Genomic DNA, 45,692 nt, shown 5'->3' on the forward strand with positions numbered 1-45,692 from the left:
TCAGACGCCCGCACTCAGACGGTGAGCGTCACGCCCCACTGCACGGTCCAGGCCTCGCCCGGTGCCAGACGGCGCAGCCCGCGGCCCGAGTTGAACGCCTCGGCGGGCGCCGACATCGGCTCGAGGGCGACCACGAGCTCCTGCCCCGGGTAGTTCGTGTTCGTGTAGGCCTGCAGGTAGTCCAACCCCGGCCCCTGCCACAGCGTGACGGTGCGGCCGTCCGGGGCGGAGAGGGTGCTGTGCACGCGCCCGTCGTCCTCGCGGTGGAGCGTCGCGAAGCCGGTGTCGAGCTGCACCTCGGCGAGGCGTCGGGGGGTGCGCAGGTCCGTGCCTCCGGACACCGGCGATTCGCCGATCGGCAGCAGGCGGTCGTCGGTCTCGAAGAAGGTCTCGGCGGGGATGCGCAGGAGCAGCTGCCTCGGGTCGGCCCCGGAGATCGTGAGGAAGGGGTGGGTGCCGAGGGCGACCGGCGCCGCTTCCTGAGAGCGGTTCACGATCGTGTGCTCGGCGGTGACGCCGTCGGCGCCGAGCGTGTAGCGCACGCTCGTCTCCAGCAGATAGGGGTAGCCGATCTGCGGCACCACATTCGCGCGGAGCAGCACGGTCGCATCGTCCTGCTCGGCGATCTCGTAAGCGGTGTAGCGCAGCAGCCCGTGGGTCGCGTTGTTCAGCTTCGGCTCGGTGATCGCCAGCGCCCTGGTCTCCTCGCCGTCGGCCCAGATGCCGTCCCGGATCCGGTTCGGCCACGGCACGAGCACGACGCCGGAGCAGGCGGGCGCAGGGCGATCGTCGGGGTAGGGCGGGACGACCGTGGTGCCGCCGACGACGAGGTGCCGGAGGGCTGCGCCGACCTGCGAGATCTGCGCGCGGACGCCGTCCGCTTCGAGGTGGACCTGGACGCCGGTCGGAGTGGTCATGCCGCCATCGTAGAGCGGCAGGGTGACGCGGTGGGCTCCCAGGTGGCTCGGGTAGACTTGCGCGGTCGGCTTCGGGCGACCGTGACCTCCGGGATCCCCGGCGGGAGCGGTGCTGCGATTGTGTGTGAGCCCAGGGGCCGATGGTGAGTTCGGCGGACGTCGCCGAACGCTTCATCCATCACATGAATGGCCCCCGGCCGACGACTGCCCGGGTTTCCCCGCGCCCTACGAGGGCGGCGGGGCGCTGTTCTCGTGCGAGAACCAGACAAAGGACATACCCGTGCCCAAGAACCACAAGCCCAAGGGCGGACGCCCCTCGGCCAACTTCGAGCCGCGCTACGCGAAGAAGACCTCCTTCCACGACCGTCACAACCAGGGGCGCCCCGCACGCGACGGCGACTCCGGTCGAGGAGTCGCGGATCGTGCAGACCGGTACGGCCGCGCGGATGCGCGTCCGGCCCGCGACGACCGCGGCGGCCGCTTCGACCGCGATGCCCGTCCCGCTCGCGATGACCGTGGCGCTCGCTTCGACCGTGACGCCCGTCCGGCCCGCGACGACCGCCGTGCGGATGCCCGCCCCGGCAGCCGCTCGCCCGGCCACCGCGGCTTCCGTGCTGAGTCCGCCGCCGGCGATCGCGAGCCGAAGCGCCGCTGGTCGGCGCAGGAGAGGGCGGGCCGCGACGAGTCCCGCTCGATCCGCAACCGTGCCGAGTCGGGCCGCGTCGACGCCCCGCACCGTCGCGACGAGCGTCCGCGCTTCGATCGTGACGACCGCCCCCGTCGGGACGACCGGACCGAGCGTCCGCGCTTCGAGCGCAACGACCGTCCCCGTGTCGAGCGCAGCGACCGTCCGCGTTTCGACCGTGACGAGCGCCTCCGCCGCGATGACCGGACGGACCGTCCGCGGTTCGACCGTGATGACCGCCCCCGTCGGGACGACCGGACCGAGCGTCCGCGTTTCGACCGCGGCGACCGTCCCCGTGTCGAGCGCAGCGACCGTCCGCGTTTCGATCGTGACGAGCGTCCCCGTCGGGACGACCGGACCGAGCGTCCGCGTTTCGAGCGCAACGATCGTCCGCGGTTCGACCGCGACGACCGTCCCCGCCGTGATGACCGGACCGAGCGTCCGCGCCGTGATGACCGGACCGAGCGTCCCCGTTTCGACCGCGATGACCGTCCCCGCCGGGACGACCGCCCTCGCCGCACCGACGGTCCGACCCGTAGCGACTGGAACCGCACCGCCGACCGTGCGCCGAAGCACGAGCAGCTCGAGGACGTCGTGCACGAGCGCCTTGCGGCGCAGACCGTGCAGGCCGAAGAGGTCGCTGATGTGACCTTCGGCGACCTCGGACTCGGCTCCAACATCGTCGAGATCCTGACCGGTATGGGCGCGACGGCGCCGTTCCCGATCCAGGCGGCCTCGATCCCGGCTGTCCTCGAGGGCCGCGACGTCCTCGCCCGCGGTCGCACCGGATCCGGCAAGACCATCGCGTTCGGCGCCCCTCTCGTGGAGAGCATTCTGGCCTCGCAGAAGGGTCAGAAGCGCGAGTTCGGTCGCAAGCCGCGCGCGATCGTGCTCGCGCCGACCCGTGAGCTCGCCCTGCAGATCGACCGTACGATCCAGCCGATCGCCCGCAGCGTGGGCCTGTTCACCACGCAGATCTACGGCGGCGTGCCGCAGGCGCGCCAGGTCGGCGCGCTGAAGAAGGGCGTCGACATCGTGATCGGCACGCCAGGCCGCATCGAGGACCTGATCAACCAGGGCAAGCTCGACCTCTCCGACGTGCGCATCGCCGTGCTGGATGAGGCGGACCACATGTGCGAGCTCGGCTTCGTCGAGCCGGTGCAGCGGATCCTCCGGCACACCGGCGAGGGCAGCCAGAAGCTGCTGTTCTCCGCCACGCTGGACCGCGAGGTCGCCGCACTGGTGGACGAGTTCCTCGTGGACCCGGCCGTCTTCGAGGTCGCCGGCGAGACGCAGGACTCGGGCACGATCGAGCACCGCGTCCTCGTGATCGAGCACCGCGACAAGGCGGAGATCCTCACCTCGCTCGTCGATCGCGACGGACGCACGCTGGTCTTCTCCCGCACCCGCGCCTACGCCGAGCAGCTCGCCGAGGCCTTCGAGGACGCCGGGATCCCCGCGGTCTCGCTGCACGGCGACCTGAACCAGGCCAAGCGCACCCGCAACCTGCAGAAGCTCACCTCGGGTCGTGTGAACGTGCTCGTCGCGACCGACGTCGCCGCTCGCGGCATCCACGTCGACGACATCGACCTGGTCGTCCAGGCCGACGCCCCCGACGAGTACAAGACGTACCTGCACCGGGCCGGCCGCACCGGCCGCGCCGGCAACTCCGGCCGGGTCGTGACCCTGATCACGCGCCCGCGCGGTCGCCGCATGACGGAGCTGCTGAACCGCGCCGAGATCGACGCGCCGTTCGAGGAGGCGCGCCTCGGCGACGACCTCATCGAGGAGATCGCAGGCCGCATGCCGTCGACGTCCGACCTCACCGCCTGATCGAGACGCGGCTTCGTCGCGAAGCATCGGCCGAAAGAGCCGGGCGGGATCCTGATGACTCCGGATCCCACCCGGCTCTTTCGCATTTCGGCGAAGCCCGCGTGGTCAGAGAACGAGCGCCCAGTCGTTGCTGAGGATCTCCTCGCCGCGGAACGGGAACGCGCGGGTCGAACGCAGCGCGAAGCCCGCGCGCCGGCACAGCGCGTTCGAGGGTGCGTTGTCCACGGCGGGGTAGGCGTGGATCTCGGAGTGGCGTCCGTCCGCCCGCACGATGTCGAGGAGATGGAGGAGCGCCTGCCCGGCGTAGCCGCGTCCCTGCTGCTCGGGGAGCACGCTCCACCCGGTCTCCCATATGACGGCATCGGGATCCTCGTCGTTCTCCCAGTAGCCGATCGAGCCGACGGCGACGTCGCCGTCGCAGATCACGAGCATCCCGCCGGGTCCCTCCATGGACAGATAGCGCCGATGCCGCTTCTCCAGCTCCTCCGGGGTCTCGGGGCCGACGAGATGCGCCGTCATCTCCGGGGTGTTGAAACGGTCGAGCAACGGCCGGTCTTCGGGCTGCCAGGGGCGGAGTGCGACCATGCGGCGACGCTATCCGGAACCTCGGACACGACGGTGCGGGCGCGATGAGAAGGGCAGAGGGAGGGGCCGGAAACGGCCGAATTCGAAACCTGAGAGTTCGAGCAAAATATCCTGCTACATCCCGGGATCCTCGGTGGGCTCCCAGGAACAGTGATGCAGGATCGTTACCTTGTACGCCCGACCCGAGGGCGTGAGGCCGCTTCCCGAGCGGCACCGAGGACTTCAAGGATCGTTACTTCGTCATGTCGAGAAACCCGTTCTTCCGCTCTGCCCGCCGCAAGACCATCACCATCATCGGCGCGACCGCCGTGCTCGGCGCGCTCGCCGTCGGGGGCGCTGTGCTCGTCGCTCCCGCAGTCGCCGCGGCCGCTCCGGCCGTGGCCGCGGTCGACGATGTGACCGCCTACAACCAGCGGGTGCAGGTGCGTGCCGCACTCGACACCGCGAAGACCGCGATGGCGGACGCGGCCACCGTGAACGCCGATGTGAAGGCGGCCGGCCTCGATCTCGGCCAGGGGCGCAAGCTCGTGGACGTGACCGGTCTGACCTCGGCGCACGAGGTGCTGTCGAAGTCGGCCTCAGACAAGGGCGCCGTGCACACCGCGCTCGCCGTCGCGATCACGGACTACTCCGAGAAGGTGGAGTCGCAGGTCGCGGAGGTGCGCACCAACCTGAACAACGCCGTCGCGCAGAAGCAGGCGGCCGATGCCGCGGCCGCTGCTGCTGCCGCCCAGGCCGCTGCCGCCGCGCAGGCCGCTGCAGAGGCGCAGGCCGCCGCGAACACTCCGGACGGCGCGCGCGCCGCGGCTCAGCAGATCATGGCGAGCCAGTACGGCTGGGGCGATGACCAGTTCCAGTGCCTGAACTCGCTGTGGAACAAGGAGTCCGGCTGGAACTACCAGGCCTACAACTCCTCCGGCGCGACCGGCATCCCGCAGGCGCTGCCCGGCGACAAGATGGCGACCGTCGCCGACGACTGGCAGACCAACGCGACCACGCAGATCACGTGGGGCCTCGGCTACATCTCCAGCGTCTACGGCACTCCCTGCGCGGCCTGGGGCCACTCGCAGGCCACGAACTGGTACTGAATCCTCTACGGGACATCCTTCACGGAACCTCGAACGGGGCGGTGCGCATCGAGTGCCCGCCCCGTGCGGCGTCCCGCCGCACAACGCCTCAGAAGAGGGTCGGCACCGGCTCCGGCGCCCGCGGTGCACCGAACCGCGACGGCGCCGCGGGTTCGGCTGCGGGCTGCTCGAACAGCCACAGCGGCGTCGCGCTCGTGACCGGCTCGGCCGGCGCGCCCATGCTGCGCCGCAGCGGGCGATCGTCGGAGTGCCGCGCCTCCAGCCCGTGCATCCGGATCAGGGGCTTGACCCGTCGCGCGAGCCATCTCCGGTAGTCCTTCGGCGCCTCCGCCGCGGATCCGGGATACAGCACCCGGTAGGACGACAGCAGATCCGGCCTGTGCTGCGACAGCCACTGCAGGAACCAGGGCTTCACGCCCGCACGCAGATGCAGGGCGCCGTAGATGACATGGTCGGCACCGGCTTCCTTGATCCGCCGCAGGGCGCCGTCGATCGCGTCCACCGAGTCGGTGAGGTGCGGCAGGATCGGCATCAGGAACACCCCGACCCGGAATCCGGCGTCGCTGAGCGCGCGCACGGTGTCGAGCCGCGCCTGCGTGGACGGAGCGCCGTGCTCGATCGCCTCGCGAAGCGTCTCGTCGAACATCGCGATCGACAGCTGCACGTCGACGGGCACCCTGGCCGCGGCATCGACGAGGACAGGGATGTCGCGGCGGATCAGCGTGCCCTTGGTGAGCACCGAGAACGGCGTCCCGGAATCGGCCAGCGCGCCGATGATCCCCGGCATCAGCCGGTATCGGCCCTCCGCGCGCTGATACGGATCGGTGTTCGTGCCGAGCGCGACGGTCTCGTGCTTCCAGGATCCGCGGCGCAGCTCCTTCTCCACGGTCTCGACCACGTTCACCTTGACCACGATCTGCGAGTCGAAGTCCCGCCCCGCGTCCAGGTCCAGATACGTGTGCGTTCCCCGGGCGAAGCAGTACACGCAGGCATGGCTGCATCCGCGGTACGGGTTGACCGTCCAGTTGAACGGCATCTTCGACGGGCCAGGCACATGGTTCAGGGCCGACTTCGCGAGCACCTCGTGGAAGGTCATCCCCGCGAACTCCGGCGTCGTCACGGTCCGCAGGAACCCGGTGCGGTTCTCCATGCCAGGCAGCGCCTGCGCGTCGGTCTCGTCGATCCTCTGCCCTTGCCACCTCATGGAGATATTCGAACATAGCGACGATGATGAGTCAAGCGAAGCTCGTGGAAAGATTCGAATGTCGCGGACGTTCAGGTCTGGCGGTGAGAATGGATCCGTGGCAGACCCGCGACACCCGACTCGCGCGCGCCGCATGGACCCGCGCGTGACGTTCCGGCTGTACGTCACGATCGGCCTGGCGGTCGCGCTGATCGGCGCGCTCTGGGCGCTTGCGGACGGCTCGGCGAGCGCCGGTCCCGGCGGCCATGCCACGGCGGATGCGAAGGTCGCAGGGATCGCAGAGGTCGCGATGCCGCAGACCGCGACGAGCCTTCCCTCGGTCCAGCTGCACGCGACCGCGGCCAGCAACCCGTGCGCGCAGACGCCCGTGCAGCAGGCGCTCGCGTCCGGTGGCGATGATGCGGTGGTCGCGGCGTTCGGCGGGGGAGCGGCGTTCCGCGCCGCGGTCGCTGCGGGCAACGCGCCCTGCATCGATCTGTCCGACCCCCACCGCGACTGGGTCGTGGTGAACAAGGCTCGGCCGCTCAGCCCCGTGACCTTCGCGCCGACGTCCTTCGGGGACCCGGCTCTCTCGGTCGACGGCGCGGGTTCGCTGCGCTCCGATACGGCGAACGCTCTGAACCAGCTCTCCGCGGCCGCGGACGCCGCCGGGGTGGGCTCGGTCGCGCTGGCCAGTGGCTACCGCTCCTACGACACTCAGGTGCAGACCTACTCGGGCCAGGTCGCGACCTACGGGCAGGCCCAGGGCGACGCCCTCTCTGCGCGGCCCGGGCACAGCGAGCACCAGACCGGCCTCGCCGCCGACGTGGTCTCCTGTGCGGGCGGCTGCGGCGACATCGACTCCTTTGGCGGCACCGCGGCCGGCGCCTGGGTCGCCGAGAACGGCTGGCAGTACGGCTTCATCGTCCGCTACGTCGCCGGCCAGACCCCGATCACCGGCTACGACCCGGAACCCTGGCATCTGCGCTACGTCGGCGTGCCGCTCGCGACGGCCTACCACGATGGCGGATTCGCCACGCTCGAGCAGTTCTTCGGGCTCGCCGCGGCCCCCGCGTACCTGGGCTGACCGCCATCGCAGACGCGCGTCACCGCACGCGGCCAGAGGCGTGCGCAGTCGCGTCGCCACGGATTCCGGCGCTGCTGGAGCGTTCACACAAAGCGTGACACCGAGTCTCACATCCGGTGGGATGCATTCCCACAATCCGAGCCGATATCCCCGACTTTCCGCGTAGGATCGCGAGTGCGAAGACGCACACACGATCTGGAGGAGCGCGATGGAACGCGACATCTACGACGAGGATCACGAGGCCTTCCGCGGCCTCGTCAAGGACTTCATCGGCCGCCACGTCACGAACGAGGCCATCGAGCGCTGGGAGGCGGCCGGCGAGATCGATCGCGCCACCATGCTCGCGGCGGGTGGGGCCGGCCTGATCGGTCTCTCTGTGCCCGAGGAGTTCGGCGGCGCGGGGATGCTGCAGGACTACCGCTTCCGCACCATCGTGATGGAAGAGGTCATCGCGGCGGGCGCCGGGTCCCTTGCCGGCGCCTTCGGGATCCAGGACGACCTGGCCGTGCCGTATCTCGTGCACATGGGCACGCCGGAACAGAAGGCGAAGTGGCTGCCCCGCATGGCGACCGGGGAAGTGCTCGGCGCGCTCGCGATGACCGATCCCGGTGCGGGCTCGGACCTCCGCGGCATCAAGACCAACGCGAAGAAGGTCGACGGCGGGTACATCCTCAACGGCGCCAAGACCTTCATCTCCTCGGGGACCACGGCCGACATCGTCGTGACCTTCGTGAAGACCGGCGAGGGCAACCGGCCCGACGCCTTCAGTCTTCTGATCGTCGAGAAGGGCATGGAGGGCTTCGATCAGGGCAAGAAGCTCAGCAAGATGGGCTTCCACGGCTGGGACACGGCCGAGCTCAGCTTCACGGACGTGTTCATCCCCGAAGAGAATCTGATCAGCGGCAAGGAAGGTCAGGGCTTCATCCAGCTGATGATGAACCTGCCGCTCGAGCGCCTGTCGATCGGCGTCGCGGCCGCGGCCGCTGCGCAGGCCGCCACGGCCTGGACCATCGCCTACACCAAGGACCGCGAGGCCTTCGGTGAGCGCATCGCAGACTTCCAGAACACCCGCTTCCGTCTGGCCGACATGGTCACCACGACCGAGGTGATGTGGGCGTACGTCGACCGCGCGCTGCTGGCGTACAAGGACAGCAAGCTCACCGCGGAGGACGCCGCGAAGGTGAAGTTCTGGACGACGGACCGCGAGTGGGAGGTGCTCGACACCGGCGTGCAGCTGCACGGAGGCTACGGCTACATCATGGAGTACCCGATCGCGAAGGCCTTCACCGACGCCAGGGTGCATCGCATCTACGGCGGCACGAACGAGATCATGCGCGACCTCGTCGGCCGCCAGATCGTCGGCAAGCGCTGACCTTTCGGTCCCTGAGCTCGTCGAAGGGCGCCCCCGGATCCTGGATCCGGGGGCGTTCGTGCGTGAGTGGGGACTGGTCTCCGCGCGGGCGGATCCTCCTCCACGATCCGGGCGTTCGCGGAGTTCCGCACCGATTGCGTGAGCGGGCCGTGCGGCGCTCCGGCACGCCGTCAGGCTGGCGTCATGAACCCAGAATCACTGCGCGAGCACGTGCTCGAAAGCGACGACGACCTCCGCGACGCCCTGGAGCTGCTGCTCCCGCAGGCGAGCCAGCGACAGCTCTGGCTGCTCTTCATCGACGGGCGAGGCCGGATCGGCGAGCCGCTGATGCCGATGGCCGACTACCCGGAGGATCCGATCGAGGCGGTGGCGACGGAGGACCTCGGCGAGGTGACGCACGCGCACCTGCTGTCCCAGCGGATCGGCATGCTCCGCGAGCTCACCGGTAATGCGGCGGTGGTGCTGGTGTGGGAGCGCGTCGGCGGCGAGGCCGTCGAGGACGACGTCCGCGTCTGGGCGCGTGCGATGAAGCGGCAGGCCGCGCTGCTCGGGATCCCGCTGCGTGCCCAGTTCCTGCTGCACGCCCACGGTGTGCGCCAGCTGCACGCCGACGACGTGCTGTGACGCCCGCCGGAACGGTGGCAAGACCTTTGCTACCGGAGTAGCATCATGCTCGTGGTGCACGCCAAGGTCAGTCTGAGCCTCAGCGAGGAGGACATCGCCTTCCTCGACGCCGAGACGCAGAGCGGTCGCTACCCCTCGCGTTCGGCGGCGACGCAGGATGCCGTACGCCTGCTGCGCGAGAGCCGCCTCGCCGACGCCTATGCCGAGGCGTTCGCCGCGGATGACGGCGAGGACTGGGATGCCGTGGCGGGCGATGGGCTCGCGTCCGCGTGAGCGTGTCGACCGTCCCTCTTCTGCGTCGCGGCCAGATCGTGCTCGTCTCCTTCGATCCCGCCGTCGGATCCGAGGCGAAGAAGACCCGTCCTGCGGTGATCGTGAGCAACAACACGGCCAACGCGGTCGCGGTGCGGAGTGATCGGGCGACCGCGACGGTCGTCCCTCTGACGTCGAACACGGTGCGGATCCTGCCGTTCCAGGTGCTGCTGCCGTCGGCGGCGACCGGACTCGATCGCGACGTCAAAGCCCAGGCGGAGCAGGTGCGCACGATTGCCGTCGCTCGCATCGCCCGCCCGGTCGGCTGGGTGCCCGCAGAGCTCATGGGAGCTCTCGACGAGGCGCTCCGCCTCCATCTCGCACTCTGACGGCACCGCACGCCCCCTGCTGCCGTCCTTCGCGAACGCCCCGAGATCCCCCGGATCCCGGGGCATCCTGCTGTGCGCCGGTCGTGGCAGCGACCCTCGGAGGGAGGCGATCTCGGGCGTCAGAAAAAGTTTGGTATTCAGTGTTGCTATGTACCGGTACTCAGTGTTACTGTCTACCGGTAGTCAACATCACTGAGTAGAAGAAGGAGGCGATCGCGATGGCGAGTCAGATGACCGAGATGCTCAAGGGCACCCTCGAGGGGATCGTCCTGGCGATCCTGGCCGAGCGATCGGCCTATGGATACGAGATCACCACGCGGCTGCGCGATGGAGGGTTCTCCGATATCGCGGAGGGCACCGTTTACGCGCTGCTGGTGCGGATCGAGCAGAGGGGCCTCGTGGATGTGGAGAAGGTCCCCTCCGAGAAGGGGCCACCGCGCAAGGTGTACTCGCTCAACACGCAGGGGCGGGATCAGCTCGCCGACTTCTGGAGGACCTGGAGCTTCCTCGCAGCGCACATCGAACAGCTCCGCCACACCGACAGCATCAGCACGACCGACACGAATGAAGGAGCCTGACATGGCCGCCAAGTGGATCGAAGCCCTCACCGGGTCCCTCGAGCAGAAGAAGCAGTACAAGCAGGACAAGGCCCGCATGGAGAGCCTTCCCGCCCCCTACGCGGACGCCGCCATGGCGATGCACCGCTACCTGATGTACGCCGGCGGCATCACCGACGGCGACACCATGATCCGGATGTACACCGACATGGCCGACCTCTGGGAGCGCGCCGCCGTCGACCGCACCCCGGTGCGCGACATCGTCGGAGACGACCCGGTCGACTTCGCCGAGACGTTCGCCAAGGCGTACGCCGGCCGCGAGTGGATCGACAAGGAGCGCAAGCGCTTCACGACGGCGATCGACGGCGCCGCACGAAAGGAGAACTGATCATGGCCACCCTCACCGCCCCCGCGATCCGCGTGCAGGGCGTCACGAAGGCGTTCAAGGATCTGCAGGTCCTGCGCGGCGTCGACTTCGAGGTCGAGCGGGGCAGCATCTTCGCCCTGCTCGGCTCGAACGGCGCCGGCAAGACCACGCTCGTGCGCATCCTGTCGACGCTGCTGAAGGCCGACGGCGGCGCCGCGACCGTCCAGGGCTTCGACGTCGCCTCGGCGCCGAACGACGTCCGCGACGCGATCAGCCTCACGGGGCAGTTCGCCGCGGTCGACGAGATCCTCACCGGACGGGAGAACCTCGTGCTCGTCGCGAAGCTCCGCCACCTCAAGGATCCGGGGGCCGTCGCCGACGACCTGCTCGCCCGGTTCTCGCTCACCGACGCCGGAGGGCGTCGCGCGGGCACCTACTCCGGCGGCATGCGGCGCCGGCTCGACATCGCGATGAGCCTGATCGGCAATCCCCCGGTGATCTTCCTCGACGAACCGACCACCGGTCTCGACCCGCAGGCGCGGATCGAGGTCTGGGACACCGTCAAGGAGCTCGCGAACGGCGGCACCACCGTGCTGCTCACCACGCAGTACCTCGACGAGGCGGAGCAGCTGGCCGACCGGATCGCGATCCTGCACGAGGGCACCATCATCCAGAACGGCACACTCGCCGAGCTCAAGCGGCTCCTGCCGCAGGCGAAGGTCGAGTACGTCGAGAAGCAGCCCAGCCTCGAGGAGGTCTTCCTCGCCCTGGTCGGACCGTCCGCGGCATCGGCCCCTGAGCCCGTCGAAGGGCCCGACACCACGAAGGAGGCAGTGAAATGACCAGCCACGTCCTCAGCGACACCGGCACGCTCACCGGCCGTTCGCTCAAGCACATCCTGCGCAGTCCCGACACGATCATCACCACCGCGGTGACCCCGATCGCGCTCATGCTGCTGTTCGTCTACGTCCTCGGCGGGGCGATCCACACCGGATCCGACCAGTCGTACATCGACTACATGCTGCCGGGCATCCTGCTCATCACGATCGCGTCCGGCATCGCGTACACCTCGTACCGGCTGTTCCTCGATCTCCAGGGCGGGATCTTCGAGCGGTTCCAGTCCATGCCGATCGCCCGGTCGAGCGTGCTCTGGGCGCATGTGCTCACCTCGCTCGTCGCGAACATCGTCTCGGTGGCGATCGTCGTCGGCGTCGCATTCGCGATGGGGTTCCGCACCGGAGCCTCGGTCGGCGCGTGGCTGGCCGTGGCCGGGATCCTGATCCTGTTCACCCTGTCGCTCACCTGGCTCGCCGTGATCGCGGGCCTGAGCGCCAAGACCGTGGACGGCGCGAGCGCGTTCAGCTACCCGCTCATCTTCCTGCCGTTCATCAGCTCGGCGTTCGTGCCCACCTCGTCGATGCCGGGCCCGGTGGCCTGGTTCGCGGAGTACCAGCCCGTGACGTCGATCGTGAACACGATCCGCGCGTTGTTCAACGGCCAGCCGGTGGGATCCAGCATCTGGATCGCCCTCGCCTGGATGGTCGGGATCCTCGTGGTCGCCTACGGCTTCGCGATCGCCATCTACAAGAAGAAGATCAGCTGAGCAGTCTCGATGTCTGTGCTTCGACAGACTCGGCAACAAGCTGATCCGAACCGGATCGAACCGCCTTCGGCGCCCCGTGCGCCCGGAGGCGGTTCGAGGCGGTTCGGGAGGGTTGAGCCAGGGAGGGTTCAGCCCAGGGGCTCCGCCGCCGTCTCGCGCGCCGCGCGGGACGCGGGGGATGAGGAACCGATCCGCCAGTAGCCGCAGAAACTGACCCGGCCCTTGTCGACACCGCGTTCGCCGACGAGCAGCTTGCGCGCGCCGGAGGCCAGCGACTGCTCGCCCGCGGCATAGGCGTGGAACGGCGCTTCGGGCAGTGCGAGCTCGCGCAGCGCTGCCAGGGCGAGTGCGCCTGGCCGGTCGGAAGGCGCGCGCACGAACCACTGCACGTCGACGCCGTCGGGGTGAGGGAAGTCCAGTGCGTCATCCGCGGAGGGGGCCTCGAGCAGGACGGATCCTGTCGCGTGCGCGGGGAGGGAGGCGCAGATCGCCGCGATCGCCGGCAGGGCCGTCTCGTCGCCGACGAGCACGACCCGCTCCGTGCCGCGCTCGGGGTTGAACGTGAGCCCCTCGTCGATCACGAGCACGCGATCGCCCGGCCGGCACGTCTCGGCCCACCGCGACGCCGGGCCCGCGGTGCCCTCGGCGGCGGAGCCGTGCAGCACGAAGTCCACGTCGAGCTCGGCCCCGGCCTCGGCCGTGGCGGGGCGGAAGGCGCGGACGCTGTAGTTGCGCATCACCGGGCGCTCGCCGTCCGGGATCCGCAGGAACTTGAGATACCCGAGTGTGTGGTTGGCCTTGGCCGGAACCCGGCTCAGCGCCTCCTCACCGCCCACCGGCAGGAACAGCCGGAACCACTGGTCCCAGCCCATGGGCGAGAACCGCTCGATCTCGCCGCCGCCGAACGTGATGCGCACCCAGTGCGGGGCGAGTCGCTGGGTCCGCAGCACGGTGAGGGGAACGAGTCCGGCCGCGGCCGGCTTGACCATCTTGCTGTACGCCATGGGAACCTTTCGAGGTCTGATTTCGAGCGGTGTCAGGACCGCCAGGGGAAGAACAGGGTCAGGAGAGCCGCCGAGGCGGCGAGCATCAGGAGCAGGAAGACGACGTCGCGCGGGCGGAAGGGCACCTCGTGCCGCTCGGTGCGGGTGGGGTGCGCGCCGAACGCGCGCGAGTCCATGGCCAGCGCCACGCGCTCGGCATGGCGGATCGCGCTCGCCAGCAGGGGCACGATGTAGCCCCAGCCGCGTGCGATCCGGGCGAACGGCCCGCGTCCGCCGTGCGTGCCGCGCACCCGGTGCGCCGCGCGGATCACGCTCAGCTCGTAGCCGAAGCGCGGCACGAACCGGTAGGCCGCGAGCGCCGTGTAGCCGAAGCGGTACGGGATCCGCAGCTGCTGCACGCCCGCGCGCACGACATCCGGTCCGGTCGTGGTGAGGCCCGAGATGAGCGAGAGCGCGAGGATCGCCGCCAGCCGCAGTCCCGTCGCGAATCCGCTCTCGAGGGCGCCGGCGTGCAGCTCCCACGAGCCGATCCGGAGCGCGATCGGGGTCGAGGCGACCTGTGCCGGATCCGTCCACAGCGTCATCGACAGCCCCAGCACGACGACCCCCGCGGGGATCGCGAGCAGCAGCACGGCCCAGATCCTCGCGGTCAGCCGGGTGCCCGTCAACAGCACGGCGTAGGCGAGCGCGAGGAACGCGATCGGCGTCGCGAGGTCCCGCACGAACAGCAGCAGCACCATGGCGGGCAGCACCGCGCCGAGCTTGGCGAGCGGGTTCAGGTGGTGCAGCCACACGCGCGCGGGCGCTGCGGTCTGCTCGGCGTACGGGTCGATCATGATCCCGGCCCCGTCGGTGCGGATCGGGCGATAGCCTCGGGACCGGCCCCCGCGATCGCACCGGATCCGACGATCGGTGCGGATCCGGCGACGGCGTCGTCGCCGAGGAGTGCCCTCAGCTCCGGCGGGACCGCGAGATACGCCGCGGGGAGCGGGATCAGGGCATCGCGCACGAGCGCCGACGTGGCGCCGGCGGCGACGATCCGTCCGTCCTCGACGAGCACGGTGCGGGTCGCGTGCTGGATCACGAGGTCCATGTCGTGCGTCACGAGCACGATCGTGGTGCCCTCGGCCCTGAGCTCGCGGAACAGCGCGAGCAGCTCCTGGGTGCGCGCCCTGTCCTGTCCGAACGTCGGCTCGTCGAGAACGAGGATCCGCGGGCGGGTGATCAGCGCGGTGCCGACCGACAGCCGCCGCTTCTCGCCGCCGGACAGCAGGAACGGGTGCACGTCGGCCTTGCCGGTGAGCCCGAAGCGCTCGAGCATCGCGCCGACGCGCTCGTCGATCTCGGTCGGCGGGGTGCGTCGCAGCCGCAGGCCGTGCGCGAGCTCCTCGAACACGGTGTGCGCGATGAACTGATGTTCGGGGTTCTGGAAGACGAAGCCGATGTGCGCCGCGAGCATCCGCGGCGAAGCAGTGGCGGGATCGATCCCGTCGACCGAGATCCGCCCGCGCGGCGGTATCACGACGCCGGCCAGCGCCTGCACGAGCGTCGTCTTGCCGGCGCCGTTCGGGCCGATGATCGCGGTGACAGAGGCCGCCTCGACATCGAGGTCGACGTCGCGCAGCACAACCTTCCGCCCGCGCCGCACCTCGAGTCCCCTGGCCCTGATGACCGGCTCCGCCTCGGCTTTCGAAGCGCGCACATGGCTGGATCCGGGGCTCGGATCGAGCATTTTGCGCGCTTCGAAACGGGGGAACGCCGACCGGAGCTCGTCGGCCGTGAGGGGAAGCGGAGCATCGGGGGCGCCGATCGGGATGCCTGCGGCCCGCAGCCGGCGCGCCGCGAGCGCGGCGGAGGGGAGCCACGCGCCGAGAGCGAGGATCTCCTCGGCGTGCTCGCGCAGTATCCGCCGGGCGGGGCCGTCGAAGGCGATGCGCCCCGAGCCGTCCAGGACGATCGCCCTGGTCGCGATCTCGAGTGCCGCGTCGAGGTCGTGCTCGACCACGATCAGGGCGCGCTCCTCGGATCCGGCGATGTCCGCGAGCGCGGCGTGGACGTCCGCGGTGCCCTGCGGATCGAGGTTCGCGGTCGGCTCGTCCAGGATCAGGACGGGGGATCCGGTCGCGAGCGCCGAGGCGATCGCGAGCCGCTGCTTGCCGCCGCCGGACAGCCGGTCCGGATTCTCGGCGCGGCGCTCCCAGAGGCCCATCCGCCGTAGGGCGGCTTCGGCGCGGGCGAGCACCTCGGCGACCGGGAACCGCAGGTTCTCCAGGGCGAACGCCGCGTCGTCGAGCACGGATCCGGTGACGATCTGCGCGTCCGGATCCTGGAACACCGTCGACGCGGAGCTGCTCAGCGTGGCGATCGGAGTCGTTGCGACGTCGTGCCCGCGCACCGTGACGCTGCCGGAGACGGCCGCATCGAGCGAGTGCGGGATGAGGCCGCTCAGCGCGAGCGCGAGTGTGGACTTGCCGGATCCGCTCGGGCCGAGCAGCAGCACGACCTCGCCCGCGTGCACGTCGAACGAGACGTCCCGTACGGCGGGATCGCTCGCGCCGCAGTGCGTGATCGTGAGATCGCGCACGCGGAGGAGCGGGGCGGCGGGCATCGGGGTCCGTTCGGCAAGGGTTGCTTAGGCAAGCCTAACCTAGGGCTTCGCCAGGTCCGGATCCGCGTCGCGGGTTCAGCGCTGTGCGACGCCGGCGCGGCGCAGCGAGATGCCGATCCGCAGGCCGATCGCCGTCCACGCGATCGGCCCGAGCACCGCCAGCGGAAGGTAGATGATCCGCGCCCACAGGGGCAGCTTCTCCAGGTCGACGGCGAAGAACACCACCACCGCGATGATCACGCCGATGATCGCCGCCGAGACGAAGAACCGCCAGGCGCCCCAGGAGCGGTACCGGGTGAGGGCGGCGACACCTTCCTGGATGAGGCCGAACAGCAGTGCGGTGCCGAGGAACCGGGGGAACCAGATCGGGTTGAAGGCGCTGGCGACCAGGGCGGCGAGCACATGCGTGAGCAGGGCGACCAGCGGTCGGCGCAGCACCTCCTGCGCGATGATGCCCGGCAGCACGTGCGAGCCGAGTACCAGACCGTAGGCGAACGGCGCGCCGGCGATCACGGGGATCGTCACCCAGCCCGCGGCGGCGCCGAGCAGCCCTGTGGCGACTCCGATGGCGGCGCAGACGAGCAGGACGCGCGTGGGCAGCGGGGAGCGGACGGCGGGCACCCGTCCAGCGTACCGGCGGGATCGGACGGCCCGGCCGGGAGTAATCCCCGCGGGTCAGATCCTCCGGCGCCGCGGCATCAGGTGCACGGGCGGGATCGGCGGGGCGGGGATCCGCTCGTCGCCGTGACCGACGACATGGCCGAAGCGGCCGGATCCCGCCTCCCAGTCCTCGCGCGCCTGCGCGATCTCCTCGTGGCTGCGCGCGGCGAAGTTCCACCACATCACGAGATCCTGTTCGAAGGGCTCGCCGCCGAGGAGGAAGAGCAGTGCTCCGCCCTCGCTCGCCACCGTGACGGCGTCGCGGGAGTCGCCGAGGAACAGCACGTCGTCGACATCGAGCGAGGTCTCGGCGAGGCCGGATCCCGTGATGCGGGCATCGCCCGTGACGAGCAGCAGTCCGTGCTCCCAGGCGGGGTCGAACGGAAGCACCACGGTCGTGCCCGGTTCGAGGCGGATCTCCGCGCCCACGATCGGCGTGTGGGCGGTCGCGGGGGAGGCGACGCCCGCATAGGAGCCCATCACGACCGTGACGTCGGCGTCGGATCCGGTCTGGGCGGGAAGCGCCAGCCCGGGCAGGGCCAGGTGCTGCTCGAAGCCGGGAGCTCCGGTCGCGGCGCCGTCGGGCAGCACCACCCAGAGCTGCAGGGCATCGAGCGGGCCGGCCTCCTCGCCCACCGAGTACTCGGAGTGCGCGATGCCGTTCCCGGCCGTCATGAGGTTCAGCTGCCCGCGGCGCAGGACCACGTCGCTGTCGATCGTGTCGCGGTGGCGGATCTCGCCGACGAGCGGCCAGGTCACCGTCTGCAGGCCGATGTGCGGGTGCGGCTCCACGCGCATGCGCACCTCGGCGGGCCCGAACCGGTCGAGGAAGCACCAGGCGCCGATCGTCGGCACGTCCTTGCTGGGCAGCACGCGCAGCACGTTCATCGCGCGCACGCCGCCGAGCGGCACCTCGCGCGCCGCCAGCACCACCGCGCGCGGTCCGTGCAGGCTCATGCCCGCTCCTCGGGGGCCGCGGGGAAGCGCACTTTCGCGCCCGGCACCTCGTGCGTGCGCAGGTACTTGTTGATGTACGGGCAGTACGGCACGATCGTGTCGCCGGTCGCGACGGCGTCGGCGAGCGCGTCCGCGGCGAGCCTCGACGCGAGACCCTGCCCCTGGAACGCCGGATCCACCTCGGTGTGGATGAACAGGATCGTCCCGGGACGGCGCTGGAACTCGGCGAACCCGGCAAGCGCCCCGTCGCTCGTGATCTCGTAGCGGGACTCCGCCTCGTTCAGGGTCACGGCGATCTCGGGCATGGCGCTCCTTCGTGCGGTGTCGTACCGACTCGGATCCAACCTATGCCCGGGAGAGGACGCGGGGGCCGCGCGAACCCGCCGGCGTGGGGAAGCCCGGCCTGTGGACAGCGGCCTCCGGTGTCGGCTCCGCTCGTTACGCTGGAGGCATGCCCCAGAACGATCCGCGCGACCCCTATGCGGATCTGCCGTGGTCCGACGCGCCCCTCGACGACCCCTACGCCGACGTGCCGTTCGACGAGGAGCCCTGGGACGCCGCGCCCCCGCCCGAGGAGGGCGAGTGGGCCGGATCCCCCGGCGCGGTTCCGCAGGGCAGCTTCCCGGTGCCGGCCGCCGCGGCGACTCCGGCGCCGAGCAGGTATCAGACGCCGCTCGACGCGCTCACCGCGGTCTACGGCTACGACGCGTTCCGCGGGGATCAGGCCGCGATCATCGACCAGATCGTCGACGGCGGAGACGCGGTCGTGCTCATGCCCACCGGCGGCGGCAAGAGCCTCTGCTACCAGATCCCCGCGCTCGTGCGCGAGGGCACCGGCCTGGTGGTCAGCCCGCTCATCGCGCTCATGCACGACCAGGTCGACGCCCTGCGCGCCAACGGCGTGCGCGCCGCCTACCTGAACTCGACCCAGACCGCGGCGGACCGCGCCGAGGTCGAGCGCGCGTACCTCTCGGGCGACCTCGACCTCGTCTACGTAGCCCCGGAGCGGCTCTCGAACGCGCAGACCCTGGCGCTCCTGCAGCGCGGATCCCTCAGCGTGATCGCGATCGACGAGGCGCACTGCGTGTCGCAGTGGGGGCACGACTTCCGCCCCGACTACCTCGCGCTCGGCGGTCTCGCCGAGCGCTTCCCCGGGGTTCCGCGGGTCGCGCTCACCGCCACCGCCACCCGCGAAACGCACCGCGAGATCACGGAGCGGCTGCACCTGCCGCAGGCGAAGCACTTCGTCGCGAGCTTCGACCGGCCGAACATCCAGTACCGGATCGACCCCAAGGTCGAGGTGCGCAAGCAGCTCGTCTCGTTCATCCGGAGTCAGCCCGAGGGGTCCGCGGGCATCGTCTACGCTCTCAGCCGCGCGTCGGTCGAGCAGACGGCCGAGTACCTCAGCGCGCAGGGTCTCGATGCGATCCCGTATCACGCGGGTCTCGACGCGGGAACGCGGGCCGCGCACCAGTCCCGGTTCCTCCGCGAGGACGGCGTGATCGTGGTCGCCACGATCGCGTTCGGGATGGGCATCGACAAGCCGGATGTGCGCTTCGTCGCCCACGTCGACCTGCCGAAGTCGGTCGAGGGGTACTACCAGGAGACCGGTCGCGCGGGCCGCGACGGCGAACCCTCGGTCGTGTGGATGGCCTACGGCCTGGGCGACGTCGTGCAGCAGCGCCGCTTCATCCAGCAGGGTGACGGCGACCGCATGATCAAGCAGCGGCAGAACCAGCACCTCGACGCGATGCTCGCGCTGTGCGAGACCGTCGACTGCCGCAGGCAGAACCTGCTCGGCTACTTCGGGCAGTCCTTGTCCGGCCCCCGGTCCGTGAGCGAAGGAGGCGAAGCCGATCGAGTCGAACGGTGTGGGAATTGCGACACCTGCCTCACCCCGCCGGACAGCTGGGACGGGCTGATCCCCGCGCAGAAGCTGCTCTCCACGATCGTGCGGCTGCAGCGCGAGCGTCGCCAGTCGTTCGGCGCAGGGCATCTGATCGACATCCTCCGCGGGGCATCGACGGAGAAGATCCGCAAGTTCCGGCACGACGAGCTCGCCACCTACGGGATCGGATCCGACCTCACGGATGCGCAGTGGCGCTCGGTCGTGCGGCAGCTGCTCGCGCAGGGGCTGATGCAGCCGCAGGGCGAGTACGGCACCCTCGCGGTGAGCGACGCGGCCGCGGGCGTGCTCGCCGGCACGACCGCGGTGAAGCTGCGCCATGACGTCGTCACGCGGGCCGGCGCCTCCGGAGGCGGGCGCTCCGCCAAGAGGAATGCCGCAGCCGCGCTCGCCGAGGGCGACCGCGGCCTGTTCGAGGCACTGCGGGCATGGCGCGCGCAGACCGCGCGCGAGCAGGGCGTGCCCGCGTACGTCGTGTTCGGCGACGCGACGCTGCGCGCCCTCGCCGAGCACCGCCCCGTGCAGGCCTCCGACCTGGTCGGCATCAGCGGCATCGGCGAGAAGAAGCGCGAGGCCTACGGCGCGGCCGTGCTCGAGGTCATCGCGGCCGAGGGCTGAGGCGCAGGACAGGATCACGCGAGGGCCCTTCCTGTGGGGAGCCGACAAGCGCTCGGATCCTCGTCGGCCCGATCTGTTGGGGGATCCCCACAGCCGACTTCGCTCCGCGTTGTGTCAGATCTACCATGAAGGCATCCCCGAAACCTCACGAGAGGATCCTCATGGTCGACGCCGCCCTTCGGACGAACACCGCGAACAGCACCCCGGACGACACCGCGACGCGCATCGACGTCGACGCGGTCGGCGACCTGCTGCTCGGCACTTGGGCGGACACCCGCCGCGAGGCGCGCGAGATGATCAAGGATCCGGCGTTCTGGCGCGACGACTCGCTCGGCAAGGACGAGCACCGCGAGCGCGTGCTCAGCCAGCTGCACCTGCTCGTGCAGAACCGTGCCGTGCACCGCGCGTTCCCGAAGCGCCTCGGCGGCGAGGAGAACAACGGCGGCAACATCGCCGGGTTCGAGGAGCTCGTCGTCGCCGACCCCAGCCTGCAGATCAAGTCGGGCGTGCAGTGGGGACTGTTCGGATCCGCCGTCCTGCAGCTCGGCACCGCCGAGCACCATGACCGCTGGCTCCCCGGCATCATGAGCCTGGAGATCCCCGGCGCCTTCGCGATGACGGAGATCGGGCACGGCTCCGACGTCGCCTCGATCGGCACCACGGCGACCTACGATCCGAGCACCTCGGAGTTCGTGATCAACACGCCGTTCCGCGCGGCGACCAAGGAGTTCCTCGGCAACGCCGCGCTGCACGGCATCGCGGCGACTGTGTTCGCGCAGCTCATCACCAACGGCGTGAACCACGGCGTGCACTGCTTCTACGTGCCGCTGCGCGGTGAGGACGGCGTGGACCTTCCCGGCATCGGCCGCGAGGACGACGGTCTCAAGGGCGGGCTGAACGGCATCGACAACGGCCGGCTCAGCTTCGACCACGTGCGGATCCCGCGCACCAACCTGCTGAACCGCTACGGCGACGTCGCCGCAGACGGCACCTACTCGAGTGCGATCGACAGCCCTGGTCGCCGCTTCTTCACGATGCTCGGCACGCTCGTGCAGGGTCGCGTCTCGCTCGACGGCGCCGCGTCCTGGGCCTCTGCGCTCGGCCTCCACATCGCGATCACCTACGCCACGCAGCGCCGGCAGTTCAACGGCGCCGACGGCTCGGAGACCACGCTGCTCGACTACGGCAAGCACCAGCGCCGCCTCCTGCCGCGCCTCGCGACCACGTACGCGCAGCTGTTCGCGCACGACGAGTTCCTGCAGAAGTTCGACGGCGTCTTCTCCGGCCGCACCGACACCCCGCAGGACCGCGAGGACCTGGAGACCCTGGCCGCCGCGCTCAAGCCGCTGTCGACCTGGCACGCCCTCGACACCCTGCAGGAGTGCCGCGAGGCGTGCGGCGGCGCGGGCTTCATGTTCGAGAACCGCTTCGTGGGGCTGCGCGCCGACCTCGACATCTACGTGACGTTCGAGGGCGACAACAACATCCTGCTGCAGCTCGTCGGCAAGCGCCTGCTCACCGACTACGCGAAGCAGTTCAAGGGCAAGGACGCCGCCGCGCTCGCGAAGTACGCCGTCGGACAGACCGCGGGCCGGGTGTTCCACGGTGCGGGGCTGCGCCAGTTCGGGCAGGCCGTCGCGGATCTCGGATCCACGGCGCGCTCGGTCGAGAACGGCCTGCGGGCCGAGCAGCAGCACGAGCTGCTCACCGACCGCGTGCAGCAGATGGTGGCAGACATCGCCGGCCGGCTGCGTGCGGCCGGCAAGGACAAGGTGCTCGGCGAGAAGCTGTTCAACGAGAACCAGGCCGAGCTCATCGAAGCGGCTCGCGCGCACGGAGAGCTGCTGCAGTGGGAGGCGTTCACCGATGCCCTCGGCCGCATCGAGGACGAGGACAGCAAGGCGGTGCTGACCTGGCTGCGCGACCTCTTCGGCCTGCAGCTCGTCGAGAAGCATCTCGCGTGGTACCTCATCAACGGCCGTCTCTCGGCGCAGCGTGCGGCCTCGGTCTCGCGCTACATCGACCGGCTCTGCACGCGCCTGCGCCCGCACGCCCTCGACCTCGTGAACGCGTTCGGCTACGAGCCCGAGCACGTGCGCGCGCCGCTCGCCTCGGGTGCGGAGCAGATCCGCCAGGACGAGGCCCGCGCGTACTACGCCGACCTCAAGGCCTCGGGCGACGCCCCTGTCGACGAGAAGGCCCTGAAAAAGGCCCGCCAGCTGTAGGCGGGTTTCCGCTGCGGGCCTGCTCCTCGCCGAGCGCACGGCTTGCTGCCGAGTGCACGGGTACGGCGCGTCATTTGCCGGTGCATTCGGCAGGATCCGGTGCACTCAGCAGGATCCGGATCCTCTCGCTCGGGGTCGTTGAGCGAGCACCGAGCGCAGCGAGGAGCGAGACGAAACGCGGTGCCCTTGTGAGAGCACCGCGTTTCGTCTCGGTCACCTTCGGCGTCCTCGCTCAACGACCCCGACGGGCGGTTCACATTCCGGCGACGCGCTCCGCGAGGTGGTCCGCGAGAGGGGCGTCGGTGCTGAGCACGACGCGCACGGTCGCGCCATCGTGGTCGCGGGCGCCCTGGCGCTGGCCGCGCAGGTCGAACACGGTCTGCCCGCGGCCCGGACCGTCGGTCGTGTCGACCACGGCCGGCACCGCGGGGGCGACCGTCGGGCGCACCCGGCCGACCGCGATCGCCGCGGCGAGCGGATCGTGCAGGGCGCTGCACCGGCGGCCGTAGGTCGCGCGGTAGAAATCCATGTAGAAGTCGAGCATCGCCGCGACGGCGCGGGCCACAGGGGATCCGGACGTGGCCAGCAGGTCGCGGTGGGCTTCCTCGAACACGTTCTCCATGGTCACGTCGAGCGGCACGACGACGACCGGCCAGCCTGCGGCGAACACCGCGTCGGCCGCCTCGGGGTCGTTGCCGATGTTCGCCTCGGCGAGCGCCGTGATGTTGCCCGGCACGAGCGCCGCCCCGCCCATGAGCGTCACCCGCGCGATGCGGGTGGGGAGCGTCGGATCCTGCTCGAGCGCAGCGGCGAGGTTCGTCAACGGGCCGACCGCGAGCACCTCGAGGGATCCGGCGTGCTCGTGCGAGAGCCGGATGAGCAGGTCGGCCGCGGTGCCGTCCTCGACGGCGCGGGCGGGCTCGGGAAGCGCCACCCCGCCCACGCCGTCGTCGCCGTGCACGTGCGGCGCGCCGCCGTCGTACCCGTGGGTGAGGAAGTCGTGCCGTCCCACGGCCACAGGGACGTCGTCGCGCTCGGCGAGGGACAGCAGGCCCAGGGTGTTGCGCGCGGCCTGAGCCGCCGAGGTGTTGCCGCTGACCGTGCCGATCCCGCGGAGCGCGATCTCGGGAGACGCCAGCAGATACGCCAGGGCGAGCGAGTCGTCGATGCCGGTGTCGCAGTCGAAGTACAGCGGGGCGGGGGTGTCGGTCATCGGATCCTCCTCGGGATGCGGACGGGGTCGTGGGGCGGGAGCCGGCGGACCGTGAGGTCGCCGGGCAGCCATCAGTCGGTCTTGGGCATCAGGAACAGGCTCGCGATGAGGGCGAGCACGCTGATCCCCACAGAGATCCAGAGTGCCAGGACGAAGTCGCCCGACATGACGAACGGTGCGACGATCGCGATGCCGAGGCTCGCGCCGAAGCCGAACGCGGCGCCGTTCATGCTCGGCAGGATCGCCGGAGCCTCGCTCGGGGACTGCAGCACCCCGAGGCCGTTCGTGGTGGTGAGCACGACGCCGTTGTAGGCGACGCCGAGCACCGCGAACATCGCGAACACGGTCCACGGGCTGAACGGGAACAGCGCGACCACGACGAGCGCCGCGATCGAGAGCACGAGGCCGAGGCGCAGCATCCGGATCCATCCGAAGCGGCCGGCGAGCCAGCCGGACAGCGGGGCCGCGGCGAGGCCGATCAGCGCCGGCGGCGTGAGGTAGAGCAGGGCGGAGGTCGACGCGTTCACGCCATAGCCGACGGCCTGGTTCTGGCTGAGGATGACGATCGTGAAGTTGATCACGGCGAACACGCTCGACAGGGTCAGCACGGTGACGGCGATGACGGGCCACACCTGGCGCGACCGCAGGTGCTGCACCGCGACCAGCGGCGTGCGGCGGCGCTTCTCGATCGCCACGAAGGCGAGCAGCGCCACGACCGTCCCGGCGAGGAACAGCAGCGTGAGCGGGGCGAACCAGCCCTGGCCGGATCCCGTCGAGACGAAGTAGGTGAGGCAGATCAGGCCGAGCGAGAGCGCGGCGGCGCCCCACCAGTCCATTCGTCCCGTCGAGGAGGGCTCGCCGTCGCGCGGCACGGCGAGCGCCACGCTCACGATCGCGATCACTGCGACCGCGAGGATCACGACGAACAGCGAACGGAATCCGAAGGCGTCGGCGAGGAGTCCCCCGATCCAGCCGTCCACGCCGCCCACTCCGCCGTTGATCGCGGTGAGGATCCCGAGCACGGTCGGGAAGACGGCGGCGGGCAGAGTCTCGGCGAGGATCACGTAGGAGATCTGGAACGCGGCGCTCGACGCGCCCTGCAGCACGCGGCCGAGCAGCAGCACGGGGAGGTTGGGCGAGACGAGGCACAGCACCGTGCCGAGCACGATGAGCGCGAGCACGACCAGCAGGGCGCGTTTGCGGCCGATGAAGTCGCTCCAGCGCGCGAGGACGATGCCGCCGACCGCGCCGGCGAGGAAGAACAGCGAGGAGACCTGCGAGACGGCGTCCATCGGCGCGCCGAGCTGCTTCGCGATGTCGGGAAGGGCGGGGCTGATCATGCTCGAGTTCAGCTGGAAGGCGACGACCGTGAGGATCAGGGTCGCCACGAGCAGGACCGAGCGGCCGCCGCGGATCGGCGCGGGGCCGTCGAGCGCCGCGGGTGCGGGGGAGAGCTGCACAGTGACTCCTTCGTCAAGAAGGGAGCATCGCTCCCTCGGGTTATATGATGTTATACCTCTGAGGTAGAACATCTGCAAGTGGGTGCTTCCGTGCTTGAATGAACGGCGAGCGCGGCCCGAATCCGGAGGCCTGGCAGGCGGTGGAGGAGATCCGATGACGGACGTCGAGCAGTTCCTGGCCCGGCCGCTGACCGCTCCGGTGGGTCAGCCCCTGCGTGTGGCCGTCTACTCCCGCCTGGCGGAGGGGATCCGGTCCGGCGTCTTCTCCCTCGGATCCGCCCTGCCGCGCGAGACGGAGCTCGGCGTCTCGCTGGGAGTGTCCCGCACGGTCGTCCGAGAAGCTCTCATGCTGCTCGAGGAGGACGGCCTCATCCTCACCCGGCGCGGGATCGGCCGCTTCGTGGCGGAGGACCTCCCCACCGTCGGCCTCGAAGAGCTGCGACCGCTCGAGACCGCCCTCGCCGAGGGGGGCGAGGACGTCGGCGTCCGGCAGCTCGAGTTCGTCGTGCAGCCCACCACGGACTACGTGTCGGGCCACCTGGGTCTCGACGACGCGGCGAACACCTGGTTCCGGGAGAGCGTGATCGAGCGGGCCGGCGAACCGATCGCCATCCTGCAGGAGCACCTGCCCGCGGGGCGCTACCTGAGCGACGCGAATCCGCAGATCGCCGCCGTGCTCGAGGAGGCCACGGGTGACCCGACGAGCCTCATGACCGCCCTCGCGGCCCGCGGCGCCGTCTTCGGAGCGGGGGTGTGCGAGATCACGGTCAACGTGGTCGGCCGCACCCGCGGCGTTCTGCTCGGCCTCAAGCCGGGCGACCCCGTGCTCATCCTCACCCAGACCGTCTCCTCGGGCGGCGTCCCCGTCTATCTCGCCAAGTGCATCGTCTCCGGGAAAGCCGGGGTCCTCTCGGTCGTTCAGACCGCGCAGTGACCGCACCGCCTCGTCCCCGCCCTTCAGGAACTGGAGTCCTCATGACCGCACCGCTCGCGCTCGCCGTCGTCGGCAGCATCAACGTCGACCTCACCGCCCGCACCGCGCGGCTTCCGGAGCCGGGGGAGACCATCGGCGGCGGGCGCCTGTCCCGCGAGGCCGGCGGCAAGGGGGCCAACCAGGCCGCCGCGGCCGCGCGTCTGGGCGCCGCGGTGCGGATGGTCGGCGCCGTCGGCTCCGACACCGACGGATCCTGGATGATCGAGGAGCTCGCGGCGGCGGGCGTCGACACGCACGCCGTGCGCCGCGGCGCGGAGGCCACCGGCGTCGCGCTCATCGTCGTGGACGCCGAGGGCGAGAACCAGATCGCGGTGTGCGAGGGCGCGAACGGCGAGGTGACGCTGGACGGGGTCGCTTTCGGATCCGACGAGGCCGTGCTCGCGCAGCTGGAGATCTCCATGGATGTGATCGCCGCGCTCGCCGCAGCCGCGCGCGGGTACCTGGCCGTCAACGCCGCCCCCGCGATCGAGTTGCCCACGGCGGTCGTCGAGCGCGCGGACCTCATCATCGTGAACGAGACGGAATACGCGCTCCTGCCCGCACTGCGCACGGCCCGCCGGGTCGCCGTGACCTACGGCGGCGAGGGCGCGAAGCTCTTCGAGCGGGGGGAGCTCGTCGCATCCGCTCCCGCGGTGAAGACGACCGTCGTGAACAGCGTCGGCGCCGGGGACGCATTCTGCGCGGCCCTCACGATCGGGCTCGCCTCCGGCATCGCCCCGCAGCGCGCGCTGTCGGCCGCCTGCGCGGTGGGCGCAGCGGCGGTCGCCGACCCACGGTCGCAGCCGCTGCTCGGCGGGCTCTCGGAGTACCTGCCCGCGGAGTGAGCCCAGGTGTCGGCGCCCGCGCCTAGCCTGTATTCATGACGACGCCCCTCGCCGAAGACCTTCCGCGCTGCGCCTGGGCAGGTGATGACCCCGAGTACCGCCGCTATCACGACGAGGAGTGGGGGCAGCCGCTGCACGGCGATCGCCCGCTGTTCGAGAAGATGTCGCTCGAGGGGTTCCAGGCGGGGCTCAGCTGGATCACGATCCTGCGCAAGCGCCCGCGGTTCCGCGAGGCGTTCGCGGGGTTCGATCCCGCGGTCGTCGCGGCATTCGGCGACGATGACATCGCCCGGCTCATGGCTGATGCCGGGATCGTCCGCAATCGCGCGAAGATCGAGGCGACGATCGGCAACGCCGCCCTCGTGCGGGAGATGGCGGAGGGCGAGCTCGACGCGCTGATGTGGTCGTTCGCCCCCGCCGCCGGGAGTGGTGTGCGCCCCCGGTCCATGTCCGACGTCCCGGCCGTGACCGCGGAGTCCGAGGCGATGAGCAAGGCGCTGCGCAAGCGCGGATTCCGCTTCGTCGGTCCCACCACGATGTACGCGCTCATGCAGTCGGCCGGCATGGTCGACGACCACCTCGAGGGGTGCTGGCGCGCGGCGTCACGCGTCGAGAAGAGCGCATGACGGTCTTCGTGTGGGTCCTCTCGGCGCTGATGGCGGTCGCCGTCCTCGCCTGGATCGTGCGCCTTTTCGTACGCGACAACCGGATCAGGGAGCGAGGGCGGGATGTCATCGCGCACGTGGACGAGGTGCGCGTGCTCGCCGTCAACGAGAGCGACTCGAAGACCCTGGGATACCGGCTCTCCTGGGAGGAGGGCGGCCGGCGGAAGCAGGTGAGCGGACGCGAGACGATTCCTATGGCCCGGGTGGCGGACATCCGGGAAGGCGACGACGTCCTCATCCGCTATCTGGATGACGACAACATCCGGTTCGTCTTCGACCGGTAGCGGTCAGAGCTCCGGCCGGGGATCCGCCTCTGCGTCCGGCTTGCGGTACACGCGACGCATGTGGTCGCTCGTGAGGAAGTCGGCGATGCCGATCATGATCAGGCTGAAGACGATCTGCTCGGTCACCATCCACGCCGGATACAGGCCGGGGATCGCGGCCATCACGAGCGTGATGACGGGGAAGATCTGCGCGAATAGGCGAAGGCGCTGATAAGCCCAGCGCCAGCCGAGCGCCGCGCGCCAGGCGAAGTAGAAGAGCGTGACGGTCATCGCGAGCACGATGAGTGCGCGCATCCACACGGCGAAGGGCACGGCGCCGATCGAGCCGGCCTGCACCGCGATCACGACGGCGATCACGACCGCGGCGAGGCCGATCAGCAGCTCGACCGCGAGCAGCCAGAACACCCAGCGGAAGGCGCGGACGGTGCGGTGATGATCGCGGTCGGTCTCGACGATCTTCTCGTGGGAACTGCGGCCGCCGGCGATGCGATCCACGCGAAGCAGCAGCGGCTCCACGCGGCGCAGCACAGGGTCGAGGAACATGCTTCGAGCGTACGGCTCCGGCCTATGCGGACAGCCGGATCCAGGCCCTTCGGCGCCGAAATCGATCGAAGGATGGATGGGTAGTCCTCCCCATCGCGGCTCCCAGACGGGCGGTTTACACTCTTACGGTCCCCTGATAGTTCCTCATGGGATAGCTGTGACAACGTTCGGGGGGAATCCGTGGTGAAGTCGTTCGCGTGGTTGCGGATGCGACCGAAGACCCTCGCGTCCGCCGCCGGCGTCACCGCCGCGGCCATCGCCGTCGCCGGCATGGCCTTCGCCTACGAGGGCAACCCCACCGCCGAGGTGGACCTGCATGACGGCGGCGTCTGGCTCACCAAGACCTCGAGCCTGCTCGTCGGCCACTTCAACAACGAGTCCCGCGTGCTCGACGGCGGGCTGCGCACCGGAGGCGAGAACTACGACGTGCTGCAGTCCGGCGGCACCGTGCTCGTGGACGATCGCTCCGCCTCGACCCTCACCAGCGTCGACCCCGCGCGCGTCGTGCTGAGCGACGCCGTGCTCATCCCCGGCGGCGCGAAGTCGGCCCTCGGCGGCACCACCGTCGCGATCCTCGACCCCAAGGAGGGCAAGCTCTGGGTGCGCTCCGCCTCGTCGCTGAGCGGCTTCAAGGCCGCGGGCACGAAGCCCTCCGCCACCCTGGGTGCCGGGGCAGACGTCGCCGTGGGCAAGGACGGCACGGTCTACGCGGTCTCCGCCAAGGACCGCAGCATCGTCACGGTGCACATGGACCCCCAGGGCGATCCGCAGCCGCCGTCCACCGAGAAGATCGACCTCGCGGAGAACGCGAAGCCCACGATCACCGTCGTCGGAACCACCCCCGTCGTGCTCGACGCCGACGCCAAGACGGTCTTCGCCGCCGGGCACCGCACCGAGCTCACCGGATCCGAGGTCAAGAACCTCGACGCGGCCGTGCTGCAGCAGCCCTCCGCGGAGAACGGCTCCGCCGTGCTGGCGACCGCCGACGCGCTCGTGTCCGTGCCGCTGGACGGATCCTCGCCGTCGGTGCAGGACGCCGGCGGCACCGGGGCACCCGCGGCCCCCGTCTACCTGAACGGCTGCACCTATGCGGCCTGGGGCGGATCCGCGAAGTTCCTGCGCGACTGCATCGGATCCGACAACGACCTGAAGACGTCGATCGAGGGCGCCGAGAGCAGCACGACCCTGGTGTTCCGGGTGAACCGCGACGTGGTCGTGCTCAACGACACGGCGAGCGGTGCGGCGTGGATGGCCACGGACAACCTGCAGCGCGTGGACAACTGGCAGGACATCGTGCCGCCGGAGGGCGAGTCCGAGCAGCAGGACGAGACCAGCGACGACCAGGTCGAGACGACGCTGCCGAAGCGCACCCCGGAGAACACGGCGCCGATCGCGCACGATGACGAATTCGGCGTCCGGCCCGGCCGCACCACGATGCTGCCCGTGCTCGACAACGACACCGACGCCGACGGCGACGTGCTGGTGGCCTCGCTCGCTCAGGAGCAGCCGTCGCTCGGAGACGTCAAGCCGATCAACAACGGCGGCGCCCTGCAGATCGCGGTCGCCGAGGATGCCACCGGATCCGGCTCGTTCCAGTACCAGGCGGACGACGGCCGCGGCGGCAAGGCCACGGCCAACGTCGCGATCAGCGTGCACGACTGGAGCACGAACGCCGCCCCCAAGCAGAAGCGCACACCGGGCCTCCTCGTCGAAGCGGGCGGCGCGGTGACCTACAACGCGCTGCCCGACTGGATCGATCCGGATGGCGACGACGTGTATCTGAAGGACGTCGAGGCGGCCCCGGGCGACGAGGTCGACTTCACGCCGGACGGCCAGCTCACCTACCGCGCGGTCGCCAGCCTGCCCGGGCGCAAGGAGATCCGGATCCAGGTCGCCGACGCGATGGGCGAGCTCACGAGCGGCACCGTTCGTCTCGACATCCGCCCGGCCGGCACGACCGCGCCGAAGACCAACGCGGACCACTACGTGACGCGCGCGGGCGAGCAGGTCACCGCGTCGCCGCTGCTGAACGATTCCAGCTCCGGCAAGGAGCAGCTGCGCCTCACCCGGGTCGACGAGACCCCTGGTGCGGTGATCACGCCGAACTTCGGCGAGGGCACGTTCACGTTCCAGGCGGAGATGCCCGGCACGTATTACATGCAGTACCTCGTGAGCGCGGGACCGAACGCCGTGCCAGGGCTCGTCCGGATCGACGTGCTGGACAAGACCGCCGAGTCGGCGCCGCCGATCGCGGTGCGCGACGTGGCGCTGCTGCCGAGCGGCGGCGACGTGCTCGTGGGCGTGCTGAACAACGACGTCGACCCGGCCGGCGGAATCCTCGTCGTGCAGTCGGTGACGGTGCCGCCGCACAGCGGCGTGGCGGTGTCGGTGCTGAACCACGAGACGCTGCGGATCACCGATCAGGGCAACCTCGACAAGGAGGTGCGGATCAGCTACCGCATCTCGAACGGATCCAAGTCCGCAGACGGCGACGTGATCGTGATCCCGATCGCCGCGCCGAGCAAGCTCGATCCGCCGACCGCGAACGACGACACGGCCGTGGTGCGCGCGGGCGACGTGGTGACGATCCCCGTGCTGGCGAACGACAAGCACGCCCCCGGTACGACGCTGCACGTGGCGCCGAACCTCATCGAGCCGCTGGTCGACCCGAAGTTCGGCGAGGCGTTCGTCTCGCAGGACACCGTGCGATTCCGCGCCGGCGACACCCCTCGCACGGTCTACGCGACCTACGAGGCGGTGGACTCGAACGGGCAGAAGGCCGCCGGCTACATCACGATCCAGATCCTGCCGATCGATGAGAAGACCAACACCGCGCCCCGTCCGCACGACCTCACCGTGCGCGCGCTGAGCGGCACGAGCGTGCGGATCGCCGTACCGCTGGACGGGCTGGATTCCGAGGGCGATTCGGTCGAGCTCGTCGGGCTGGACTCCGCGCCGAAGCAGGGCCAGGTCACCGAGGTCGGCGCGAACTTCCTCACGTACCAGGCCTTCGACAAGGCCAGCGGCATCGACACCTTCACCTACAAGGTGCGCGACCGGCTCGGCAAGGAGGCGACGGCGTCGGTGCGCGTCGGCATCGCTCCCGGGGCCAACATCAACCAGGCACCGTATGCGGTCAAGGACTCGATCGTCATGCGCCCAGGACGCACGGTCGCCGTCGCGGTGCTGACCAACGATTCGGATCCCGACGGCGACACGATCGGCCTGGTGAAGAACGGCATCGAGACCGCGGCGGGCGTCGACGGCCTGAAGGCGGAGGTCTCCGGCGACCGCGTGCTCATCACGGCCCCCAACCGTCCCGTGCAGACCTCGGTGCAGTACACCGTGGCCGACTCCCGCGGCGCCACGGCGACCGCGCCCGTGCAGGTCACGGTCGCCGAGGACGTGCCGCTCGTCGCGCCGATCGCGCGCGACGACCGGATCAAGGCCTCGGATGTGAAGGGCGAGAGCCTGCAGGTCGAGGTGCCGGTGCTGGACAACGACGAGGATCCGGACGGCACGGTCGACGCGCTCAAGCTCGGCGTCTCCGATCCCGCGGCCAAGGTGCTGCCCAACCGCAAGATCCAGGTCACGGTGACCGAGCAGCGCCAGCTCGTGCAGTACTCGATCACCGATCAGGACGACCAGGTCGCCTCGGCGTTCATCTTCGTCCCCGCGCTCTCGGAGCTCGCGCCGACGCTCATCTCGACCAAGCCGGTCGAGGTCAAGAGCGGCGAGACCATCGACCTCCCGCTGTCGAAGTACGTGGCCGTCGCCGGCGGCGGCGAGGTGCGGATCACCGAGGCGGGCAAGGTCAGCGCGGTCAACAGCAACGGCGCGCCGCTGCTGAAGGACGAGCGCACGCTCGTGTACACGTCCAAGCAGGGCTTCTTCGGCGACGATGCGATCACCTTCGAGGTGACGGACGGCACCGGGCCTGACGACCCCAAGGGGCGCAAGGCCACGCTGAGCCTGCCGATCACGGTGCTGCCGCCGGACAACCAGCCGCCGTCGTTCACCAACGCGCAGGTGTCGGTCGCGCCCGGCGAGGAGGCGCAGAAGGTCGACCTGGCGGCGCTGACGAAGGATCCGGATCCGGGCGACGCGAAGAAGATCAGCTACAAGATCACCGGACAGCCCGACGGCGGCATCAAGGCCAGCCTGGACGGTTCGACGCTCAAGGTCGAGGCCGACTCTTCGACGCCGAAGGGCAGCGGGTCGACGGTGCAGCTCAGCATCACCGACGGCAAGACGGAGCCGGTCACGGGCACGGTCGCCGTGACGGTCGCCGCCTCCACCCGCCCGATGCCGGTCGCGAATGAGGACACGGTTCCGCAGGCCGATCAGGGCAAGGCCGTGACGATCCCGGTGCTGGAGAACGACGTCAACCCGTTCCCGGACAAGCCGCTGAAGATCCGGTCCGTGAGCGTGCAGACCGGTGACGCGAACGCCTCCGTGCAGGGGGACAAGATCGTGGTCACGCCGGACACCAAGTTCGTCGGGCAGGTCGTGGCGACCTACCGCGTCCAGGACGCGACGAAGGATCCGGACCGCGAGGTCGACGGCCGCATCGTCGTCACGGTGCAGGGCGTGCCTGATGCACCGGGCGCCCCGCAGGTGACCAGCGTGCAGGACCGCACCGTGGTGCTGAACTGGAGCCCGCCGTCGAACAACGGCGCCGAGATCACCGGATACACCGTGCGCGCGACGAGCGGCGGCAGCTACACCAAGCAGTGCACGTCGACGACGTGCACCCTGGAGGGGCTGACCAACAACGTCGAGTACACATTCGCGGTCACCGCCACGAACCGGGTGGGAGAGGGCAAGCCGTCGCCGACCTCGGCCGTGGCGCGCCCCGACGCGCGCCCGGACACCCCGAACCCGCCGACCCTGAAGTTCGGCGACAAGTCTCTGGACGTGTCGTGGACCACGCCGACGACCCCGGGGTCCCCGGTGTCCTCGTACAACCTGGAGATCTCGCCCGCACCGCCCAGCGGTGCGGCGACGAAGACCGGCGTCACCGGCAACTCGCTGAAGTGGGACGGTCTGGAGAACGGCGCGAACTACCAGGTGCGCGTGCAGGCCGTGAACCGCGCTCCGGAGCCCTCCAGCTGGTCCGGCTGGTCCGCCTCGGAGATCCCCGCCGGTCCGCCGACCGCGCCCGGAACTCCGCAGGCGCAGAGCGCGCCGTCGGTGGGCAGCCAGTCGCAGATGACCGTGACGTGGGGCAAGTCCGATCCCAACGGCGACGCCGTGTCGAGCTACGAGCTCCAGGTCATCCGTGGTGGATCCGTCATGAACACCGTGACCGTCGCCGGCACACTGAATACCCAGACCGTGGTGGTCGACAACTCGACCGCGAACTACACGTTCCAGGTGCGCGGCAAGAACAAGGCCGGTCCCGGCGCGTGGTCGGCGATGTCGAACGCGCAGCGCGCCTTCGGGCAGCCGGGGGGCGTGACGATCACCTCCGCGAAGGAGGGCAACAACAACATCGAGGTCACGTACGATCCCGCCGACGGGAACGGAGCGGCCGGCCCCGAAGTCCACTACGAGTACTCGACCGGTGGAGGCTGGAACCGCAACTGGGACGGGCGCAACATCCCGGCAGCGAACAACAACACCTACACGGTGTCGGTGCGGGCGTACTCCGTGGTCGGCGGGCAGGAGTCTCCGCCGGGTGCGGCCGGATCGAAGGGCGGACTGCAGCCGTACGGACCGGTGGGCACGCCCGGTGCACGAGCCGTCAACAACGGTCAGAGCGTGACGCTGAGCTGGTCCGCCCCTGCGCGGAACGGACGCGACGTCTCGATCAAGATCAGCGTCGACGGCGGCGGCTGGCAGTCGGTCGGCGACAGTGGATCGACCTCGGCCGGCAACGGCTACAACCAGACGCACTCGATCAGGGTGCAGGCTTTCGACACGGCAGGGCAGTCCTCGGGCATCGCTCAGGATTCGGCCACGACCGACAGCCCGCCCCCGCCACGCGTGTGGGTCACCCAGGGTGCTGCTGCCGGCAGCGGCTGCGTGAACGGCTGCCGTCTGATGGTCGTGAACTGGCAGAACCTCAACATCGGCAGCTACAGCGTGACGTGCCACTCGTCCTCGAACGGCCAGATCGGCAGCAGCTACACCGTCAACTTCGACGGCAGCGGGTCGAAGCAGTTGAGCTGCTGGCAGGGCCGCGACGGCGTGGACGTCTGGATCGACATCCAAGGCTGGGGCGGCGGCGTGGACACCGAGAAGAACTTCTGGCCGAGACCATAGCCGGGCGTTGTCCCGGCCACGCGGCACCGCAGACGAACACAGATCAGAGGAACGACAAGACATGACGATGACCCCTGAACAGGCGGCCTGGTTCCAGGGCACCTTCACCCGCCTCACCGACAACATCGACCGCGCGCTGCAGGGCAAGCGCGACGTGATCAGCCTGGTGCTGGCCTCGATGCTCGCCGAGGGCCACGTGCTCCTCGAGGACGCTCCTGGCACGGGCAAGACGAGCCTCGCGAAGGCGCTCGCGGCGACCGTGCAGGGCACCAGCTCGCGGATCCAGTTCACGCCGGACCTGCTCCCGTCCGACGTGACGGGCGTGACGATCTACGACCAGAACGCGCACACGTTCGAGTTCCACCGCGGCCCGGTGTTCGCCTCGATCGTGCTCGCCGACGAGATCAACCGCGCCTCGCCGAAGACGCAGTCGGCGCTGCTCGAGGTCATGGAGGAATCGCGCGTCACGGTCGACGGCGTCGCGCACGAGGCGGGCCGTCCGTTCCTCGTGATCGCCACCCAGAACCCGATCGAGCAGGCGGGCACGTACAAGCTGCCCGAAGCGCAGCTCGACCGCTTCCTGATCAAGACCTCGATCGGCTACCCCGACCTCGACGTCACCGCGTCGATCCTCGCGGGCGCTGCCGACCGCAACCCCTCCGCCAAGCTCACGCCGGTCATCACCACGAGCGCCGTCGCCGACATGGCCGACCTCGCCGCGGCCGTGCACGTGGAGCCGGCCGTGCTGCGCTACATCGCCGAGCTCGTCGAGGCGACCCGTGCCGACACCGCGATCCGCCTCGGCGTCTCAGTGCGCGGCGCCCTCGCGATGGTCCGCATCGCGAAGGTCTGGGCGGCCGCGCACGGGCGCCACTATGTGCTGCCCGACGACGTGAAGACGCTCGCCCGCCCCGTGTGGCTGCACCGTCTGCTGCTCGATCCCGAGGCCGAGTTCGCCGGCACCACTCCCGAGACCGTCATCGCCCGCGTGGTCGAGAAGGTCGCGGCCCCGCAGGCGCGCACCGCGGCCTGACCGCCTCAGGGAACGCAGGAAGACGGAGAGCACGAGAATGACCACGACCGCCCAGGTGCGCGGCACCGACCGTCCGGCCGGGTCCGACCGCGAGGCCGGCTGGCGCGACATCGCCGCCCTGGTGCTCGCGCGCATCGGCGCGCGGCTGCGCCTGATCGCCTCCGCCGTACGGCCCCTGGCATGGGTGCTCGGCGCGATCGCCCTGGGGAGCCTCGTGATCGCCCTGCCGCTCGGCTGGCTCGAGGTCGCCGTGATCGCCGTCGTGATCGCCGTGGTGCTGATCCTGTGCGCGCTGTTCCTGATCGGGCGCACCGCCTACGACGTCAGCCTCGACCTCGCCCGCACCAGGGTCGTCGTGGGGGAGCGCGCCGTGGGTGCGCTCACCCTGGCCAATCGCGGCTCGAGGGCGATCCTGCCCTCCCGTGTGGTGCTGCCGGTCGGCGCCGGTCGCGGCGAGTTCGGCATCAAGCGGCTCGCTCCGGGCGAGGAGGCGGAGGAGCTCTTCGCGATCCCCACCCACCGTCGCGGGGTCGTCTCGGTCGGACCGGTCAGCGTCGTGCGCGGCGATCCGCTCGGGCTCTTCGAGCGCGCGCATCGCCGCGACGACCCGATCGATCTGTTCGTGCACCCGCGCACGATCGTGTTCGACGGGCAGTCGCTCGGGTTCCTGCGCGACCTCGAGGGTCTGCCGGCGTCGGATCTGTCCCGCGACGACGTCTCGTTCCACGCTCTGAACGAGTACCAGCCCGGCGACGACCTGCGCAGGGTGCACTGGCGTTCGTCCGCCCGCACCGGCGTGCTCATGGTCCGCCAGTACGAGGAGACCCGCCGCTCCCACTTCGTGATCGGCCTGAGCCGTGCGGCGAACGAGTACGCGGAGCCTGACGAGTTCGAACTGGCGATCTCGCTGGCCGGATCCGTGGGCCTGCGCGCGATCCGCGACTCGCAGCACGTCGATCTGCGCGTGCAGGGCAGGGCGCTGCCGTCCGGAACGGGCAAGCAGCTGCTGGACTCCCTCGCCGGCGTCGAGGAGGGCCGCGCCAAGGAGGGCGGCCTGGCGACTCTCGCCGGCACGGTCGCCGCGCACATGCCGCTGTCGAGCGTCGTCGTCCTGGTCGGCGGCAGCCGCACCTCTCCCGAGGAGCTGCGTGCCGCGTGCGCCCGGCTCCCGTTCGGCTCCCGGGTGCTCGCGATCGTCGCGGACCTGGGCGAGGCGCCGTCCCTGCGCCGCATCGGCGAGGCCGACGTGATCACGGTGGGGGCGCTCGAGCAGCTGCCGCTCGCCCTCGGGAAGGTGCTCGCATGACCGCGCCCGCGCAGGCCGGCCCCGGCCGCGCCGCCAAGGCCCCGAAGGCGCCCCGTGCGCCGAAGCCCGCCCGCACTCCGCTCTCCCCGCGGCGCGTGCTCATCGACCTCGTCGCGGTCGCCCTGCTCCTCGGCATCGGCGTCGTGGGCTGGTGGCCCTCGTTCGCCGGAGGCTCCTACCTGACCGCCGCGATCGGCGGGGTGCTCCTCGGCGTCGGCATCGCCCTCCTCTGCGCCTGGCGAGGATGGGGCATCCTGTCCACGGCCGGGCTGACGCTGCTCGCGTACTTCCTCTTCGGCGGAGCGCTCGCGCTGCCGCAGACCACGCTCTTCGGCGTCGTGCCCACCGGTGAGACCCTCGGTGCGCTGTCCGCCGGAGCGGTCACGAGCTGGAAGGCCATGCTCACCACGGTCGCCCCCGTCGCGGTCGGCGACGGCTACGCCCTGGTGCCGTTCCTGTCCGCCCTCGTGTCGAGCGTCGTCGCCGCCGCGCTGGCGCTGCGTCTGCGCCGCGTCGCCTGGGCGCTCATCCCGGCGGCCGTGCACCTCATGCTCGTGATCGCGATGGGCGTGCCGGATCCGGCCGCCCCGATCGCCCAGGGCGTCGTGTTCGCCCTCGTGGCGGTCGCGTGGCTCGCGCTGCGCGGCCTCGGCGAGGCCACCGATGCGGCCGTATCCGTCGCAGCCGACGGATCCCGCTCCTCCGCCCTGCGCCGCCGGCGCATCCTGGCCGGCACCGCCGTGCTCGTCGCGGCCGGCCTCGCCGGCACGGGCGTCGCCGCCGCGACCACGCTCGCCGAACCGCGGCACGTGTTCCGCGACGTGGTGCTGCCGCCGTTCGACGTGCACCAGTACGCCAGCCCGCTGCAGTCGTACCGCGGGTACGTGAAGGACCACCGCAAAGACACCCTGTTCACGGTGAAGGGGCTGCCCGAGGGCGCCAGGATCCGGGTCGGGACCATGGACGCGTACAACGGCGTCGTGTACGACGTGTCGGACAAGGGCATCGGATCGTCCGGTGCGTTCAGTCCGATCCGCGACAACATGTCGGCCGACGCGACCGGATCCCCGGCGACGCTGGACTTCACGATGGACCAGTACGCGGGCGTCTGGCTGCCCGATGCCGGCCGGGTGAGCAGGATCACGTTCGACGGATCCGATGCCGATGCGCTCCGCCGCGGCACCTACTACAACGAGTCCACGAGCACCGCGGTCGCCACCTCGAAGCTGCGCAAGGGCGACTCGTACACCGTGGACACCACGATGCCGAAGACCTGGACCGACAAGGAGCTCGAGGATCTGGACTTCGGCACCGTCTCCATACCGAAGCAGGCAGAGGCGCCGGAGAGACTCGACGCGCTCGCCTCGGACACGGTGGCCGACGCGAAGACCCCGATCGCCCAGGTGCGGGCGCTGGTGAAGAAGTTCTCCGAGGAGGGGTTCTTCAGCCACGGCCTGGACGGCGAGGCGCTGAGCCGCGCCGGTCACACCGAGGAGCGCATCTCCACCCTCATCGGCGGAGAGCAGATGATCGGCGACGACGAGCAATACGCCGTCGCGATGGCGCTCGCGGCGCGCTCGCTGGGGATCCCGGTCCGCGTCGTGATGGGCTTCTACCCGGACAAGGGCCAGAAGGGCACGTTCTCCGCCAACGGCGACAACCTCCATGCCTGGGTCGAGGTGAACTTCGAGAAGGCGGGCTGGGTCGCGTTCGACCCGACCCCGCCGAAGGACAAGGTCCCGCAGGACCAGATCACCAAGCCCAAGGTCGTGCCCAAGCCGCAGGTGCTGCAGCCCCCGCCCCCGCCTCAGGAGCCGGTGGACCTGCCGCCGAGCGTTCCGGATCAGCGAGGCAACCAGGACGGCCCGGACAACCTGCTGAACATCATCGGCACGATCCTCGCGATCGGCGGCAGCGTGCTGCTCGTGCTCGCGATCCTCGCAGCCCCCTTCATCGTGATCGGCGCGTGGAAGGCCGCCCGCCGGCGCAAGCGTCGGGCGGCGGCGCTCGCCGCAGACCGCATCAGCGGCGGCTGGGACGAGCTCACCGACCGGGCCGTGGACTACGGAGCGCGGATCCCCGCAGGCGGCACCAGGTCCGAGGAGGCGCAGACGGTCGCGACCGCTCTCACCGTGCCGGCCGTCACGGCGCTGGCCGACCACGCCGACGCGCAGGTGTTCGGCCCCACCGAGCCGACCACGGAGGATGTGGACGCGTTCTGGCGCGAGGTCGACGGCATCGTCGCAGGTCTCGGCAGCCAGGCGAGCTGGCGGCGACGCATGCTCGCACGCCTCAGCATGCGCTCGTTGCTGGGCGGGTCGCGCCTGTCCGCGGGCGTGCAGGGCCTGCGCGATGCGGCGGCCGAGCGCATCCGGCGCCCCGGGACCGGCTCTGGCGCCGCGACCGGCGGTACTGGCACGATCGAGAGCACTGCAGCCAAGACGGGCGGCACCCGAACCGCACGCCCCGGATCCGAGAGCGAGACCCCATGACCATGAGCCCGGCGGGGCCCATCGCTCCCCTCGCGCGCCGCGCGATCGCCTGCGCGATCGACCTCGCCATCATGGCGCTCATCCTCCTCGTCGGCTACGGCGTGACCGCGGCGACGACGCTGCCAGGACTCACGGCGGAGAACGCGGCGTCCAAGGCGGCAGCGCTGGTCGTGGGAGTCGGCCTGACGTTCGTGATCGCCCTGGTCTGGTTCGTCGTGTTCTGCTTCCTTCAGGGATCCGGCGGTTCGGTCGGCATGCGCATCATGAAGCTCCGGCTCGTGCGCGAGGGCACTGAGGCGCCGCTGGGCTTCGGACGCGCGCTGCTGCGCAACATCGTGTTCGGGCTGAGCACCGCGATCGTCGTCGGCTACTTCACGCCGCTGTTCGACGGATCCGGACGGTTCCAGGGCTGGCACGACCGTGCCGCGGGAGCGCTCATGCGCGACGCGCGCGGTGCGTCGGCCCCGGCATCCGCTGTCATGTCGCAGTCGCCCGTGGCCGTCCCCGCCGCGCTGTCGCCGCAGGGCGGGCTGTTCCCGGCATCGGAGCCCGGGTCCCTGTTCCCGCCGTCGGTGGCACCCGTCGGCCCGCAGGACGGGCACACCGGCTTCACCCTCCCGCCGGCGCCGAGTGCCGCCGTCGCGTCGCCGGCCGTGCCGGAGGATGACGGATCCGTCCCCTCCGGAGCGGTCGCTCCCGCCGAGGCCGACCCGCATGACGCGACCGTGCTCTCGCCCGCCGCGCAGGCCGCGGCCGATGCCGCGCACGAGGGTGCCATGATCACGGTGGTCCCGGGGGTCAGCCCGTCGGTGCCGGCCCCGGCGCCCGTTCCGATCTCCGGGCCGGAGACCGTGGCCCCCGCGCGACCCCCGGTGCCGGCGGCTCCGCCCGCCTCGGTCGACGCCGCGATGGCGCTCCCCGCGGTGGCTCAGCCCGCCGAGGACGAGGACCTCGAGGAGACCAGGATCTCGATCCCCGGGCACCGCCTGCAGTTCGTCTGGGACGACGGCGCCCGCGCCACGGTCTCCGGGCGCACGCTGTTCGGCCGCAACCCCGCGCCCGAGGCCGGGACGACCGTGGTGGTCGTGCGGGACGAAACGCTCTCCCTGTCCAAGACGCATTTCGAGGCCGCGGCCGAGGCCGCCGGCGGCTGGGTCATGGATCGGCACTCCACCAACGGCATGACGATCGTCCGCGACGGCGTGCGGATCGCGTGTCCTCCCGGGGAGCGGGTACGGATCCGCCTGGGCGACGCCATCGAGATCGGCGACCGGATCGTGACCGTGGGAGGCTACGCGTGATCGGACCCATCGTCGCCCGCGCGGGCGCCTCCACGCACACCGGGCTGCGCCGCGCGCTGAACGAGGATGCGCACCTCGCTCAGGCGCCGCTGTTCCTCGTCGCCGACGGCATGGGCGGTCATCAGGCCGGCGACGTCGCCAGCGGCACGGTGATCGAGGGCTTCGCCGCCCTGCACGGGCGCCCGGCGCTCACGATCGACGACGTGAGCTTCACGCTGGCCCGCGTGCGTGCGGCGGTGGACGCGATCGCCGGCGCTTCGCTCGCGAACGGCGGGGTCGCGAAGGCGGGCACCACGCTCAGCGGCGTCGCGATCGCGGCGGTCGACGGGGTCGGGTACTGGCTCGCGGTGAACATCGGGGACTCGCGCACGTACCGCCTCTCCGGCGGTGTGCTGGAGCAGATCTCCGTCGACCACTCCGTCGTGCAGGAGCTCATCGACTCGGGCGAGCTGCGCGCCGCGGACGCCGTGAAGGACCGCCGCCGCAACATCATCACCCGCGCGATCGGGGCCGGCAGCACGGGGGAGGCGGACTACTGGATGATCCCCGCCCGCGTCGGAGACCGGATCCTGGTCTGCTCGGACGGCCTGAGCAGCGAGGTGGAGGACGACGAGATCCGCACCCTTCTCGCAGTGCACGAGGATCCGCAGACCGCTGCCGATCGCCTGATCGACCGCGCGCTCGAGCACGGCGGGCGCGACAACGTCACGGCCGTCGTCGTGGACGCGATCCACGTCAGCACCCGCCCGGGGAGCGACGGCACGACCGGCATCGACGACGAGGACATCGACTCCGACACGCGACCGCGTGCCGAGGCCATGGGAGGGATGCGCTGATGAACACCGTCTACCGCGCAGGGTCCTGGTTCGCTCTGATCGGCCCTGAGGCCGTGGTGGCGCTGCCACCCGACTCCGACACCGCTCTCGTACAGCGGCTGTGGGAGCGGATCGAAGCCTCCGAGGTCGCATTCTCCGACGTGGTCGATGCGCTCACCGCGGCCGGAGGCGGGTCCTTCTCGGCCATCCCGCCGTTCGCCGCCGTCGTTCGGGAGGGCCAGAACGCGCGCATCGCCGTGCGCGGGCGCGTGCTCGCCCGGGTGGTCACCGCCGACGACGAGCACGAGATCACCGGCGCCGAGGTCACCACCTGGAGCGAGCGGTTCGTCCCCGGGATGACCGGCGTCGAGATCAGGGTCGAGGACGGCGGCGAGGATCCCCGCCTGCCGATCGTCGCCGGCATCGTCCGCGCCGCGAGCATCGCCCTCGGCGCGGCCGCCTCCGCTCCCGGCGTCGAGGATCCCCTCCCCGCGCCCGAGGTCGTGACGCCGCCGGCCGAGCCCGTTGAGGCGGGTCCCGTCGAGGACTCGCTCCCGGCGCCCGAGCCGGAGCCGGAACCGGAGCCCGAGGCCGAGCCGGAGCCCGAGCCGGAGCCGGAGCCTGAGCCGGCTCCTCCCGTCCTGGAGACCCTCGCGGGCACCACGACACAGGATCCGGTGCCCTCCTCCGACGACCTCGACGACGTCGGCGACACCGTGCTCAGCACGCCGGCGCCGGTCGAGACCATCCTCCCGCCGGCCGACACGATCGCCGCCCCGCTCGGCGGGCACACGCTCGACCTCTCGCCGGCGCCGACCGCTGTTCCGGTCGCGCCGCCGGCCGACGACGGCGACCACGACGGCGCCACGATCTCCCTCGCCCAGGCCCGCGCGATGCGCGGCGACCTCGCGACCGACCTGCCGTCCGCCCTGCCGTCCGAGATCGCGGAGACGGATACCCCTGCGCCGATCTCTGCCGTTCCGGTGTCGTCGGTGCCCGGCGTCACCGAGGAACCCGCTGCAGTGGCGGCTCCCACCGCGGGCCCGCGGATCCGGCTGTCCTCGGGACAGGTCGTGGCCCTCGACCGCACGGTCGTGATCGGCCGCCGGCCGCGTGCGACCCGCTCGAGCGGGTCCACGCTGCCGCACCTCGTGGCGGTCGACAGCCCGCAGCAGGACATCTCCCGCAGCCACCTCGAGATCCGGCCGGAGACCGACGCGGTCGTGGTGCTCGATCTGCACACCACGAACGGGTCCACCCTGCTGCGTCCAGGGAGCGACCCTGTGCGGCTGCACCCCGGCGAGCAGACCATCGTGGTCACGGGTGACGTGATCGATCTGGGCGACGGCGTCACCGTAGCCTTCGAGGAGCTGCCGTGAGCCGGCCGCCGTCTCCACCGCCGCAGCTGGACGGATTCGACTACGTCGAGCCGCTCGGCACCGGCGGCTTCGCGGACGTCTTCCTGTACGAGCAGCAGCAGCCGCGCCGCCGCGTCGCCGTGAAGGTGCTGCTGGCCGACCGGCTGGCATCGGGCGCCGCGCAGGAGTTCGCGGACGAGGCCAACGTCATGGCGATGCTGTCGACGCATCCGGCCATCGTCACGATCTACCAGACCGGTGTCGCGGCCGACGGGCGGCCGTACCTCGTCATGGAGTACTGCCCGCGGCCGAACCTGCAGCAGCGCGCCCGCAAGGAGCCGTTCAGCGTGGCCGAGGCGCTGCGCGTCGGGGTGCAGGTGGCGGGAGCCGTGGAGACCGCACACCGCGCCGGCGTGCTGCACCGCGACATCAAGCCCGCGAACATCCTGGTGACGGCCTACAACAGGCCGGCGCTGACCGACTTCGGAATCGCGTCGACCACGGGCGCCGTGAGCGAAGCCGCCGGCATGTCGATCCCGTGGTCGCCGCCGGAGTCGTTCGGCGACCCGCCGCAGGGCGGTGTGCGCTCCGACGTGTACGCGCTCGCCGCGACGCTCTACACGCTGCTCACCGGGCGCAGCCCGTTCGAGAAGCCGGGCCAGCGCAACAGCGGCGCCGACCTCATCGCGCGCATCGAGTCCGAGCCTCTTCCGCCGCTCGGCCGTGCCGACGTCCCGGAGAGCCTGAGCCGCCTGCTCGAGCGGGGCATGGCGAAGAACCCCGACGACCGCTTCGGCAGCGCGGTGGCGTTCGCGCGGGCGCTGCAGAAGATCCAGATCGAGCTGAGCCATTCGGTCACCCCGATCGACATCGTCGACGACCACCAGCCCGAGCCGGACCACGACGATGACGACGACGGTCTGACCAGGGTGCGCGAGGTCGTCAGCATCGACCCCGGCCACACCGCCACCCGGCCGTCGGCGACGACGAGCCCCATGCCGCCGCAGGCGGGTGCGCACGCTCCCGGTCCGCGTTTCGACGCCGCCCTGCCTCCTGTCCCGGCCGAGGATCCGTCCCTCATGGACGAGACCGTGATCCGGGTGCCGCAGGACGTTACGGCGGCGGCCGCCCCTGCCGTCGGCGCGCCGGTCCCCGCTCCGGCTCCGGAGCAGGGGGACGACGATCCGACCATGCTGCGGGCTCCGCGCACGGTCAGCCCGATCGCCGGCGTCCCCGTTGCGAAGGATGCGGGTCCGGCGCTCGTGCCCGGGATTCCCGGCGTGGTGGCGGAGACGTCGGCGGAAGCCCCGACTGCCCGCGGGTCCCGCAAGGGCCTGCTGTGGGGCCTCATCGCCGCGGTCGTCGCCGTCGTCCTGATCGGCGGATCCATCGTGACCGTGAACCTGCTCAACGCGAACAGGGCGTTGCCGAAGCCCAGCCCGTCCACCAAGGTGAACCCCGTGGATCCGCTCGGGGACATGGCCGCGGCGCCGAAGGACGTGGTGGGCGCGCCGGACGGAGCCGGAGGGGTGCACTTCACCTGGAGCAACCCGAAGCCGCAGGACCGCGATTCCTACCTCGTCACGGTCATCACGCTCGCCGGGGACGGCGAGACGACGAAGGTCGACAAGACCGAGATCACGATTCCCGCGCAGAGCGGGCAGACGTGCATCGACGTCGTGCTGCGCCGCGAGAACGGTTCGGGTTCGGCGCCTGTCCGGGGGTGCACGACGCCATGACACTGGATCCCGAGATCACGCAGGACCCGTCGCGCGCACGCGTGACGGTCGAGTTCGCGGGCGAGTACTTCCCGATCCAGCCCGGCGGCCGGTTCGTGGTGGGGCGCGAGGGCGACCTCTCGATCGACGACAACCTGTTCCTGCACCGGCACTTCCTGGAGATCGCCGAGTCCGGCGGCCTCTGGTGGCTGGCCAACATCGGGGCACGGCTGCAGGCGACGGTGACGGACGCGACCGGCGGTGTGCAGGCCTGGCTCGCCCCCGGCGCGCGACTCCCGCTGGTTTTCGCGACCACGAGCGTCGTGTTCTCGGCAGGACCGACGACGTACGAGTTCACGATCCACTCCTCCGAGCCCACGTTCCGGGAGACCCGGCGCGAGCGTGAGGTCGAGGGCGACTCCACGATCGGCGAGGTGCCGCTCACGCTCAGCCAGAAGCAGTTGCTGCTCGCGCTCGCCGAGCCGCTGCTGCGCCGCGACGGCACCGGCATGAGCGCCATCCCGTCCAGTGCCGACGCCGCGGCGCGCCTGGGGTGGACGGTGACGCGGTTCAACCGCAAGCTCGACAACGTCTGCGACAAGTTCGACCGGATCGGCGTGCCGGGGATGCGCGGGGGCGCAGGCGGATCCGCGACGAATCGGCGCGCGCGCCTCGTCGAGCACGTGATCGCCTCGCGCCTGGTCGCGAAGGCGGATCTCACGCTTCTCGACGTCGGGGAGACGGATCCCGCCGACGCCGAGTGACGTGCTCCCGGGGTATGGGTAGTGCTGCCCATCGACGGGTGTGGTGGGGGTTGTTAGGTTCGTTGTGTCGGGCCGGGGTGGTCCGGTCCAGTGATTACCGGAGGTGTTGACGATGGCCGATTTCGGTGCGTCTTA

38 protein-coding genes are annotated in these 45,692 nt (G+C 70.9%); 26 read left to right on the plus strand and 12 right to left on the minus strand.

The window, feature by feature from the left end:
- Positions 1–14 precede the first annotated feature (14 nt).
- Entirely contained in the window at positions 15–917 is a 903-nt protein-coding gene (locus RS86_RS08760) for an aldose 1-epimerase family protein (protein WP_045271836.1), read from the minus strand.
- 280 nt (positions 918–1,197) lie between these two features.
- Between RS86_RS08760 and RS86_RS08765 the strand changes: the two genes are divergently transcribed.
- On the plus strand, positions 1,198–3,435 hold the full coding sequence (locus RS86_RS08765; protein WP_045271837.1) for a DEAD/DEAH box helicase: 2,238 nt from the start codon (positions 1,198–1,200) through the stop codon (positions 3,433–3,435).
- 105 nt (positions 3,436–3,540) lie between these two features.
- Here the strand turns inward: RS86_RS08765 and RS86_RS08770 are convergent, their stop codons facing one another.
- Positions 3,541–4,020: a GNAT family N-acetyltransferase gene (locus tag RS86_RS08770; RefSeq protein WP_045271838.1), complete on the minus strand. Its 480-nt coding sequence runs from the start codon at positions 4,018–4,020 to the stop codon at positions 3,541–3,543.
- 242 nt (positions 4,021–4,262) lie between these two features.
- On the opposite strand from RS86_RS08770, the gene RS86_RS08775 reads away from it, so the two are divergent.
- Positions 4,263–5,108, plus strand: a complete 846-nt coding sequence (locus tag RS86_RS08775; protein WP_045271839.1) for a hypothetical protein — start codon at positions 4,263–4,265, stop codon at positions 5,106–5,108.
- An 88-nt stretch (positions 5,109–5,196) separates the two neighbouring features.
- Here RS86_RS08775 and RS86_RS08780 read toward each other — a convergent pair whose 3' ends face one another.
- Entirely contained in the window at positions 5,197–6,312 is a 1,116-nt protein-coding gene (locus tag RS86_RS08780) for an Rv2578c family radical SAM protein (RefSeq protein ID WP_082076691.1), read from the minus strand.
- A gap of 97 nt (positions 6,313–6,409) precedes the next feature.
- Between RS86_RS08780 and RS86_RS08785 the strand changes: the two genes are divergently transcribed.
- The 9 genes from RS86_RS08785 (at position 6,410) to RS86_RS08825 (ending at position 12,542) form a co-directional block, all read left to right on the plus strand.
- On the plus strand, positions 6,410–7,378 hold the full coding sequence (locus RS86_RS08785) for a M15 family metallopeptidase (protein ID WP_235281719.1): 969 nt from the start codon (positions 6,410–6,412) through the stop codon (positions 7,376–7,378).
- A gap of 208 nt (positions 7,379–7,586) precedes the next feature.
- The gene (locus tag RS86_RS08790) at positions 7,587–8,750 is read left to right on the plus strand and encodes an acyl-CoA dehydrogenase family protein (RefSeq protein ID WP_045271840.1); all 1,164 of its coding nucleotides are present in this window, start codon (positions 7,587–7,589) and stop codon (positions 8,748–8,750) included.
- A 183-nt stretch (positions 8,751–8,933) separates the two neighbouring features.
- The gene (locus RS86_RS08795) at positions 8,934–9,374 is read left to right on the plus strand and encodes a hypothetical protein (protein ID WP_045271841.1); all 441 of its coding nucleotides are present in this window, start codon (positions 8,934–8,936) and stop codon (positions 9,372–9,374) included.
- 51 nt (positions 9,375–9,425) lie between these two features.
- Positions 9,426–9,647 (plus strand): ribbon-helix-helix domain-containing protein, encoded by a 222-nt coding sequence (locus RS86_RS08800; protein ID WP_200892773.1) that lies wholly within the window; start codon positions 9,426–9,428, stop codon positions 9,645–9,647.
- On the plus strand, positions 9,644–10,015 hold the full coding sequence (locus tag RS86_RS08805; protein ID WP_327037095.1) for a type II toxin-antitoxin system PemK/MazF family toxin: 372 nt from the start codon (positions 9,644–9,646) through the stop codon (positions 10,013–10,015). The genes RS86_RS08800 and RS86_RS08805 overlap by 4 nt, the downstream gene beginning before the upstream one ends.
- Positions 10,016–10,233: 218 nt before the next feature.
- Positions 10,234–10,593 carry a PadR family transcriptional regulator gene (locus RS86_RS08810; protein ID WP_045271843.1) on the plus strand — a complete coding sequence of 120 codons (360 nt, stop codon included), beginning with the start codon at positions 10,234–10,236 and terminating at the stop codon, positions 10,591–10,593.
- Position 10,594: 1 nt separating this feature from the next.
- Complete coding sequence (locus RS86_RS08815; RefSeq protein WP_045271844.1) at positions 10,595–10,960, plus strand: DUF1048 domain-containing protein; 366 nt, start codon at positions 10,595–10,597, stop codon at positions 10,958–10,960.
- A gap of 2 nt (positions 10,961–10,962) precedes the next feature.
- Positions 10,963–11,781 carry an ABC transporter ATP-binding protein gene (locus RS86_RS08820; RefSeq protein WP_045271845.1) on the plus strand — a complete coding sequence of 273 codons (819 nt, stop codon included), beginning with the start codon at positions 10,963–10,965 and terminating at the stop codon, positions 11,779–11,781.
- Entirely contained in the window at positions 11,778–12,542 is a 765-nt protein-coding gene (locus tag RS86_RS08825; RefSeq protein ID WP_045271846.1) for an ABC transporter permease, read from the plus strand. The genes RS86_RS08820 and RS86_RS08825 overlap by 4 nt, the downstream gene beginning before the upstream one ends.
- A gap of 128 nt (positions 12,543–12,670) precedes the next feature.
- Here the strand turns inward: RS86_RS08825 and RS86_RS08830 are convergent, their stop codons facing one another.
- The 6 genes from RS86_RS08830 to RS86_RS08855 form a co-directional block, all read right to left on the minus strand.
- Positions 12,671–13,546 carry a siderophore-interacting protein gene (locus RS86_RS08830; RefSeq protein WP_045271847.1) on the minus strand — a complete coding sequence of 292 codons (876 nt, stop codon included), beginning with the start codon at positions 13,544–13,546 and terminating at the stop codon, positions 12,671–12,673.
- A gap of 32 nt (positions 13,547–13,578) precedes the next feature.
- Positions 13,579–14,382 (minus strand): energy-coupling factor transporter transmembrane component T family protein, encoded by an 804-nt coding sequence (locus RS86_RS08835; protein ID WP_045271848.1) that lies wholly within the window; start codon positions 14,380–14,382, stop codon positions 13,579–13,581.
- Entirely contained in the window at positions 14,379–16,154 is a 1,776-nt protein-coding gene (locus RS86_RS08840) for an ABC transporter ATP-binding protein (RefSeq protein ID WP_082076693.1), read from the minus strand. Before RS86_RS08840 ends, RS86_RS08835 begins: the two co-directional genes overlap by 4 nt.
- A 75-nt stretch (positions 16,155–16,229) precedes the next feature.
- On the minus strand, positions 16,230–16,775 hold the full coding sequence (locus RS86_RS08845; protein ID WP_045271849.1) for an ECF transporter S component: 546 nt from the start codon (positions 16,773–16,775) through the stop codon (positions 16,230–16,232).
- A gap of 54 nt (positions 16,776–16,829) precedes the next feature.
- On the minus strand, positions 16,830–17,771 hold the full coding sequence (locus RS86_RS08850) for a pirin family protein (protein ID WP_045271850.1): 942 nt from the start codon (positions 17,769–17,771) through the stop codon (positions 16,830–16,832).
- Positions 17,768–18,076 carry a GNAT family N-acetyltransferase gene (locus RS86_RS08855; RefSeq protein WP_045271851.1) on the minus strand — a complete coding sequence of 103 codons (309 nt, stop codon included), beginning with the start codon at positions 18,074–18,076 and terminating at the stop codon, positions 17,768–17,770. Before RS86_RS08855 ends, RS86_RS08850 begins: the two co-directional genes overlap by 4 nt.
- Positions 18,077–18,222: 146 nt before the next feature.
- Here RS86_RS08855 and recQ point away from each other — a divergent pair, with 146 nt between their 5' ends.
- Positions 18,223–20,295, plus strand: coding sequence for a DNA helicase RecQ (recQ, locus tag RS86_RS08860; protein WP_082076694.1), 2,073 nt, complete (start codon positions 18,223–18,225; stop codon positions 20,293–20,295).
- A 161-nt stretch (positions 20,296–20,456) separates the two neighbouring features.
- Entirely contained in the window at positions 20,457–22,520 is a 2,064-nt protein-coding gene (locus RS86_RS08865) for an acyl-CoA dehydrogenase (protein ID WP_045271852.1), read from the plus strand.
- A 253-nt stretch (positions 22,521–22,773) separates the two neighbouring features.
- Here the strand turns inward: RS86_RS08865 and RS86_RS08870 are convergent, their stop codons facing one another.
- Together RS86_RS08870 and RS86_RS08875 are read right to left on the minus strand one after the other, a co-directional pair.
- A complete protein-coding gene (locus RS86_RS08870; protein WP_045271853.1) occupies positions 22,774–23,733 on the minus strand; it encodes a nucleoside hydrolase in 960 nt (319 codons plus the stop codon).
- Between the two features lie 71 nt (positions 23,734–23,804).
- On the minus strand, positions 23,805–25,193 hold the full coding sequence (locus tag RS86_RS08875) for an MFS transporter (RefSeq protein WP_045271854.1): 1,389 nt from the start codon (positions 25,191–25,193) through the stop codon (positions 23,805–23,807).
- A 154-nt stretch (positions 25,194–25,347) separates the two neighbouring features.
- On the opposite strand from RS86_RS08875, the gene RS86_RS08880 reads away from it, so the two are divergent.
- Genes RS86_RS08880 through RS86_RS08895 form a run of 4 tightly spaced genes read left to right on the plus strand, consistent with a single transcriptional unit; the run spans position 25,348 to position 27,960 of the window.
- Positions 25,348–26,127, plus strand: coding sequence for a GntR family transcriptional regulator (locus RS86_RS08880; protein WP_045271855.1), 780 nt, complete (start codon positions 25,348–25,350; stop codon positions 26,125–26,127).
- A 41-nt stretch (positions 26,128–26,168) separates the two neighbouring features.
- On the plus strand, positions 26,169–27,011 hold the full coding sequence (locus RS86_RS08885) for a PfkB family carbohydrate kinase (RefSeq protein WP_045271856.1): 843 nt from the start codon (positions 26,169–26,171) through the stop codon (positions 27,009–27,011).
- 35 nt (positions 27,012–27,046) lie between these two features.
- On the plus strand, positions 27,047–27,637 hold the full coding sequence (locus RS86_RS08890; protein WP_045271857.1) for a DNA-3-methyladenine glycosylase I: 591 nt from the start codon (positions 27,047–27,049) through the stop codon (positions 27,635–27,637).
- Positions 27,634–27,960 (plus strand): hypothetical protein, encoded by a 327-nt coding sequence (locus RS86_RS08895; RefSeq protein ID WP_045271858.1) that lies wholly within the window; start codon positions 27,634–27,636, stop codon positions 27,958–27,960. The genes RS86_RS08890 and RS86_RS08895 overlap by 4 nt, the downstream gene beginning before the upstream one ends.
- 3 nt (positions 27,961–27,963) lie before the next feature.
- On the opposite strand, the gene RS86_RS08900 is transcribed toward RS86_RS08895, so the two are convergent.
- Positions 27,964–28,503 carry a hypothetical protein gene (locus tag RS86_RS08900; RefSeq protein ID WP_045271859.1) on the minus strand — a complete coding sequence of 180 codons (540 nt, stop codon included), beginning with the start codon at positions 28,501–28,503 and terminating at the stop codon, positions 27,964–27,966.
- A gap of 183 nt (positions 28,504–28,686) precedes the next feature.
- Between RS86_RS08900 and RS86_RS08905 the strand changes: the two genes are divergently transcribed.
- The 9 genes from RS86_RS08905 (at position 28,687) to RS86_RS08945 (ending at position 45,557) form a co-directional block, all read left to right on the plus strand.
- Positions 28,687–34,770 (plus strand): Ig-like domain-containing protein, encoded by a 6,084-nt coding sequence (locus RS86_RS08905; RefSeq protein WP_045271860.1) that lies wholly within the window; start codon positions 28,687–28,689, stop codon positions 34,768–34,770.
- 61 nt (positions 34,771–34,831) lie between these two features.
- Entirely contained in the window at positions 34,832–35,803 is a 972-nt protein-coding gene (locus tag RS86_RS08910) for an AAA family ATPase (RefSeq protein WP_045271861.1), read from the plus strand.
- Positions 35,804–35,840: 37 nt separating this feature from the next.
- Positions 35,841–37,109: a DUF58 domain-containing protein gene (locus tag RS86_RS08915; protein WP_045271862.1), complete on the plus strand. Its 1,269-nt coding sequence runs from the start codon at positions 35,841–35,843 to the stop codon at positions 37,107–37,109.
- Positions 37,106–39,601: a transglutaminase-like domain-containing protein gene (locus tag RS86_RS08920; RefSeq protein ID WP_082076695.1), complete on the plus strand. Its 2,496-nt coding sequence runs from the start codon at positions 37,106–37,108 to the stop codon at positions 39,599–39,601. Before RS86_RS08915 ends, RS86_RS08920 begins: the two co-directional genes overlap by 4 nt.
- Positions 39,598–40,902 (plus strand): RDD family protein, encoded by a 1,305-nt coding sequence (locus tag RS86_RS08925; RefSeq protein WP_045271863.1) that lies wholly within the window; start codon positions 39,598–39,600, stop codon positions 40,900–40,902. Before RS86_RS08920 ends, RS86_RS08925 begins: the two co-directional genes overlap by 4 nt.
- Positions 40,899–41,738 carry a PP2C family protein-serine/threonine phosphatase gene (locus RS86_RS08930; RefSeq protein ID WP_052680175.1) on the plus strand — a complete coding sequence of 280 codons (840 nt, stop codon included), beginning with the start codon at positions 40,899–40,901 and terminating at the stop codon, positions 41,736–41,738. The genes RS86_RS08925 and RS86_RS08930 overlap by 4 nt, the downstream gene beginning before the upstream one ends.
- Positions 41,738–43,096: an FHA domain-containing protein gene (locus RS86_RS08935; RefSeq protein WP_052680176.1), complete on the plus strand. Its 1,359-nt coding sequence runs from the start codon at positions 41,738–41,740 to the stop codon at positions 43,094–43,096. The genes RS86_RS08930 and RS86_RS08935 overlap by 1 nt, the downstream gene beginning before the upstream one ends.
- Positions 43,093–44,814 (plus strand): serine/threonine-protein kinase, encoded by a 1,722-nt coding sequence (locus tag RS86_RS08940; RefSeq protein ID WP_045271864.1) that lies wholly within the window; start codon positions 43,093–43,095, stop codon positions 44,812–44,814. Before RS86_RS08935 ends, RS86_RS08940 begins: the two co-directional genes overlap by 4 nt.
- Positions 44,811–45,557, plus strand: coding sequence for a hypothetical protein (locus RS86_RS08945; RefSeq protein ID WP_045271907.1), 747 nt, complete (start codon positions 44,811–44,813; stop codon positions 45,555–45,557). Before RS86_RS08940 ends, RS86_RS08945 begins: the two co-directional genes overlap by 4 nt.
- The last annotated feature ends 135 nt before the right edge of the window (positions 45,558–45,692 follow it).

The sequence above is a fragment of the Microbacterium azadirachtae genome, from assembly GCF_000956505.1.
GTDB classification, from domain to species: domain Bacteria; phylum Actinomycetota; class Actinomycetes; order Actinomycetales; family Microbacteriaceae; genus Microbacterium; species Microbacterium azadirachtae_A.

Bases quoted from the DNA above. Each gene is read 5' to 3' on its own strand.
- RS86_RS08760 (WP_045271836.1), bottom strand. From the start codon at position 917: ATGACCACTCCGACCGGCGTCCAGGTCCACCTCGAAGCGGACGGCGTC.
- RS86_RS08770 (WP_045271838.1), bottom strand. From the start codon at position 4,020: ATGGTCGCACTCCGCCCCTGGCAGCCCGAAGACCGGCCGTTGCTCGAC.
- RS86_RS08775 (WP_045271839.1), top strand. From the start codon at position 4,263: ATGTCGAGAAACCCGTTCTTCCGCTCTGCCCGCCGCAAGACCATCACC.
- RS86_RS08780 (WP_082076691.1), bottom strand. From the start codon at position 6,312: ATGAGGTGGCAAGGGCAGAGGATCGACGAGACCGACGCGCAGGCGCTG.
- RS86_RS08790 (WP_045271840.1), top strand. From the start codon at position 7,587: ATGGAACGCGACATCTACGACGAGGATCACGAGGCCTTCCGCGGCCTC.
- RS86_RS08795 (WP_045271841.1), top strand. From the start codon at position 8,934: ATGAACCCAGAATCACTGCGCGAGCACGTGCTCGAAAGCGACGACGAC.
- RS86_RS08810 (WP_045271843.1), top strand. From the start codon at position 10,234: ATGGCGAGTCAGATGACCGAGATGCTCAAGGGCACCCTCGAGGGGATC.
- RS86_RS08815 (WP_045271844.1), top strand. From the start codon at position 10,595: ATGGCCGCCAAGTGGATCGAAGCCCTCACCGGGTCCCTCGAGCAGAAG.
- RS86_RS08820 (WP_045271845.1), top strand. From the start codon at position 10,963: ATGGCCACCCTCACCGCCCCCGCGATCCGCGTGCAGGGCGTCACGAAG.
- RS86_RS08825 (WP_045271846.1), top strand. From the start codon at position 11,778: ATGACCAGCCACGTCCTCAGCGACACCGGCACGCTCACCGGCCGTTCG.
- RS86_RS08830 (WP_045271847.1), bottom strand. From the start codon at position 13,546: ATGGCGTACAGCAAGATGGTCAAGCCGGCCGCGGCCGGACTCGTTCCC.
- RS86_RS08835 (WP_045271848.1), bottom strand. From the start codon at position 14,382: ATGATCGACCCGTACGCCGAGCAGACCGCAGCGCCCGCGCGCGTGTGG.
- RS86_RS08840 (WP_082076693.1), bottom strand. From the start codon at position 16,154: ATGCCCGCCGCCCCGCTCCTCCGCGTGCGCGATCTCACGATCACGCAC.
- RS86_RS08850 (WP_045271850.1), bottom strand. From the start codon at position 17,771: ATGAGCCTGCACGGACCGCGCGCGGTGGTGCTGGCGGCGCGCGAGGTG.
- RS86_RS08855 (WP_045271851.1), bottom strand. From the start codon at position 18,076: ATGCCCGAGATCGCCGTGACCCTGAACGAGGCGGAGTCCCGCTACGAG.
- recQ (WP_082076694.1), top strand. From the start codon at position 18,223: ATGCCCCAGAACGATCCGCGCGACCCCTATGCGGATCTGCCGTGGTCC.
- RS86_RS08865 (WP_045271852.1), top strand. From the start codon at position 20,457: ATGGTCGACGCCGCCCTTCGGACGAACACCGCGAACAGCACCCCGGAC.
- RS86_RS08870 (WP_045271853.1), bottom strand. From the start codon at position 23,733: ATGACCGACACCCCCGCCCCGCTGTACTTCGACTGCGACACCGGCATC.
- RS86_RS08880 (WP_045271855.1), top strand. From the start codon at position 25,348: ATGACGGACGTCGAGCAGTTCCTGGCCCGGCCGCTGACCGCTCCGGTG.
- RS86_RS08885 (WP_045271856.1), top strand. From the start codon at position 26,169: ATGACCGCACCGCTCGCGCTCGCCGTCGTCGGCAGCATCAACGTCGAC.
- RS86_RS08890 (WP_045271857.1), top strand. From the start codon at position 27,047: ATGACGACGCCCCTCGCCGAAGACCTTCCGCGCTGCGCCTGGGCAGGT.
- RS86_RS08895 (WP_045271858.1), top strand. From the start codon at position 27,634: ATGACGGTCTTCGTGTGGGTCCTCTCGGCGCTGATGGCGGTCGCCGTC.
- RS86_RS08900 (WP_045271859.1), bottom strand. From the start codon at position 28,503: ATGTTCCTCGACCCTGTGCTGCGCCGCGTGGAGCCGCTGCTGCTTCGC.
- RS86_RS08910 (WP_045271861.1), top strand. From the start codon at position 34,832: ATGACGATGACCCCTGAACAGGCGGCCTGGTTCCAGGGCACCTTCACC.
- RS86_RS08915 (WP_045271862.1), top strand. From the start codon at position 35,841: ATGACCACGACCGCCCAGGTGCGCGGCACCGACCGTCCGGCCGGGTCC.
- RS86_RS08920 (WP_082076695.1), top strand. From the start codon at position 37,106: ATGACCGCGCCCGCGCAGGCCGGCCCCGGCCGCGCCGCCAAGGCCCCG.
- RS86_RS08925 (WP_045271863.1), top strand. From the start codon at position 39,598: ATGACCATGAGCCCGGCGGGGCCCATCGCTCCCCTCGCGCGCCGCGCG.
- RS86_RS08935 (WP_052680176.1), top strand. From the start codon at position 41,738: ATGAACACCGTCTACCGCGCAGGGTCCTGGTTCGCTCTGATCGGCCCT.
- RS86_RS08945 (WP_045271907.1), top strand. From the start codon at position 44,811: ATGACACTGGATCCCGAGATCACGCAGGACCCGTCGCGCGCACGCGTG.